Origin of the sequence: Lysobacter soli (genome assembly GCF_009755585.1) — a bacterium.
GTDB lineage: Bacteria > Pseudomonadota > Gammaproteobacteria > Xanthomonadales > Xanthomonadaceae > Lysobacter_J > Lysobacter_J soli.
Genome location: NZ_CP046603.1, coordinates 343,958 through 398,607 on the forward strand (window position 1 = coordinate 343,958; position 54,650 = coordinate 398,607).

The window sequence follows — 54,650 nt, forward strand, 5'->3', positions numbered from 1 at the left end:
TTGGCGGCGGCCGTGATGCGCTTGCGGGCGTCCTCGGCGGTGTCGCCGTCGGTCACGGTGAACTGCTCGAACTTCTTGCCGTCCAGCTTGATCAGCTTGGCGGTGAAGGCCTGCGTCGGATGCGCGCACTCGGCCTCGATGGTCCAGTACTCGCGCGCGACGAAGGCTTCGATCTCCTCCTCGCGCTCGACGATCATGCGCAGCGCCGGCGACTGCACGCGGCCGGCCGACAGCCCGCGCTGCACCTTGCGCCACAGCACCGGGCTCAGGTTGAAGCCGACCAGGTAGTCCAGCGCACGGCGCGCCTGTTGGGCATCGACGAGGTCGGAGGCGATCGCGCGCGGTTGCGTCATCGCTTCCTTGATCGCGCGCGGGGTGATCTCGGTGAAGACGACGCGCTGCAGCGTCTTGCCTTCGAGCAGGCCGCGTTCCTTCAGGATTTCCGCGATGTGCCAGCTGATCGCCTCGCCTTCGCGGTCCGGGTCGGTCGCCAGATAGAGGGCGTCGGCGCCCTTGGCGGCCTTGGCGATGGCGTCAACGTGCTTCTCGTTCTTGTCGATCAGGTCGTAGCGCATGGCGAAGCCGCGCTCCGGATCGACGGCGCCTTCCTTGGGCACCAGGTCGCGGACGTGGCCGTAGGAGGCCAGGACGGTGAAGTCCTTGCCGAGGTATTTGTTGATCGTCTTGGCCTTGGCGGGCGACTCGACGATGAGGAGATTCTTGGCCATGGGGGCTCCGCAGGACCTGTCCCGGTGCTGCGATGGGGGCGGATGGGGGGCGGGAGAAGACTACGCCCGCGGCATCCGGCGCGGGCGTGCGGGGGCTTCTCTTTTTCTATTGAGGCCACGCGCCGCCGGGCGCTGTCAAGCGCGGCGGCGTGAAGCCGGGATGGGCGCCGCGCTGCGGCCTGCCTGTTCAGCGTGCGGCTCAGCCTCCGCCGACGGCCCGGCGGACGTACTCCTGGTAGGCCGGGATGGCGACAGCGAGCAGGATCCCGGCGTACGCCACGACCGCGAGGCCGCCCAGGATCAGCAGGACCAGCGCCACGGTGCCGAGCCCGCGGCGCTGGCGGTCCGGATGCGCCGTGTAGGCCCAGCGGTCGACCACCAACGTGCCGGCCACCATGTCGTGCAGGCCGCGCTTGCGGTCGGTGAACCCGGCCATGAAGTAGCCGATGTAGATCGTGAGGTAGCACAGCAGGTGCGAGGCCCAGCGGCCGAGCGCGCGGCCGCGGCTCATGCGGCGCCCGACGTCGTCGGTGACCTTGATGCCGACGGCCATCTTGCCCAGCGTGGCCTGCGTCGCGGACGACTCCAGGCTCACGTAATAAAGCGCGCTGACGATTGGGTAGGCGAACAGGGCCACCACGCCGATCAGCTGGGCGGCGCCGGCCGAGCCGGGGCTGCCACTCAGGGCATCCGAGAGGCCGATGCTGAAGGCGATCACGGCCACGATCAGCAGTACGTAATACGCGACGGTGACGACGAGCGAGTCGATCATCAGCGCCGCCAGGCGTTTCCAGAAACCGGCGTAGACGACCTCGCCGGCAGCGGCGTGGTAATCGCCGGCCTCGCTCAGTTCCGCGCGTGGCGGCGCATAGGGCGAGGTGCGATCAAGGGCGTCGCCCGCCACGGCCGCGGGCGCCGCGTAGGCAGGGGAAGGCGTTGCGATTTCATCGAGGCTCAGGGAATCGGAGAACCGGTCGAGCGGCAGCCAGTCGCGCGCCCCGACGTGCCAGGCCAGCGTGTCGCGCTGTACGCGGCCTTCGCGGTAGGCCTCGCGTACGTCGTCGGCCCCCAGGGGACCCACGCGGCCCTGACCCGGCAGGTGGTAGTACCAGTCCGTCATGCGAATCCCCTGATTGTTTCGGCGGCCATGGTGGCCCGACCGGCTGCGCCTCCCCAGGCGCGCTACGGACGTCCAGCGGTGCTCAGTGCACCGGCTCGGGTTCGTCCTCGAACATCTGCGTTTCCATCCAGGCGTAGGCCGCTTCGGACCCCGGCTGGTTGAACAGCACCATCAGCACGACCCACTTCAGGTCGTCCAGGTCGATCTCGTCCTGATCCAGCGCCATCGCGCGGTCGAGCACCAGCTCGCGCTGGCCAGCGTCGAGCACGCCGTGCTGCTCCAGGAAGAGGAGGAACCCGCGGCACTCGACGTCCAGCTTGTCCAGTTCCGGGCCGAAGAACACGCGGACCGGACCGTTCGCGCGCGGGGCGCTTGCACTGGGCCGTTGCTGGGCCAGCGCGTCGAGCCATTCAAAGGCCTTGTTGATCTCGGCCGGGCTGAAGCCGGCTTTGCCGAGTTCGTCGAAGAGGGGGCCGCTGCGGAGTGAATCGCGGTCGCGGACGAGATCCGCGTCGTCGGTGAAGTAGTGCTCGAACAGGTAAAGCAGGACGTCCAGGATGCTCTCTTTCATTTCCCTCGGCCTGCGCCGCACGCGGCGCGGTGGGCAGAACTTGCGGAAGGCCCGCGGGGCCGCGTGGAGTCCCTGAACGGGAGCCTTCAACGACTGCGGAAATACCGGCCGTGTTGCGAAAAAACCCGGCCATCAAGCTCCATGAGCAGCAGCATGGAGGACACTGCCGCGGCCGTCAATCCGGTCCGCTGCACCAGTTGATCCATAGCGGTTGGGTCATGGCCCAGGGCATTCCACAAGGTGTGGTAGTCGGGGTCGTGGACCCCTGAACCGCCCCGGGCGTCCGGCTCGACCGCCTGAGCGGGGTGGATGGGGGCGCCGAGCTGCCGTCGCAAGTCCTGCGCGAGGGATGCGATCTGCGGCGCGAGGGCGTCGATCACGTCCCCCGCGCAGGTGACCAGCCCCGCGCCGTCCCGGATGAGGCGGTGGCAGCCGCGTGCCAGCGGGTTGTGGATGGAGCCCGGCACCGCGAACACCTCCCGCCCGGCCTCGGAGGCGAGGCGGGCGGTGATCAGGGCGCCCGAGCGTTCGGCGGCCTCGATCACCACCGTCGCGACGGAGAGCCGGGCGAGGATCCGGTTCCGGCTGGGGAAGTGGAACGCGACCGGTCCGGTGCCGGGCAGGTATTCGCTGACGATCGCGCCCACGGCCGGGTCGGCGATGCGCGCGTGAAGGTCCGTGTTGGCGCGCGGGTAGGGCACGTCGGGGCCGGTCCCCAGCACCGCGATGGTGCGGCCGCCTGCGTCGAGCGTCGCCAGGTGTGCGGCCGTGTCGATCCCCGCGGCCATTCCGCTCGCCACGACGAGGCCCGACGCGGCGAATGCGCGGGCGAAGTCGCGCGCGTTGTCGCGACCGCCGGGCGTGGGCCCCCGACTGCCGACGACCGCGACGGACGGCTGCCAGAGCAGCGAGGGGTCGCCCGCGACGAACAGCGCGATAGGCGGGTTGGGCGACTTGCGCAGTGGCGGCGGATAGTCCTCCTGATGCCAGCCGATGAGGTGATGCGACGGGCCGCGTAGCCAGGCGATCGCCTCCGGCGGCGCCACGGCCGACGACAGCGCGGCGACCTGTTCGTCCGACCATCCGGCTTCGCGCCACCCGGCGGGCCCCGCGGCGATCGCCTGCGCCGCGCCACCAAAGCGTTCGATCAGCGAACATCGCGCCGCGCTGCTGCCGCCGGCAGCAATCAGCCTCAGCAACGCGAGGGTTTCGATATCGTCGGAGGCGTCTTCGGATCGGGCGGTCATCGCGCCAGCATCGCCCGCAAACGACGACGGCGCCCTAGGGCGCCGTCGCGTGGTTCGATCAGGAAACTCCCCGACGCGGCGTCAGTTCGTCGCGTCCGGATGCTTCAGGCGGTAGCCCAGACGCGTCGGCGCGATGCCGTCCATCACCAGCGCATAGCTCACCTTGTCGAACGTGCGGAAAACCATGACGTGGCTGGTGAACTCGTCGGGCAGCTTCACCTTCTCGCCGCGGGTATGCGCGTCGGGGCTGCGGTCGATGCCGGCGCGGACGCGGTCGACTTCGGTGTTGCCCTGGCGCCACACCGAGAACACGGTGCCGTTGTCCACGCCGTCCGCGGCGCCGACCGACAGGGCGACGATGTCACGCGTGCCGCCGCTGCTGACCATGTCGGTCACCGCGATGACGCGGGCCTTCTCGACGGCCGGCTCCTGCGCCGGGGCGTGCGGGAAGAACTGCAGGTCGTAGGACTGGGCTTCCACCGGGATCAGGCGATCGCCGGCGCGCACTTCGCGGCCGTTGTCGTCGACCAGCAGCGTGGCGGCCTCGGCGTCGCCGACGATGCCGCGGGTGACGGTCGCGGTGCTGACCTTGGCCAGTTCGTAACCGAGGAACTCGCCGCCGCCCGGCGGGAGCTGGTACGCCCACAGGCTTTCGGTGCCCCAGTTGCGCTGGCCACGGAAGTCCAGTGTCTGCGCGCGACGGCCCGACGGCTCGCAGCAGCGGTCCGGATCCATCGTCTGGAAGCGCTGGCTCGGGCGGACGAGCATGTAGCGCTGGCCCGGCTGCGCGGCGTCGAGGCCCTTCACGTAGACCAGCTGGTTGCCGGCGCTGCGCAGGCGGTCGCCTTCCAGGCCGACCACGTAGGGCAGGTCTTCGAATTCATCCACCACGCGCAGGTCCTTGAGGAAGGATTCGACCTCGGACAGCGGGATGGCGTTGATCGGCGCTTCCTGGCGCGGGCCTTCCTGCACCGCGACGCGGTCCAGGTACGCCAGCGACAGGACGTCGCCCGGGAAGATGAGGTGCGGGTTCTTGACCTGCGGGTTGGCCTGCCAGATTTCCGGCCACAGCCACGGCTTCTTGAGGAAGCGTCCGGCGATGTCCCAGAGGGTGTCGCCCTTCTTCACCACGTAGGTGTCCGGATGGCCGCCAGCGAGTTCCGCGGCGACGCCGTAGGTGGCGATCGTGAGCAGCGCAGCGGTCATCACCGTGCGCAACGGTTTAAGCATCAAGGCCATCTGGCAATTCCCCTTACCGCCCCTGAACATACTGTGCGGCCCCGCTGCCCCCGGCAGCATCCCCAAAACCACACCTGAAGGCGGGGCACGCGGCACTATAGCCCAGAAGAACCGCAGGGTTGCAAGCATTGGAGGGCCGTAACGGGGTTACAATCACGGTACTTCTTGCGGTTGTGACACACGCCCCCATTTCGACGCCATGGCCCTGCTTCCCATCCTCGAATTCCCCGATCCGCGCCTGCGTACCGTTGCGACGCCGGTCGATCCCGCGCGCATCGCCGATGCGCAGTTCCAGTCGCTGATCGACGACATGTTCGAGACGATGTACGAAGCGCCGGGCATCGGGCTGGCCGCCAGCCAGGTCGACGTGCACCAGCGTTTCATGGTCATCGACGTGAGTGAGGAGAAGAACCAGCCGATGGTCTTCATCAATCCGGAGATCGTCGCGCGCGATGGCGAGCAGGTGTACCAGGAAGGCTGCCTGTCGGTGCCCGGCATCTTCGCCGACGTCACCCGCGCCGACCGCATCACCGTGAAGTACCTCGACCGCACCGCCAAGGAATGCGAGCTGGACGTCGACGGCCTGCTGGCCGTGTGCATCCAGCACGAGATGGACCACCTGGCCGGAAAGCTCTTCGTCGATTACCTCTCGCCGCTCAAGCGCGAGATGGTCCGCAAGAAGCTCGCCAAGCAGCGCCGCCAGGCCGCCGCCTGACGGAGCCCTGCGCCGGCGGCATGCCGGCGCCATGCACGACACGAACGCGGGGCGACCCGCGTTCTTCGTTTCCAGCGTTCGCATAACTCCCGGAACACCGCACCGCGCCCATGAGACTCGTCTTCGCCGGAACCCCCGACTTCGCCGTTCCCTGCCTGCGCGCCGCCGCGCAGAAGGGCGAGGTCGTCGCCGTCTACACGCAGCCCGACCGCCCGGCCGGGCGCGGGCGCGAACTCACGCCGTCGCCGGTCAAGCGCGAGGCGTTGTTGCGCGGCATCCCGGTGATGCAGCCGGAGAACTTCAAGTCCGCCGCGTCGAAGGAAGCGCTGCGCGCGCTGCAGCCGGACCTGATGATCGTCGTCGCCTACGGCCTGATCCTCCCGCAGTCGGTGCTCGATATCCCGACTTACGGCTGCTGGAACGTGCACGCCTCGCTGCTGCCGCGCTGGCGCGGCGCGGCGCCGATCCAGCGCGCCATCGAGGCCGGCGACACGCGCACCGGCGTCTGCCTCATGCAGATGGAGAAGGGCCTGGATACCGGGCCGGTGCTGCTCTCGCAGGCCATCGACATCGGCGAGCACGAAACCGGCGGACAGCTGCACGACCGCCTTTCGGCACTCGGCGCGCAGGTGCTGGCCGACGGCCTCGGACTGCTGCGGGCGGACATCCATCCGGTGCCGCAGCCGCAGCCGGAGGAAGGCGTCACCTACGCGCACAAGCTCGACAAGAACGACGCGCGCCTGGACTGGTCGCAGCCGGCGCGCGCGCTGGCCGACAAGGTGCGCGCGTTCAATCCGTGGCCGATGGCCGAAGCCAACGTCGCCGGCGAACGCCTGCGCCTGCACGGCGCCATCGCGCTCGACGAAACGCACGGCGCGGCGCCGGGCACGTTGCTGCGCGCATCGCGCGACGGGCTCGATATCGCGTGCGGTGTCGGCGTGCTGCGCATCCGCGTGCTGCAGCGCGACGGCGGCAAGGCGATCACCGCCGCCGATTACCTCAACGGTCGTCGCGACCTGGTTCGCTGAGGTTCCAATGAAGCATCCCCACCGCATGCAGTCTCCCGGCGTGCAGCCCCGCGTGATCGCCACGCGCGTGCTCGATGCGGTGCTCCATCATGGACGCTCGCTCAAGGCCGAACTCGCGCAGGCGCTGCCATCGCTGCCAGATCCGCGCGATCGCGCGCTGGTGGAAGCGATCTGCTTCGCCGTGCTGCGCCAGCCGGCGCGGTTCGAATCGGCGCTGTCGGCGTGGATGAGCAAGCCGCTGGGCTATCGCGATGGCGAACTCAAGGCGCTGCTGTTCGCCGGCTTCGCGCAGCTCGATCCACTGAAACTGCCGGCGCACGCGGCACTCGCCTCCACGGTCGATGCCGCGCGTGCGATCGGGCGCACGCACCAGGCCGGGCTGGTCAATGCGCTGCTTCGGCGCGCGCAACGCGAAGGCATTCCGGCCGGCGACGCGCACGCGCACTGGCCGGCGTGGCTGCGCGAACGCATCGCCGCCGACTGGCCGAAGGATGAAGCCGCGATCCTCGACGCGAGCGTGTCCGAGCCGCCGATGTGGCTGCGCGTGAACCGCCGCCGCGGCACGCCTGCGGAATACATGCAGCGCCTGCAGGACGCCGGCATTCCCGCGCAGCCCGACGACAACGCGCCCGACGCTTTGCGTCTGGATGCGCCCGTTGCAGTCGCCGCGTTGCCGGGCTTCAGCGACGGCGAAGTGTCGGTGCAGGATGCCTCCGCGCAGCTGGTCGTCGAGGCGCTGTCGCCCGCCACCGGCGCGCGCGTGCTCGACGCCTGCGTCGCCCCCGGCGGCAAGGCCGCGCACCTGCTCGAACGCGACGCGACGTTGCGCCTGTCGGCCATCGACATCGACGCTCAGCGGCTCGTCCGCGTGCAGGAAAACCTGACGCGGTTGAAGCTTGGCGGAAGCATCCAGCTTGCCGCGGTCGATGCGGCCGAAACCGCCGCATGGTGGGACGGCGTGCCGTTCGATGCGGTGCTGCTCGATGCGCCATGTTCGGCGACCGGCATCGTGCGTCGCCAGCCGGACGTGCTCCAGCATCGCCGCGCGTCCGATCTCGACGCGCTCACCGCGACGCAGGCGCGCCTGCTCGATGCGCTGTGGCCCACGGTCGCACCCGGCGGCGTGCTGCTGTACGCGACGTGCTCGATCCTCAAGGCCGAGAACGAAGCGCAGGTCGAAGCATTCCTTTCGCGTACGCCGAACGCCGTGGCCGAACCGCTCGACGCGCGCTTTGGCCGAGCTGCCGGCGTGGGCCGCCAGCGGCTCCCGGGTGAACTCGGCTACGACGGCTTCTATTACGCACGACTGCGCAAGCAGGCAGCGTAATCGGGCGGGCCGGCGGGCGAGGCATTCCGACGTTCCGACAACATCCGGCGGATATCATCCGCGGATGCTGCCGACCCCGCGCCCGCTGACCGACCCCCGCTCCCGCGACACCTGGCTGTTCTGGATCATCGCCCTGCTCGTGCTGGGCGCCGGACTGGGGCTGCGCGATCCGTGGCCGGCTGACGAACCGCGCTTCACCCTCGTGGCGAAGCAGATGGTCGAAAGCGGCGACTGGCTGTTCCCGCATCGCGGCCACGAGCTGTATTCGGACAAGCCGCCGGTCTTCATGTGGCTGCAGGCGATCGCCTACACGATCTTCGGCAACTGGCGCGTCGCCTTCCTGCTGCCGTCGCTGCTCGCCGCGCTGGGCACGCTGTGGTGCGTGGTCGACCTGGGCAAGCGGCTGTGGACGCGCCGCGTCGGCCTCTATGCCGGCTACGCGCTGCTGTTCGCGCTGCAGTTCACCTGGCAGGCGAAGAAGGCGCAGATCGATCCGCTCGTGGTGTTCTGGATCACGCTGGGCAACTACGGCCTGTTGCGGCACGTTCTGCAGACCGCGCGCGATCAAGGGCCGAACTGGCCGATGTGGATGCTCGGCTGGGCCGCCGCGGCGCTGGGCGTCATCAGCAAGGGCGTGGGCATCCTCGCGCTGATGATGCTCGTGCCGGCGGGCTTCGCGTCGCTGCGCGGCTGGAACGTGAAGGTCCACGTGCGCGATGCGCGCTTCTGGCTCGGTCCGCTCGCATTCGTGCTCGCCGCGTGCGTGTGGCTGGTGCCGATGCTGATCGCCGCGATCGGCCACGCCGGCCCGGAATATCGCGCGTACGTCGACGACATCCTCCTTCGCCAGACCGCCAAGCGTTACGGCGCGTCATGGGACCACGGCCAGCCGCTGTGGTACTTCATCGAAGTGATGGCGATGATGTGGCTGCCGACGGTGCTCGCGCTGCCGTGGGCGATTCCCGCATGGCGTCGCCGCCTGCGCCGTCGCGATCCGCGCTACCTGCTGCCGCTGGCGTGGTGGGCGCTGGTGATCGTGTTCTTCAGCATCCCGTCCGGCAAACGCGACATGTACATCTTGCCGGCGCTGCCGATGATGGCGCTGGCGCTCGGCCCGCTGCTGCCCGGACTGATGCGCAAGGTGGGCGTGCGTCGCGCCGCGTTCGGCTTCACGGCGGTGTTCTCGATCGCGATGCTGCTGGGCGGGGCCGCGATGTGGTTCGGCGATCCGGGCTTCGAACGCCGCTTCGTCGAGGAGCGTGGCCTCGAGGCCGAATCGACCGCGCTGGCGATGTGCATCACCGCGGTGGGCGTGTGGGGCGTGCTGTGCCTGCTGTTCGCCGGCCGCCGCCGTCCGTTCGCAGCGACGGTCGCGATGTTGTCGGGCGTGTGGGTGGCATTCGGCCTGATGCTCGCGCCGCTGCTCAACGATTCCTCGTCCGCGCGTGGCCTGATGACCGACGTCGGAAGGCGCATCGGTCCGGACGCCGAACTCGGCCTGGTCGCATGGCGCGAGCAGAACCTGCTGATGGCCGATCGCCGCGTCGCCGAATTCGGCTTCAAGGTCGATTTCGACGAGCAGATGCAGCGTGGCCTGCACTGGCAGCGCGAAGCGCCCACGACGCGCTGGCTGCTCGTGCAGGACGTCGCGCTCGCGCCGTGCATCGACGCCTCGCGCACGCAGCACCTGGGCAATGCGAACCGGCGCGGCTGGACGCTCGTGCCGGGTGACGCCGCGACGGGCTGCCGTTAGCCGGCGCGCACCTGTTCGCGCAGGTCGGGCAACGGCTGGTTCGCGAACTCCTCCAGGTGCCGGTCCAGCCCCACCGGGCTGCGCACGCGCTTCGTCGCCTTGGTATCGGCGAGCAGCGGATCGTTGGGGCTCGCGCCGTCCTCGTGGCGTTCGCGGTGATACAGGTGCGTCGCCAGCCCGCCGAAGCGCAGCATCCGACGCATCAGGCCGTGGTGGAACGCCCGCACGGCCAGGTCCTTGTCCTCGCGGCCCCAGCCTTCGTAACGCTCGTCGAAGCCGTTCAGCGCGATCAGGTCGTCGCGCCACCACGCCTGGCTGCAGCCCTTGATCGAACTGGTCTTCTGGTTGCGCGTCACGCGCAGCGACAGCGCCGCCAGCGCGGGAATGCGCAACGTGTGGCGACGTCGCGTCAGTCCGCGGTCGAAGAAGCCCAGCTGGCGCACCTCGCGCGAGAGCAACCGGTCGCGCCCGGTTTCGTCGGTGAGCACGCGCATGCCCTGCACGAAGCTGCCGCGCTCCGCGGCGCGCACCTGGTCCTCGACGAACTTCGGATGCGGCAGCATGTCGCCGTCCAGGATCAGCACGTAGTCGCCCGTCGTCGCGGCGATCGCGCGGTTGCGCGCCAGCGCGAGGCGGAAACCCTTGTCCTCGATCCAGCTGTGGCGCAGCGGCACGGGGTAGCCGCGCGCGAGGCGTTCGAGCATCTGGCGCGTGTCGTCGCGCGAACCGTCGTCGGCGACGATCACCTCGTGCGGCAGCATCGTCTGGCGCGACAGTGCTTCCAGCGCGAGTTCCAGTGCCTGCGGCCAGTTGTAGGTGGAGATGACGACGCTGACGCGTGGAGTCTGTGAAGTGTTCATGGGCTTGGATCGGTGATCGGGCGGCCGTTCTGCAACAGCCACAACATGATGGTTTTCTGCCGCACGTAGTTCGCGCGGACGTAGGCGTAGACCAGGCCGTGCCAGCCGTCGAGGAAGCCGCCGCGGAACAGGTAGCCGCGCCAGAACCGCCACGCCGGCGACAGCACCAGCTTGCCCAGCGTCGCGCGCTTGCCGCGCGCGAAGTCGTGCTCGGCCATCATGCGCGCGTAACGTTGCGTTTTCTGCAGCTGCGCCTGCAGCGAGCGGTACGGGTAATGGATGAGGTCGCCGGCCAACGTGCGCACGGCGCCGTCGACGCTCGCCGCCTCGTGCACCTCCCGCTTTCCGCGCCAGCCGCCGCGGCGGCGGTCGAACAGGCGCAGCACGCGATCCGGATACGCGTTCCCGTGGCGCAGGAACTTGCCGAAATACTCGCTCAGGCGCGCGAAGCGGTAACCGGCGGCGCCTTCGAAACCGCGCGCACGTTCGGCCTCGATCGACGTCCGCAGCGCATCGCCGACGCGTTCGTCCGCATCCAGGCACAGCACCCAGTCGTGCGCGGCCTGTTCGATGGCGAACTGCTTCTGGCTGCGGAAACCGTCGAACGGCCGCTGGATCACGCGCGCACCCAGGTCGGCGGCGATCCGCGCGGTCGCGTCGCTCGAATGCGAGTCGACCACGACGATCTCGTCGCAGAAGGCGAGCGAGGCGATGCAGTCGGCGATGCGGTCGGCTTCGTTGAACGCGATGATGCAGGCCGACAGCGCCGGTGCGTCATGGCGTGCGTCTGCGGGGGCGGGCGAAGCGTTGATGGCGGCGGTCCGGGTTCCAGTGGGCGTCATCGTGCAGCCGGCAACCCCTCGCTACAAGTCGTGAGCGCCTTCACGATCCCGATTCGCGACGGTCGCAGGTCGCTTGCAAGGCCGCGCGTTCCACGCAGAATGGGGCCGGGGATGGAACCCCGGGCTGCCGATGAATGGACCCGGGGATGAAGCCGGGGGGCGAGCTTGGGGAAGCTGCGCGTGATCACCCGCGACAACGGCGCCGGCCTGAGTCGCGACCTGCGTCTGATCGGCGATGTCCTGCGCCACGGCCACGAGGTCGCGACGGTGGGGCTCGGCAACAGCCGCCTGCGAAACCGCCTGGCGCAGTGGCGCCTCTGCCTGGCCACGCGCCTGGCGGGGCCCGTGGATGCGCAGCTGTCGGTCGAGCGGATCTACGAACCTGTCCTCGCGACCGCGCGCAGCAACCTGCTGATGCCCAATCCCGAATGGTTCCGGCCGTCGTGGACCGCGCTGTTGCCGCGCTTCGACCGGGTGCTGTGCAAGTCCCGCCACGCAGTCGAGATCTTCCAGCGCCTGGGCTGCGCCACGACGTATACCGGCTTCACCAGCGCCGATCGCCTCGATCGGGCCGTGCCGCGCGAGCGGGCGTTCTTCCACCTGGCCGGTCGCAGTTCGGCCAAGGGCACGCAGGTCGTGCTGGAAGCGTGGCGCCGCCACCCGGAATGGCCGCGCCTGACGGTCGTCCAGTGCGCGCGCAAGGCGCGCCTGCGCGTGTCGGCCGCGAATGTCGACCACCGCGTCGGGCACCTCGACGACGACGAGCTGCGCCGGTTGCAGAACGCGCACCGGTTCCACCTGTGTCCTTCGGAAGCGGAGGGGTACGGCCACTACATCGCCGAGGCCATGAGCGTGGAAGCGGTGGTGATCACCACCGACGCGGCGCCGATGAACGAGCTGATCGGGCCGGCGTGCGGGCTGTTGTTGCCCTGCAGGCCCGGCGAGCGCCTGGGCCTGGATGTGCGCCACCACGTCGACGTCGAGGCCGTGGAAGCGGCCGTGATGCAGGTGCTGGCGATGGACGAGGCGGCGTGCGTGCGCCTCGGCGAAGCGGCGCGTGCGCGCTTCCTCGAGAACGATCGCGCCTTCCGCACGCGCCTGCAGGCGGTATTCGCCGCGCAGCCGCGCGTGCGTCACGGTGGCCGGCCGGGCGTGGCCGACGCGATAATCGAGTGGCGACGCCCGGCGTCGCCTTCGCTTCCACCACCGGACCGCTGATGGCCGATTACCTGCTGTTCGCCACCGAGCGCTACGCCCTGCCGATCCTGCAACCGCTGGCGCAGGCGCTGGACGCGGCGGGGCATGCCGTGCACGCGTGGTTCGTCGACGGCGCGAGTGGTGCGCGGTTGCCGGCGCCGGTGCGCACGGTGGGGTTGCGCGAAGCCGTCGCGCTGAAACCGCGTGCGGTGTTCAGCGCGGCCAACTGGGTGCCGACGTTCGTTTCCGGCGCGAAGGTCCAGCTGTTCCACGGCTTCAACGTCGAAAAGCGCTCCGACGGACGCGGCCACTTTCGCGTGCGCGGGCTGTTCGACCTGTACTGCACGCAAGGGCCGGCGACGACCGCGCCGTTCCGGGAACTGGCCGCGCAGGCCGGCCACTTCGCCGTGGTCGAAACCGGCTGGCCGAAACTGGACCCGCTGTTCCGCGACGACGCGGGCGCTGCCGCCGCGATGCGCGCCCCCGCCGGCAGCCGGCCGGTGGTGATGTTCGCCTCCACTTTCACCGAGCGCCTGAGCGCGGCGCCGCACCTTTTCGACGGTATCGCGGCGGAAGTCGCGCGCGGCGACCGCTACTGGCTGCTCACGCTGCATCCGAAATGCGCGCCGGAGCTGTTCGAACGCTACCGCGCGCTGGCCGGGCCCAATGCGACGTTCTTCGAGACCGAACAGCTCGTCACCGCCCAGCGGGCCGCGGACGTACTCGTCGCGGACACGACGTCGGTCGTGTCGGAGTTCGTGGTGCAGCGCAAGCCCGTGGTGACGTTCCGCAATCGCGCGCCGAAACCGCACATGCTCGATTTCGACGACGCCGCGCGGCTGCCGGACATGCTCGCGCGCGCCTTCGCGCCGGACGATGCGCTCAAGGCTGCACTCGCGGACTATGCCGATGCGATCCATCCGTATCGCGACGGGCGGTCGTCCGAACGGGTGATCGCCGCGACCGACGCGCTGCTCGGCGGCGAGCTGGGACGCCTGAAGGCCAAGCCCCTCGCGGCGCGACTACGCGCGTTGCAGATCCGCCAGCGCATGGGCTACTGGGGCCTGGGCTGAACGATGCCGCATCGCCTGGTGTTGCTGGCGTCCGAGCCGTACTCCCTGCCGATCCTTCGCCCCCTCGCGCGGCAGGCGCTTGCGCGTGGACATGACGTGGCGTGGGTCGCCAGCGACGCGATGGCCGCGCGCCTGGCGCCGGACGAACCGCGCCTGACCAGCCGCCGCGCACTGAAGGCGTTCGCGCCGCAGGCCGTGTTTTCGACCGTCAACCGTATTCCGCCGTTCTTCCCGGGGTGGCAGGTACAGCTGTTCCACGGCCTGAACCTGCACAAGCGCGATCCCGCGCACGGCCAGCATCGCGTGCTGGGCCTGTTCGACCTGTACTGCACGCACGGTCCGGCAACGACCGGCCCGATGCAGGCGCAGGCCGTCGAGCGCGGGGACTTCGTGGTCGTGGAGACGGGCTGGCCCAAACTGGACCCGCTGTTCGGCGGCGTCTCGGCGAATGCGCGCGGATTGCGCGAAGCCGCGGGAGGGCGGCCGGTCGCGATGTTCGCGTCCACCTTCAACGATCCGCTCAGTTGCTCCGGCGAGTGCTTCGAACACATCGAGCGCCTGGTCGCGCGCGGCGATCGTTACTGGCTGCTCACGCTGCACCCCATGTCGCCGCCGGAGCGCATCGAACGCTACCGCCGGTTGTCCGGCCCGAACGCGGTGTACCTCGATTCCGAGCACCTGATCGACATGCTCCACGCCGCCGATGCGCTGGTGTGCGACACGACGTCCGTTGCGGAGGAAATGGCGCTGCTCGGCAAGCCCGTGGTGACCGTGCGTCATCGCAAGCCACAGCCATTCATGCATGACGTCGCGAGCGCCGACGGCATCGACGCGGCGTTGCGCGCGGCGCTGTCGTCGCCCGCAGCTCGTCTGGAAGCGACGAACGCCTACGCCGACACGCTCCATCCCGCGCGCGATGGGCGCGCGTCCGATCGCGTGCTCGACGCCGTGGAATCGCTGATCGACGGATCGCTACGCCCGCAACGCCGCCGCAAGGCGCGCCCGTGGCGCCGCTTCTGGCGATCCTGGAAGGCGATGCGCGAACTGTTGCCGGGCTGATCCGCGCCGGATCACCAACGCAGAGGCCGCCGCGCGAGCGTCCGCGACAGCGACGCGTAGAGCGCCAGCGCGTCCTCGTGCGGCAGGAAGCGCACGCGCAGCGGCGGCGACAGCGCGCCTGCGCCCGAGGTGTCCAGATGCAGCGTCGCGGTGCCGCAGCGGCGATCCAGCGGCGAACGCGCGAGTTGCAGCGCCTGCAGCTTGTCCAGTTCGGCGAAACGCCAGTGGCGCGTCCACCAGCCCTCGCGCACGGCGACGATCTCCGTGTTGGCCGCGTACGCCATGCGCCGCGCGCGACGATGCGCGACGAAGGCCGCCCACGGCAGCCACGCCAGCGTCAGCAGGCCCCATGCGCCGAAGCGCCAGCTCGCGGCGATGGTGATCGCAATGACGACCGGAATCGTCGGCAACACCAGTCGCCACCAGTTCGACGCGGGCAACGCGCGCCAGTCCAGCTGCGTCCAGCCTGCGCGCGGTAGCAGGTGTTCGATCAGCGCATCGCAGTCGGCCGGGGTCGCGATCGGCGCCAGTTCGCGCAACGCACGTTGCTGCTGGTGTTCCTCGGCGACGGCGGTGTCGACGTCGAGGCTGCGGCGCTTCAACAGCCGATGCAGCGTGCCCTCATGCAACGTCCAGGCCTGGATGCGCCGACGTGACGCGCTGGTGCGCCAGCGCGCCAGCAGGCCGCGTTCGACGGTCAGCCGACGGCCGATCTCGCTCAGACGGAAACCGTGGTACTGCAGCAACGCCAGCAGGATCGAGAACCCGCGCAGCACGAGGATGGCGAACAGCACCAGCGCCAGCGCGGACACGACGTACTGCATCAGCCCGAAGTGATGCTCGCCGGCGAAGCCGAAGAGCCACTTGCCGACCGAGCGGAACGTGTCCATCACTGCGCGCTGGCTGATCTGCACGATGGCGGCGAACGCCGCCGCGACGACGACCAGCCCGCGGTTGGACACCAGCCCGAGCCGCACGATCTCGCCGAAGGGAAGCGCGAGCAGCGTGGTCGATTCGGGTTCGCTAGAGCTCTCCGTGGCCGTCGCGCCGCGGTGCCGCACCAGCGCTTCCAGCGCGAGCGCGTCTTCGAGCTTGAGCACGCGCATCTGCGCTTCGGGCTTGCTGCCGCCGGCCGATTCCAGGCGCACTTCGGCCACGCCGAACACGCGGTGCAGCGCGGACTGCTGCAGCGCGACGTTGTGGATGCGCGCGAACGGGATCACGCGCAGGCTGCGTTCGAACAGGCCGCTGCGGACCACCAGCCGGTCGCCGGCCACGCCGTAGCGATAGGTGAAGTACTGCCACAGCGACAGCACGACCAGCACCGCGACGCCGATCAGCGGCCACAGCTCGTTGCGGTCGCCGCGCCCGAACACCAGCAGCGCGACCAGCGGCAGCACGAACTGCTTCAGCTGCTGGACCAGCACGAACAGCCACGACATCGGGTGCAGGCGACGCTCGGCCGCGACCGTCGCGTCCGGGGCGGCGTCGGGCGATGGCGCGTCAGGCGTCGTCATCGGCATCGTTCGCTTCGATGGGGCGCGCGAGCAGATCGCGCAGGCGCTCGGCGTCGCCGGCATCCAGATGGGGCACGGTGACCGCGCTGTGGCGCGTGCCGGCGGTGTGCACGATCAGCGTCGCGAGGTTGCGCTGGCGCTGGAGCGGGCCGCGCTTGATGTCCAGGTGCTGCACGCGCGTGGCCGGCACGCGGGTTTCGCGCTGCCACATCCGGCCGCGGCGCACGGCCAGGCCGTCGGCATCCAGCCGCCAGAAGGTGCTTCGATAGTGCTTCAGGCCGATCCACGCTCCGGTGGCCAGTCCGACCAGCGCGAGCATGGGCGGCGCGAGCCACAGGTCGAACACGCCCGCCAGCACGAAGCCCGCCACCAGCCCCGGGATGGCGAAGGGCAGCATCGGCGTGAGCATGCTCGGCAGCCGCGCGCGATCGGGCAGGGGATGCCAGTCGGCGGGCGGTGTGACCGCCGCGGCGGCTTCGTCGTGGTCGGCCATCGTGTCGCTCCGTTGCGCGTTCGCGACGGCGCGTGCCGTCAGCGGTTCCAGTACGGGTTCTCTTCCCCCGAACCCGGCGGCCTGAGCGTATAGCGTTTGTAGGTCCACTGGTATTGCGCGGGATCGCGGCGGGCGATCGCCTCGACCGCGGCGTTGAGCGCCGCCACTGCGATCTTTGGATCCGGATCGGACACCGCCGCCGGCGCGCGCTGGATATGCAGCGCGAAGCCCGGATGGCCGGCGTGCGTGTCCACGCGCTCGCACCAGGCGAACAGCACGGTGGCGCCGGTGCGCGAGGCGAGCCGCCCCAGCAGCGTCATCGTCAGCGCCTGCACGCCGAAGAACGGCGCGAACTCGCCGTCGCCGGCCTTGGGCTGCTGGTCGGGCAGGATGCCGACGACGCCGCCATCGTTGAGGCGCTTGAACAACTGCCGGATCGCCGGGCCTTCGGCGCGGACCTGCGTGACGCGTTCCCCTGCGTCCGACTGCTCATGATCGGCACGCACGAGGTTGAGGAAGTGTTCGACGACGTCCGACTCCGGCGGGCGGTAGAGGATCGCCAGCGGCGTGCGCCACGCCAGCCACTGGTTCAGCAGTTCCCAGTTGCCGTGGTGGGGCGCGGCGATGATGACGCCCCGGCCGGAGGCGATGGCCTCGTCCATCAGCGCCGTGCCGTGTTGTTCGCGCAGCAGGCGCAGGTTCTCGGCGTGCGGGCGGGTCCACAGGCGGATGGTTTCCAGCACCTGTCGCGCGGTCGTGCGCAGGATCGCCGCGTGCATCGTTTCGCGCTCGGCGGGCAGCAGGTCGGGGTAGGCGAGTTCGAGGTTGATCCGCGCGACGCGGCTCTCGCGGACGTCGCGCCAGCGCCACCACGCCGCCAGCGCATCGCCCAGGCGGAGCAGCACCGGCCAGGGCAGGCGGCCGATCAGGGCGGCGACGAAGTACAGCAGGCGTGCGGCGAAACGGTTCATCCATTCAGTCTAACGGGGGCATCGTCGGCGCCGGTTGACCCCGCAGTGCCGCGGCCCACAGCATCGGCGCTCCATCCACCCGCCACGGAACCCCATGCTCGCCCTGATCCAGCGTGTGACCGAAGCCAGCGTCCGGGTGGACGGCGAAGTCGTGGGGGCGATCGGTCCCGGCCTGCTCGCGCTGGTGGGCGTCGAGCCCGGCGACGGCGACGCCCAGATCGCGCGGATGGCCGGCCGCCTGCTCGGATACCGTGTATTCGCCGACGAGGGTGGCCGAATGAACCTGGGCCTGGCCGACACCGGCGGCGGCCTGCTGCTGGTGAGCCAGTTCACCCTGGCCGCGGACACCCGCAGCGGCATGCGTCCGGGCTTCAGCACCGCCGCGGCGCCGGAGGTGGCTGAACCGTTGTTCAGCCGACTGGTCGGCATCTGCAGGCAAAAACATTCCGGGGGGGTGGAAACGGGGCGGTTCGGTGCCCATATGGTGATCAGCCTGGTCAACGACGGCCCGGTCACCTTCCTCCTGCGGTCCTGATGGCCAACCCGACCGGTCCGGCCTGATATACTGGAACGTTCCCATCCCTTCCCATTAGCGCGGTGGCGCAGCACATGGCCAACGAACGTCAGCCCCCCTCCTCCGATATCAAGCAGTTGATCAGCAAGGGCCTGGAGCAGGGCTACCTGACCTATGCCGAGGTCAACGACCACCTGCCCGACGACCTTGTCGACGCCGAGCAGATCGAAGACATCATCGGCATGATCAACGGCATGGGTATCGAGGTCCACGAAGTGGCCCCCGATGCCGAAACGCTGCTGCTCGCCGACGGCGGCACGGGCAACCGTGAAGTCGACGACACCGCCGCCGAAGAAGCCGCCGCCGCGCTGACCGCGCTGGACGGCGAAGGTGGCCGTACGACCGACCCGGTGCGCATGTACATGCGCGAGATGGGCACGGTCGAGCTGCTCACCCGCGAAGGCGAAATCGCGATCGCCAAGCGCATCGAGGAAGGCCTCGGCCAGGTGCAGGCCTCGCTGGGCGTGTTCCCGGCGACGATCGCCTCGATCCTGGACGACTACGAACAGCACAAGGCCGGCAAGAAGCGCCTGGCCGAGATCATCGTCGGCTTCAACGACCATCTGGACGAAGTGCCGGAGCCGCCGGCGCCGGTGGTGGTCGAAGCTGCCGACAGCGACGCCGAATCCGACGAGGACGAAGAAGAAGTCGCGGAAGGCGAAACCGAGGAAGTGGTCAGCGGCCCAGATCCGGTCGAAGTCGCCGCACGCATGGAAGCGCTGGCCGACAACTACCAGAAGTTCCTCAAGGCCTACGCCAAGCACGGCGCCGCGCACAAGTCGGTGCTGAAGCTGCGCGAGGACATGGCCGCCATCTTCGTGACCTTCAAGCTGCCGCTGCCGCTGACCGACGTGCTGGTCCGTGGCCTGCGCGAAGTCGTCAACGGCATCAAGGATCATGAGCGCCGCATCCTCGACCTGTCCACGCGTGTGGCCAAGATGCCGCGCAAGGACTTCATCCGCGCCTGGGAAGGCAACCAGACCAACCTGGAATGGGTGGACGAGCTGCTCAAGCGCAAGCAGAAGTGGTCGTCGGGCCTGCGCGAGGTGAAGGACCAGATCATCGCCGAGCAGCAGGCGACGATGGAGATCGAGAAGTCCTCCTACCTGACGCTGGCCGACATCAAGGACATCTCCCGCCAGATGGCCTATGGCGAGGCGAAGGCGCGCAAGGCGAAGAAGGAGATGGTCGAGGCGAACCTGCGCCTGGTGATCTCCATCGCCAAGAAGTACACCAACCGCGGCCTGCAGTTCCTCGACCTGATCCAGGAAGGCAACATCGGCCTGATGAAGGCCGTGGACAAGTTCGAGTTCCGCCGCGGCTTCAAGTTCTCGACCTACGCCACGTGGTGGATCCGCCAGGCTATCACGCGTTCGATCGCCGACCAGGCGCGCACCATCCGTATCCCGGTGCACATGATCGAGACGATCAACAAGCTCAACCGCATCAGCCGCCAGATGCTGCAGCAGTACGGCCGCGAAGCGACTCCGGAAGAGCTGGCGAAGGAAATGGACATGCCGGAGGACAAGATCCGGAAGGTCATGAAGATCGCCAAGGAACCGATCTCGATGGAAACCCCGATCGGCGACGACGAGGATTCCCATCTGGGCGATTTCATCGAGGACACGAACATCGAGTCCCCGGTCGAGGCGACCACCAACATCAACCTGACCGAGACCGTGCGCGATGTCCTCGCCGGCCTCACGCCGCGCGAAGCCAAGGTGCTGCGCATGCGCTTCGGCATCGACATGAACACCGACCACACGCTGGAAGAGGTCGGCAAGCAGTTCGACGTCACGCGCGAGCGCATCCGCCAGATCGAAGCCAAGGCGCTGCGCAAGCTGCGTCACCCGAGCCGTTCGGAACAGCTGCGTTCGTTCCTCGACATCGACTGACGCGGCAACACCGCCGATGTGTCACCACGAAGCCCCGCTCAGCGGGGCTTCGTGGTTTTCGATGCGCGCCTTTTCGCGCCACCGGGCCAGCAGATCGGGCAGGGCCCGGCGCCGCGGTACTTGTGCCCGCGGCTGCAGGTCTTCCAGCCGTTGTTCGTGGAAGGCGTGGTCGACTTCGCGTTCATGGCGACCTCCGCGGCGCGATCGGCCCGGCCGCTGCGTTACGACTTGTCGGTGTTGTAGAAGAACTGCTCGTGCGTGATCTTGCCGTCGCGCACCTGGTACACCGCGATCTCCTTCATCGCCACGCGACCCATGTCCTTGTAGGTCGCGTCCAGCCCCATCGCGACGCTGAACCAGCCATCGGCGATGACCGGATCGCTCACGCTGCCGCCGTGCACCTCGACGAGGTTGTCGGCCCACTGCCTGCCCTTCTCGCGGATCGCCGCCATGCCGCGCGTGATCGATCCGGCGTCCTGCCCGCTACCTTCGATGCTCACGGCATCCTCGGCGTAAAGCTCCTGCTGCGCCTGGTCGTACTGGCCGGTGCGGCAGAGTTCGACGAGGCGGTTGGCTACTGCGGCGATGTCGTTGGTCTTCGTGTCCATGCGAGATTCCTTCGGTTGGGACGCACAGCATGGGCGGGAGAGACTGACAGCGTGCTGTCAGCAGCGTGGCGCTGGCGGTAAGCTCGGATCCGGCCGCGGGGGGCGGTCATGCATGGGGAATCCGATGGAAGACACGAATCCGTACCGCAGCCCGGCCACGGCGTCGGTGGCAGTCGCGGTGCCCGCACCAGGCGCCCGGTTGTACCGGGTCTCGGGCATTGTGCTGGGCACGTTCATGGGCACGCCACTGGCGACCGGCTGGCTGATGTCGCGCAACTACCGCGCGCTGGGCGATCACGCGCGTGCGCGCCAGGCACTGACCTACGGCGCCATTGCGTGCGCGCTCGTGCTCGCACTCGTGTACGTCCTGCCCGAAAACGTGCCGGCGATGGTCTTCACGATCCCGCAGCTGTTCGCCGCCTCGCATATCGCGAAGCGCTTCCAGGGCGATCGCATCGCGGAGTACGAGGCCAGCGATCGCACCTACTCGAACTGGCGCGCCGTCGGCGTCGGGCTGCTGTGCTGCCTCGCCGTGCTGGTGGTGCTGGTGCCGATCGTCATCGGGCTCGCGCTGGCCGGCGTGATCGAGTGATCCTCACCACGTCCGCCGCAGCGGATGCGCTTCGGTGGTCAGCACGACCTTCGACGGATCCAGCGTTTCCGGCGGCGCGAACAGCAGGTAGAAATACTTGAAGGTCTCGGCGAGCACGAAGCTTTCCATGTCGTCGTCCTTGTCCTTCGTGATCACGCTGTCGAGCGCCGCGAAGCCCGAATCGGTGCGCGTGTAGCGGACGAAGTCGTCGAACATCTCGCGCCCCATCGCGCGGTACTTGGCATCGCCGGTCAGGCGGTGCAGGTACCACGCCGATTCGATGATCTCCGGGCGCAGCGGATATCCCGCCGACGTCACTTCGCCCTTGCGATAGTCGTACGCCTCCGGCTCGATGCCCCACTTGCGCCACATCTTGAACGACGAATCCTGCAGGCGGCGCGCCTGCGCGACATCGCCCGACAACGCCAGCAGTCCCGGCCAGAACGCATCGAGCGCGCCGTAGCGGCTGGCCACGCGTTCACCACTGTCCATGTCGACGTGGCCCACCCACAGCGCGCCGTCGACTTCTTCCGGGTAATAGCGGTTGGCCGCGGCGATGCTCTCCTTCCACATCGCGTGGCAGTCCTCGTCGCCGAACAGCGTCCAGCACTTCCACAGGTACTCGTAGTACGAGTCGATGCGCGCGCCGACGTGACTGCGCCTGTTCGTCCACTCGCCCGTGGTGACGTCGAAGCGCTCGCCGACCAGGCCGATCTTCGAACGACGCTTGTAGGTTTCCACGAGCGCGCGCTTGGCCTTCTCATAGAACACCGGGTTGCCGGTGAGCTTGCTGAGCGTGCCGTATTCCAGCAGCAGCGTGCCGGCCTCGGCGGGATTGCTCTCGTTGCCGTGTGCCTTGCCGGTGCGCAGGTTGACGTAGACGTACGGCAGGCCCGTGGGCGAATCGAACGCCGGCAGCAGTCGCGTGCCGAGGTCGTTCGCAAGCGCGAGCAGGCGCTGGTCGCCGGTCAGTTGGTAGCCCGACAGCAGGCCGCCGAGCAGCCGGATCACGACTTCGAAATGCTTTACGTCCAGGTCGCGATCGAACGACAGCTTCGTCGCGATCAACTCGCGCGCCTCCGCCTCCTCCCGGTCCAGGCCCATCAGGATCATCGTGTCGAGCGCATCGACCGGCGTCATCAGCAGCGACTCGCCGTACCAGTCCGATGGCGCGTTGGTCAGTGGCTTGAGCGCATCGTGGCCCCACGCGTATTCGCGATACCCGCGCCACGCGTGCAGGAACTGCGCCTTCACTTCCTCCGCGCTGCGTGCGGCGCGCTTGTCGCTGAACGACGCGGACGGCTCCGCGCCTTTCGTCGCGGGTTCGGCGGCGATGGCGAGAGTGGGAACCAGCAGCAGGGACAGCAACGCAGCGTGCAGGCGCATCAGTTCTCTCCGCGATGACGAAGGACGGCCAGGACGTCGTAGCACGCGCCCATGGTGTGGTAATCGGTCTTGCCGGCGGGACTCTTCTCGTCGCTGTACTTGCGGTTGCGGCGATCGAGGATGCGATACCACGCGCCATGCTCGTGATCGACGAAATACCGCCACGAGTACGCCCACAGCCGGTCGTACCAGTCCCAGTAGGCAACGTCGCCCGTCGCATCGGCAAGTCGCGCGGCCGCGGCCAGCGACTCGGCCTGCACCCAGAAATACTTGTCGTCGTCGCACACCGCGAACTCCGGCGCCAAGCCGAAGCCGTACGCGAGGCCACCGAACTCCGCGTCCCACGCGCGCCGCACGGCCGTGTCGAAGAGATGTCGTGCGGTGTCGATCAGACCGTCGGCCGGCGTGCCGCGTTCGCGCAGATGGCCGTCCAGGATGACCAGCAGCTTCGCCCATTCGGTCTGATGGCCGGGCTGATAGCCCCATGGACGGAACAGGTGCTTCGGATCGTCGCGGTGGTAATCCCAGTCGACGTTCCAGTCGCGATCGTAGTGTTCCCAGACCAGCCCGCCGGCCTTCGCGGCCTGGCGCCGCGTCATGCCGTCGGCGAGCAGCAATGCGCGGTCGAGGAAACGCGATTGTTTCGTCGCCTCGTACGCGGCGAGCATCGCCTCGCACATGTGCATGTTCGCGTTCTGTCCGCGGTAGTCGGAGAAGTTCCACTCCGCGTCAGCTTCATCGCGATACAGCCCTGCGTCCGCATCAAAGAAGCGCGACTCCAGCAGCTGCCAGGTCTCGTCGATCCACGGTGCCACCTCGTCGATGCCGGCCTTCAATGCCGTCGAATACGCCAGCAGCACGAACGCGACACCGTAACAGTGGTTCGTGCGGTCCTCGGGCACGCCGTCGCGGATCGTCCACGCGTAGCCGCCCGTGGATGCATCGCGATGCGCGTCGCGCAGGTAACGCAGGCCGTGGCGCGCGGCGTCGAGGTACTCCGCATTGCCGAACTCGCGCGCCGCCATCGCATAGTTGAAGACGAAGCGCGTGCTGCTGACGAGGTGGCGATGCGACGCGTCATAGACGCTGCCGTCGTCGCGGAAGTAATGGAAGAAGCCGCCCTTCGGATCGATCGCGCGCGGATGGTAGAACGCCATCGTGTCGGCGATGTGCGCGCGCAGGAAGGCGTCGCTGCGGAAGTCGGGTTCCGTCGTGTGCAGGGTCGTCATGCGTCGTTCCGGAAAAGGGTTTCGATGTCCTCGCGCGTCGGCATCGCGGCGAACGCGCCGTGTTTCGTCGCCGTCAGCGCACCTGCGGCGGCGCCGTGGCGCAATGCGTCGAGGATCGTCGCCTCGTCCGCGATCGCGTCCTCGAAGTTGCCCGCGTCCACGCCCAGTTCCACCAGTCGCAGCAGCAGGCTGGCGACGAAGGCATCGCCTGCGGCAGTCGTATCGACGGCGGAAACCCGGAACGTCGGCGCCTCGCCCTTCGTGGCGCGCGTGTACCAGCGCACCGGCTTTCCGCCGTCGGTGATCAGCACCAGTCGCGCGTGTCCCTGCCAGAGGCGCTGCAGCATCGCGTCGTGATGCCCCGCGCGACGGATCAGGAAATCCGCTTCACTGCGGCACAGCTTGACGACATCGGCTTCAGCGAGCGCTTCCCACAAACGCGGCGCGGGATCCACGCCTTCCGGCCACAACGAGGGCCGCAGGTTGAGGTCCATGCTCACCAGCGCGCCGTGTTCGCGCGCCAGCTGCATGCCGGCGACGGTGGTCTGCGCGATGTCGGCTTCCGTCAGGCTGTTGGAGCACACGTGCAGCACGGCCGCATCGAGAAAACATTCGGTGCGGAAATGCTCGACGCGGAACAGCAGGTCCGCCGCGGGCGGGCGGTAGAAGCTGAAGCTGCGCTCGCCTTCTTCATCCAGCGACACGAACGCCAGCGCGGTGCGCGCCGCGCTGGTGTGCGCGGTGAAGCGCGTATCCACGCCGAAGGCGCGCAACTGCGACATCAGGAACTCGCCGAACATGTCCACGCCGAGCATGCCGACGAAGCGCGCGTTGCCGCCCATGCGCGCGACCGCGGCGCTGACGTTGGCCGGCGCGCCGCCGGCGTACTCGACGAAATGGCGCGGGTTGCCCTGCAGTGCGGGAAGCGCGAGGAAGTCGATCAGCGCCTCGCCGAAACACACGATCGCCTTGCGTTGCACGGCTGCGATCATGCGCGCGTCGCCGCCGCGATCGTCGGGATGAACGCCGCGATGGCAGCGCGATGGAATAGGGGGCGACCGCTCATGCGGCATCTCCGGACAAGGTGGACTGGCTGCTCGCGCGCACGTGCAGTTGCACGGGCGCGATGGTGGTGATGGCGGGCGTCGACGGGTCCTGCAGACGCTGCAGGATCAACTCAGCCGCCTGGCGGCCGCGCGCGCGCGGATCGACCGCGACGGTCGTCAGCGGCGGCGCGCTTACGGACGCTTCGGGAATGTCGTCGAAGCCGGTGACCGCGAAGTCGTGACCGGCGCGTCGCCCGCGTGTGGAAAGGCCTGCGATCAAGCCCAGCGCGACGGCGTCGTTGTAGCAGACCGCCGCCGTCGGCGCGGGATCGCGCACGAACAGCGCGCCCGTCTGCCGCGCGGCTTCCAGTCGCGTCGGCGCGCATTCGACGATCCACTGCGGTTCCGGTGCGATGCCCGCGTCCGTCAGCGCGGCATGCCATCCCTTTCGACGTTCCGAGCACGAACTCGACTCGCCATGTCCACCGAAGAACGCGATGCGGCGATGGCCCTGCGCGAGCAGGTGTTCCGTCGCCAGGCGCGCCCCGCGTGCGTTGTCGAGCGCGAGGTAATCCCATTCGTCGCCGAGCGTGCGGTTGAACACCAGCATCGGCGTGCGCGATGCGAGCAGCGGACGCAGCCGCGCCGCATCGCTGCCTTCGGCGGGCGAGAGGATGATGCCGGCCGGATCGTGCTCGAGCAGCGAGGTGAGCACCGCCTGCTGGCGTTCGCTCGACTCGCCCGTGCTGCCCAGCAGCGTGACGTAACCGGCGGCGCCCAGCGCTTCGTCCACGCCGGCCGCGAACTCGGCGAAGAACGGGTTCGACAGGTCGTTGATCACCAGCGCGACGGTGTTCGACGCCTTGCGCCGCAGGTTCGCCGCGCCGCGGTGATAGACGTACCCCTGCCGCTTGAGCTCGGCCTCTACCCGCGCCCGTGTCTGCGCGTTCACCAGCGGGCTGCCGCGCAGCACCAGCGACACCGTCGCGCGCGACAGGTCGCAGGCGTCGGCGATGTCGGTCAGCGTGACGCGGCCGCGAGCGGCGGGGAGGGGCATGGACGGGCGGGCTCCGGGATTTGGATCGGTCTAAATCGGGCATCCTGCGGAAGGCAGCCGCCCGGCGCAATCCTGCGCTGCAGCATGAGGCCCGATGCGGAGCCGTGGTACGGTCCGGCGTTTAGACCGATCCAAATGCGCGGCCCGCCCGCGTCAGATTCCCACTCCAGGAGCGCCCATGTCCCGTCGTGCCCGTTCCCATTCACTGCGTCTGGCCGGCGCCGCGCTGGCGCTCGCCAGCGGGCTTGCGGCCGCAGCCACGCCCGGCGCGGGCGCGAAGGCCTATGCCTCGGTCGATCCCTTCATCGGCACCGGCGGCGAGGGACACACCTTCCCCGGCGCGACGGTCCCCTTCGGCATGGTGCAGCTGAGCCCCGACACGCAGATCAAATCGCGCAAGGAAGGCTACGGCTGGGCGGCGGGTTATCGCTACGACGACCACACCATCGTCGGCTTCTCGCACACGCATTTCTCCGGCACCGGGCACTCGGACCTGGGCGACGTGCTGGTGATGCCGATCGCGGGCGAGGTGAAGCTCGAACGCGGCGACGTCGACAAGCCCGGCAGCGGCTACACCTCGCGCTTCGACCACAAGGACGAACGCGCCGAACCCGGCTATTACGCCGTGACGCTGCAGGACTACGGCATCCGCGCCGAACTCACCGCGAGCCCGCGCGTCGGCGTGCATCGCTACACGTTCCCGAAGGGCAAGCCCGCGCACGTGCTCGTCGACCTGCGCACCAGCATGTACGACTACCCCGGCAAGGTGCAGTGGTCGCGACTGCGACTGCGTCCCGACGGCACGCTGACGGGCTTCCGCGAAACGCGCGGCTGGGCGCCGGGTCGCCAGCTGTACTTCGCGATGCGCTTTTCCAAACCGGTGAGCGGCCAGCAGTTCCACGACACCGAAGAGAACGTCGTCTACAAGGGCTTCCCGCCGCCGGGGGAGAAGGACCCGCGCCAGCGTGCGCAGATCGAAGGACGCCAGCTTGTCGGTGCGTTGGATTTCGCCGCGGCGCAGGGCGAGTCGATGATCGTGAAGGTCGCGATCTCGCCGGTGAGCGAGGAAGGCGCCATCGCCAATCTCGACGCCGAAGTGCCCGGCTTCGACTTCGACGCCGTGCGTGCCGATGCGAAGGCGCAATGGACACAGGCGCTGTCCGCGCTCGACGTCGATGCGCCCGAACCGATGCGCCGCAGCGTCTACACCGCGCTGTACCACACGCTGATGGGGCCGTCGCTGTTCATGGACGTCGACGGTCGCTATCGCGGCCCCGACAACGCCGTGCACCAGGCGAAGGGCTTCACGAACTACTCCACGTTCTCGCTGTGGGACACGTACCGCGCGTTGCATCCGCTGCTCACCATCGTGCAGCCCGAGCAGCGCACCAACGACTTCGTCAATTCGCTGCTCGCCTCGCGCCGCGCCAGCGCATACGGCGTGCTGCCGGTGTGGGCGTTCCACGGCCTGGAGACGTGGTGCATGATCGGCTACCACGCGGTGCCAGTGATCGCCGACGCGTACATGAAGGGCATTCGCGGCTACGACGCGAACGAAGCGCTCGACGCGATGGTCGCCAGCGCAAGCTACGGCCCGTACGACGGCATTGCGCAGTACATGCAGCTGGGCTACGTGCCGATCGACGAGGAAGGCGAAGCAGCATCGAAGACGCTGGAATACGCGTTCGACGACTGGACCATCTGGCGCATGGCCGGCGAGATGGGACGCGACGACGTGGCGAAGCAATTCGGCAAGCGCGCCGCCAACTGGCAGCACGCGTTCGACGAATCCACCGGCTTCATGCGCGCACGCAAGCGCGACGGCAGCTTCCGCGAACCCTTCGACCCCAGCGCCAGCGGCTACGGCACCGACTACACCGAAGGCAACGCGTGGCAGTACTCGTGGTACGTGCCGCAGGACGTCGCCGGCCTCGCGGCCGCGCACGGTGGCGAAGACAAGCTGCTCGCGCGCCTGGACGCGGTGTTCGACGCGAAGGTCGATCCGAAGATCTTCGAACACATGGAAGACATCACCGGCCTGATCGGCTGGTACGCGCACGGCAACGAGCCCAGCCACCACGTCGCGTATCTCTACGCGTACGCGGGCCAGCCGTGGCGCACGCAGGCGCGCCTTGGCAACATCATGAAGACGCAGTACGCGCCGCGCCCCGACGGGCTCGCCGGCAACGACGACCTCGGCCAGATGTCGGCGTGGTACGTGTTCACCGCGCTGGGTTTCTATCCCGTCGCGCCGGGCAGCAACGAGTACGTCATCGGCCGTCCGTTCATGCCGCGCGCCACGCTGAACCTGCCGAACGGCAAGCGCTTCACCGTCATCGCCGACGGCCTGGACGACGCGCATCTCTACATCGGCACCGCCACGCTCAACGGCAAGCCACTGGAGCGCGCGTTCCTTCGCCACGACGAGATCATGGCCGGCGGCGAACTGCGCTTCACCATGCAGGCGCAGCCGAACAAGACCTGGGCGACCGACCCGTCGCAGCGCCCGTACTCGATGTCCAGCCGCTGAAAATCGCCGGCGCGCGAACCCTCGCGCGCCGGCCCAGCCGCGTCGGCTGCTAAACTCCGCAGCCCACGGGCCTATAGCTCAACGGTTAGAGCAGGGGACTCATAATCCCTTGGTTCCAGGTTCGAATCCTGGTGGGCCCATTTGTTGATGGATCCCCGTTCAGCGATACAACGCTGCGCCTGGATCAACCGTTGCGCGAACCGATGCGTTGGCGCCACATCTTTCAGAAAGCGAACTCGAACCCGGCGAGCGGACCGCTCAACGTGATATCGGTATTGTTGCCGCCGGTCTCGACCTCTATCGCCAGGTATCGGTAGCCGACGATCCACGCGCCATGCTTCACGTGGTAGCGGACCACGGCACTGGCGCTGTGCGTCCCTTCGGTTTCTCCGAACGAGCCGTCGCCGCGCAACGTGAGCTGCCAGCGATCGGACAACGCCCACGTGTAATGCGCTCCGAGCATGAAGTCGCTGTAGGACTTGTCGATGCTGCGCTCCGACGGGGAGAAGACCGGATTGATGGGATCGAACCTGACCTTGAGGTCCACGTCGACGTAACGCAGGCCGCCGAACACATCGAGCCCATGGGAGCGCTCTTCGCCCGGACTCCAGAAGGCGGCCAACTCGAACAGCTGCGAATCCAGATCGGACCGGGTCGCGACGCGCGGGAACTGCCTGTCGTCCGCCAGGCCAAGGAAGATGTAATCGGCGAACGCACCGAAGTGATCGCCCCGTCCCTCGGCATGTATCAGGAACGCGCCATCGATCTTGTCGATGATGTCCGAGAATGCCGAATCGGTTTCTGCGGGTGGCTGACCGGTGCGCAGGTCTGTTGCGATGCTCGGCGCCCAGAGGTAGGGCGCGATGGTCCACTCCCACGCTTCGCTTTGCTGCGCGTGGGATGCAAGCGGTGCACCCGCCATGCACAGGGCCATGACAGCAGTCGCGAACGATCGCAAATCGTTGCTCATCGTCGGGCTTCCCATTCGCGGACCCATGGTCCGACGTTTTCGATCGCGGACATGGGAGAACAACGTCGCTCCGATTCCGCGTGGTACAGGACGGCCCATGTCCGGGCCGTCCGGTTGTTCCTCACGCCGACGCAGTGGAACCTACGGCGTCGGATTCGCCGCCTTGACCACCGGCGGTGGCTGCCACGTGCCCTTGCCCGGCGGCAGGATCGATGGCGGCGTGTCCTTCGGCCAGTACGTGCGCAACATCAGGATGAACTTGCCTTGCGGCGCCGGCAGCCAGTTGTTTTCCTTGTCCTTGCCCGGCGACTTGTTCTGGAAGTACAAGGTCAACGAGCCGTCGTCGTTGAACTTCGGCTTGTTGCGCATGCTGATGGTGAACCGGTCGAGCGGGTTCGGATTGAACCACCAGCCTCCATCGTCGATGTACATCGTGATCGACCAGAAGCCGTTGACCGGAGGTGTCTGGTCTTTCGGGAATGTCAGCGTGTAGGAATTCGCGCCGTTGAGGGTTTCACCATTGCCATCGGTCAACGCGTAGGGATAGATCGCGTCCTCCGGGAGATTGGCAGGCCATCCAAACGCGGCGATCAGTGCACGCTGGAGATAATCGGTTCCGTATGTCCCGGCCGCTGCTGGAATGAACCACCCGTTCTGCTTGGTCCCCGACGTCTCCCGCCGTGCAAAGATCTTCTGCTGCGCCGTCCTGGTGACATCCTTCAGCGCAGCCTGCGCAGAGGGCGACAGTTTGCCGATGTCGAACGGCTTGCCGGGCTCCAAGCCGATCTTGGCCATGCGGGCAACGATCGCGCCGTCCTCCGGCGCAGGCGGTGCGGTAGTGCCCATCAGACGCGCCATCATCCCGAAGTAAGTCGAGAGGTCCATCTCGTCGATGATCTTCTGCGGCTTGTCCGTCATCGAAAAGCCGGGGTTCGGATCAACCGGCGGTGCGGTGTAGGTATACGGTTTGCCGAACGCAGATAGCGGCACGAGCTTGTACTGGGCCTGCAACGCGTTGACGGCCTTGTAGTCCGCCTCGGTGCCATCGGCATAGGTTCGCCCAAGGATGACCAGATGTTGCGTGGGCGACTTCACGTGTTCCATGCCGGCAGGAACCTGTCCGCTCCAGCCGGGCCCGCTGATCAGGATGTCGGCGGCCTTGCCACCCATTGTGCGGCTGCCTGGTGACGCGACGACGGGCATCCACAGGCTGTAGTGCGGAAACAGGAAGAAGCGTTTGCCCATGTCGGGATGACTGAAGACCATCGGCTCGTTGCGCAGGTCGACCCACGCGACCGAGTAAAGCGTGTCCGCGTTCGGCGCCGATACGCCTCGGTAGTCGCCGGGTGGATAACGCGGAACATTCGCGAACTGGTTAGGCGGCGCGTGCAGGGCGTCGGCCTTGGCGACATTCGACATCTGCACCCGTGTGACTTCGGTGGTGATCAGCGAATAGCCGTAGATGTATGCGTCGGTCGCGATATCGACCACTTCCTTGTCGCTCAGTGCTCCAGGGCCTTGGACAGGCGCCTCCTGCTTCTGCACTGTTTCGGTTTGTTCGGTTTGTCGCCCGCCGTCGCGGGAGCATGAGAGCGTCAAGAACGTCAGCGACATGCACAACGACATCGCGGCCAGCCTGGCCAGTCTCGTATTCACGGACCTTCTCCTTCAGCAGAGGAAACCGGGGGAATACACAAGGACCGCCCGGGCGGCGGTCGGCATAGGAGGCTCCCGCAAGTGTTAGCGGAAGGTGATGTCGTTGGCCTCGCGCTGGATCTTCGACAGCGCCGAGCAGGGCTTCCGTCTTCGCAATAGAGAAGGCCCGCCGTTGGCGGGCCTCTGTCTCCGTTCTTGCGCGTCGGGGGACCGGCTATTCCGTTACTGCGCCAACGCCTTGACCAGGTCGAACAGATAATCGCGCCCGACATACACCGAACGCACTTCCAGGCGTTCGTTGAGCCCATGCGCGCCATTGCCGTCGGGATCGCCCCACATGCCGGGCACGCCGTAGGTCGGGATCCCCACAGCCGACATGTAGAGTCCGTCAGTCGCGCCGGTCGACATCGACGGGATCACCGGCACGCCGGGGAAGTACTTCGCGCTCAACGTTTCCATCGGACCGATGATCGCCGGATCGAGCGCGGGCGATTTGGCCAGGGGCTTGTCCTTGCGTGCGAGATCGATCGAGATGGCGGGATTGCCGATGACTCCCACCAGCGCGTCCTTGATCTCCGCCGGCGTATGGCCGGGGAAGATGCGGCAATTGACGTTGGCTTCGACCCGCTGCGGAAGTGCATTGACCGCGTGCCCGCCGTTGATCATCGTCGCCACGCACGTCGTGCGCAGCATCGAGTGGAAGCCCTTGTCGGTGTTGACGACCGCCTCCGCCCTTGCGTCACCGGGATCCTTCGCCAACGCCGCCATCGCGGCACCCAACTCATCCTTGCGCGCCGCACCGGCGCGCGCAAAGAAGGCGCGGGTCGTGTCGTTGAACTCGGTCGGGAACTCGTGCCCGCCGACCTTCAGCAAGGCCTCGGACATCGCGTAGATCGCGTTGTCGCGCACGGGTTGCGAGCTGTGTCCGCCGGGATTGGTCGCGACCAGCTTGTAGTCCTGGTAGGTCTTCTCGCCCACCTGGATCGATTGTGCGACCAGGTGCCCCTTGCCATCGGTATCGCCACCGCCGCCTTCGTTGAGGGCGAAGGCCGCGTCGATCAGATCGCGTTTGTGGTTGGCCAGGTACTGCGCGCCGTTGAACGCGGTGTCGGTCTCCTCGCCGCACGTCAGCGCGATCTTGACCGTGCGCGCCGGCTTGTAGCCGGCCTGCTTGAAGCGGATCAGCGTGTCGGCCCAGGTCGCGGCCATCATCTTGTCGTCGGCGATGCCTCGCGCGTAGTAGTAGCCGTTCTCCTCGACGAGCGTGTACGGGTCGCGCACCCAGTCGGCCCGCTTGGCCGCCACCACGTCGATGTGCGCCAGCAGCAGGATCGGCTTGAGCGTGCTGGACGTGCCGGGATAGACGGCTACCAGCCCACCTTCCTTCGGGTGCTCGGGCACCGAGAACAGCGTGATCTGGTCGTCGGCAAGGCCTGCTGCCTTCAGGCGCGCGGCGATCTGCCCGGCGGCCTGCGTGCAACTGCCGGTGGTGACCGAGGTGTCGGTCTCCACCAGTTCCTTGTAGAGCTCGAAGAAGCGCTGCTGGTCAGGACGCAGCGGACCCATCTTGCCGGTCGGCACCTGTGCCGCCACCGGACCCGCGATCAACGCGCCCACCGCCAACGCCATCCACATCCTTCTCATGCCTCACCCCTTGGTTGTGCCCGCGAATGGTGGCGCGAGCCTGCGCAATCGCCCCCTCGTATCGAAGGGCCCTGATCCGCCTTCTACAGTAACCGGCGACCGATGTCCGGCTTTGGGGGTTGCCGGGCCCCACGGCGCCTGGGAGAGGTGGCCGCTGGTAATGTCCGGTGTCGACCCGCACCGTACATTGGCCGACATCGCGGAGACAGGGCATGAAATACATGGATGGCGTCGATATCGAGCCAGGCGACATCATCCAGATCGCCACGAAATATCGCGGAAAGGTCATCGCTTCGATGGACACGGGGAGGTATCTCCCCGGGCAGGAAGGCTGGGCGTATCTTGGCGAAGGCATCATGGTCGATACCGACTTCGGCGGTCTCGTGCATTACACCGTCGATACCGCTGAAGACTTCGTGCTCATCGCGCGCGCCTGACCGGGTACAGACATCCGCTTCCTGCCGAGCCGACATCCGGCCGTTCCGAGATTGGCGCCGATTCAATTCAGGGTCCTTCGAACATGCTGCATCACATCTCCATCGGCGTGCGGGATCTCAACCTGGCTGGAAGGTTCTACGACGCGGCCCTGGGCGCGCTTGGATTCAGGCGCGTGTTCGAGGACGAAACCGCCATCGGTTACGGCCTCGTCGACGGTGAGGACCTGCTCTGTCTGAAGCTGCGGGAGAAGGCGCAACCGCCTAGCGACGGGTTTCATCTGGCGTTTGCGGCGGCGTCGAGGACGGCTGTGCGGGCGTTCCACAGCGACGCTCTGAAGATCGGCGGCCGCGACAACGGTGCACCGGGCCTGCGGCCCGACTACGGCGATCACTACTACGCCGCTTTCCTCATCGATCCGGACGGCCATCGCATCGAGGCTACGATCAACGCGTCTGAACCCTGAGCACATCGGTCGTATTCGAATTGCACCCGGGTGCGCTTCGCTTAGCCGGGCTACAAGGCAGTTTTCGGACGAAGGCGTCAGCTCTCCTGCCCGATATCCCGATCAAGCAGGCAGTCGATGAACGCGCGCAGCGCGGGCAACATGTGCCGACGGCTTGAGTAGTAGAGATAGAGCCCGGGCACGGTCGGCGACCAGTCGGCGAGAACGCGCTTGAGGCGGCCGTCGCGCAGCGCTTCGGCGATCTCGTCATCGTTGTAGGCGTACAGCACGCCAAGCCCCTGCAGCGCGGCGGGAACGACGATGTCCTGATGGTTCGCGATCACCATGCCCTCGCCGAAGAACTCGACCGTCTTGCCTTTCTTCTTGAACTCCCACCCCGCGATCTTCCCGCTGCCGGGGAAGCGCCAGTTGATGCAGGCGTGGAGATGCAGGTCATCGGGCGTCTTCGGCTCGCCGTGCTTCGCGAGATAGTCGGGCGACGCCACCGCCAGCAGTTCAAAGTCCGGTGTGAGCCGCACCGCCACCATGTCCTTCTGCAACCGCGCGCCCACGCGGATGCCCGCGTCGAATCCTTCGCCTGCGATATCGCTGAGGCCGTCTTCGATGACGATGTCGAGGACGACATCCGGATGCGCGTGCACGAAACGCCCCAGCCGCGGCGCGATCACCTTCTTCGCCGCCATGCTCAGTGTGTTGATCCGCAACGTTCCCGCGGCGCGCGCATTCGCGCCCACCGCCTGCGCGACCGCGTCGTCCATGTCGCGCAGGAGCGGCGCCATCCGCTCGTGCAGGCGACGTCCGGGTTCGGTCGGCGACACGCTGCGCGTCGTGCGATTCAACAGACGCACGCCCAGCCTGGATTCGAGCTGGCGAATGGTCTGGCTGAGCGCGGATCGCGACAGTCCCAGGTGATCGGCGGCCCGGGCGAAGCTGGCCCGATCGACGACGGCCACGAAGGCCTTGAGTTCCGCGAAATCAGAGCCGCGCATTGTGCACCGTTCGCTACATGGCCTGATCGGATCATAGGTGATTCTCTAACCTGGCACGACGCATCAGTCTGGCTCCGTACCCCACCCACGGAGCACTGCAATGAGAGACCTGGACCTGCCCGAGCCGATCGCGGCCTACTTCGATGCCGAGCGCCACGACGGCCAGGCCGTCGCCCGCTGCTTCACCAAGGAAGGCGTCGTGCTGGACGAAGGCAAGACCCATTCGGGCGCCGCCGAAATCGAGGCCTGGAAGAACGAGGCGACCGCCAGGTACACCTACACCGCGCAGCCCCACACGCTGCAGACGCAAGGACACCGCTACCTCGTCACCAGCCGGGTATCGGGCAACTTTCCGGGCAGCCCGGTAGACCTGCGTTACGCCTTCATCCTCGAGCGCGGCAGGATCGCGTCGCTGGAGATCTCGCCATGAACTTCGACCTCCAACTGGCGGGAAAGCGCGTCGTCGTCACCGGCGGCACGCGAGGTATCGGCGCGGCCGTGGTCGAACTGCTGTCCCGGCTCGATGCACGCGTCGTGGCGACTGCACGTTCGCAACCGAAGCAGCCGATCGAGAATGTGCACTACGTAGCCGCCGATCTTCCAACCGCCGTCGGCGTGCGCGCGGCGGTGGACGCGGCCGGGCGCCATCTCGGCGGTATCGACATCCTGATCAACGTGGCGGGCGGATCGTCTGCGCCGGCGGGCGGTTTCGCCAGGCTGGACGACCACGAGTGGGCCAAGGCGCTCGACTTGAACCTCATGTCGGCCGTGCGGATGGATCGCACGGTGCTGCCGGCGATGATCGCGCAGGAATCGGGCGTGATCCTGCATGTGACGTCGATACAACGCGTACTGCCGCTGCACGACGCCACCATCGCCTATGCGGCGGCCAAGGCGGCGTTGTCGACCTACAGCAAGGCGTTGTCGAAGGAAGTGACGCCCAAGGGCGTGCGCGTGGTCCGCGTCTCGCCGGGCTGGGTGGAGACGGAAGCTTCGGTTGATTTCCTCGGAGGCATCGCGGCCAACGCGGGCACCGACTATGAAGGCGCCAGGCAGATGGTCATGCAGGCACTGGGCGGGATTCCGCTGGGGCGCCCGGCCAAGCCCAGCGAAGTGGCCGACCTCATCGCGTTCCTGGTCTCTCCGCGGGCCGAGTCCATCTCGGGCGCGGAATACACCATCGATGGCGGCACCGTGCCGACTGCGTGACACGCCGTCGCTCGGAAGCGAGCAGCCGAAGAGAAGGGCCCGACCGGGCCCTTCTTCGGATGTCGCAGGGCGCAACGCGAGGACGGTAGAACTACCGAAGTAGCAGACAGTGATCGGGTTCATTATGGCCACGACGCCGCCCAGGCGTCGGACCGCCGCGTTGGCGTGCGATCTGTCTACTTCGATGCGAGGAACATGGCGGCCAGACAACCCCCGTGGAAGCGCAAGGCCCCGCCGGGCAAGAAAGCGCGCACCTCGTTGACGGCCGCTGAAATCAAGGCTGCCCGGGAACGCGCCGCTGCCGCCGGACGACGCTATCCAAACCTCGTGGACAACATGTGGGCGCTGCGACAGCGATCCCTACGTGATCGTTGACGGTGCATCCGTATGCGACTCACCGCTTCTTCTCCCGCCAATGGTGGGCGACGCGTCGATCGAAGCGGGCTCGTCGGCGGCATGTTCGCGATTCAACAGAAGAGGTCGTTGCCGTCGCGCCGTCAGTTGACGGCGCGATCGCGCGGGCACAGCGCCAGCAAATGCGCCATTGATGCGCCTCAGTGCGATGCCTCCCGTTCGTTCGTCAGCGACGTGAGTGAATCCGGCGCGGACTTCACGGACCAGGGGCGTAGGGTGGGCGGCTCCCAACCGAGGAGACGCGCCATGATCAAAGTAGCGTTGCTCGTCCGCCTGGAAGCAAAACCCGGAAAAGAGAACGACGTGGAGAAGTTCCTGCTGAGCGGGCTTCCACTGGTCCAGGCCGAGCCCGCCACGACGGCCTGGTTCGGCATTCGCCTGGGGCCCTCGACGTTCGGCATTTTCGATGCGTTTCCCGATGAGTCGGGTCGCCAGGCACATCTGGACGGCAAGGTGGCCGCTGCCCTCATGGCGAAGGCCGACGAACTGTTCTCCTCGCCGCCGTCGATAGAGAAGGTCGACGTGCTTGCGGCCAAGGTGCCGGGCTCGTGAGGCCCAAGAGCCGGACGGTTTCCAGATGATGCTTCGCAAGGAAGGCAGCCAGCACACCGGCTCGCACACGCACGGTGCCGAGCGCGGACTCAGCCGCTTCGAGGGATTCAGCGATGCGGTGTTCGCCATCGCGCTGACGCTTTTGATCGTCGAGATCAAGGTTCCCGGATCGCCCGAGGGAGCGCACGGCTACAGCGACCTTGTCAGTGCGATCGCCGAACAGTGGCGCGAATTCCTCGCGCTGGGCCTTTGCTATGTCGTGATCGGTGCCTACTGGATCCAGCACCATTACTCGGGGCGGATCTACGCGAAGAGCGATCACTGGTTCGGCGTGATCAACCTGCTGTTCCTGCTGGCCATAGTCGTCATTCCGTATCCGGTGCGCGTCTGGTGCTTCCATTACGGCACCGACTTCGAGCCGGTCGCGTCGGTGATCCTCGTCGCCGGCCTGGCCGTGACCGCCTGCACCTGGATGGCGAAGTGGTTCTACGGAATGCCCGGTCGACGCGTCATGGACCAGCGGCTTGCGCCCGATTTCCTCCGGCAGATGACGCGCCGCTACGGCATCGCGGCGCTGGTCCAGATCGTCGCGGTTCCCGTCGCGGTCGTGGCGCCGCGCGTCGGCGTGGCCGTCGCGCTGCTCTGCATCGCCTTCTTCCTGCTGCCGCAGCCCAAGCCGCGTTACATACCCGGGCTCGAGCCGGACGAGCACGAGAAGTTGAAGGAGTAGCGGCCGCAGCCTCAGGGCAGGGGGAACGGGGAACCTGTGAGCTACTCCACCGGCAGCGTCAAACTCACCGTCAGCCCGCCACCATCGCGATTGGCCAGGCCGATGCGGCCGCCATGGGCTTCGCAGATCTCGCGCGCCAGCGCCAGGCCCAGACCGCTGCCGGTGCGCTTGGTGGAATAGAACGGCACCAGCGCATTGGCGAGCACCGCGTCCGACATGCCCGGCCCGCGATCGCTCACTTCCACGCGCACCACGCGACCGATCTGTCGCACGCTCAGCGTCACGTCGCCTTCGTTCGAACCCGACTCGTGCGCGTTCTTCAGCACGTTGATCAGCGCCTGTTCCACCTGCGCCGCGTCGAAGCGCGCCGGTTCGCTCGGAATCGGGCCGCGATGGAAACCGTAATGCTGCTGCAGTCGCGACAGGAACGGCGCCCAGTCCACCGATTCGAGTTCGGGCACCGGCAGCTTGGCGACGCTGGAATAGCCACGCAGGAAACCATGCAGATGCCGCGCGCGTTCCTCGATGGTTTCGAAAATGCGGCCAAGCTTCTCGTAATCCTCGCGACGCAGCAGTTCCGCACCGGAATGCGCCAGCGACGTGATCGGCGCCAGCGAATTGTTGAGCTCGTGGCTGATCACGCGGATCACCTTCTTCCACGTCGCCACTTCCTGCCGGTTCAACTCGGCCGTGAGGCGCTTGAACATGTAGAGCGTGTGCACGCGGCCGTTGAGATGGAAGTCGCGGCGCGCGAGGTGGTAGGTCTCTTCCTGTCCGGCGTGTTCGAAGCTGAAAAGCCGGTCGCGGCCTTCGCCGAGCGCTTCGCGCAGCGGCGCCGGCGTGTGCTCCATCAGCTGCGGGAACTTGAGGCCCTCGACCTTGCGGCCGTCGTGGAAAAGCTGGCGCGCGGCGAGGTTGCCGTACACGATGGCGCCGCGGCTTTCGATCAGCAGCAGCGCGGTCGGCGTGTTCTGCACCACGGTATCCAGCAGCAGTTCGCGCTGGAACAGCGACTGGCGCTCGTCGCGCAGCACACGTCCCAGTTCGTTGTGCGCTTCCACCAGATCGTCGAGCTCGTCGTGCGAGCGGCGCGTGACGCTGAAGCTGAAATCGCCGTCGCGGAAACTGGCGACCGAACCGGAGAGCGCGCGGAACAGGCTCAGCTGCCGCGCGAGGTAGCGCTGCGCGATCAACGGCGCGACCAGCGCACACAGCACCAGCGTGAGGCTCGCGCCGAGCAGCGCATTGCCCAGCCAGTCGATCAGCAGCGCGCACAACCCGACGGCGCCGAGCATTGCCGCGAACAGCAGCAGCGCGAGCTTTCCAGCCATCGAGAAGTGGCGCTTCGGCGCATCCATCGCATCACCGCGCGATGCCGAGCTTGTCCAGCCGGCGATACAGCGCCTGACGACTCAGGCCGAGGTCCGCCGCCGCCTGGCTCATCACGCCGCCGGCGCGTTGCAGCGCGGCTTCGATGGCGTCGCGATCGGGTTCGCCATCGTGCGTGCGCGGCGCGGGCGGCGAGGCTGCAAGACCGAGTTCCTCCGCATCGATGACATCGGCCGAGCCCAGCAGCAGCGCACGCTGGATCGCGTTCTTCATCTCGCGAACGTTGCCCGGCCACGCATGCCGCAACAGCGCGCCGCGCGCGGCATCGCTGAGGCGACGCCGGCCTTCGAGGAAGTGCTCGGCCAGCGGCAGGATGTCGCCGCGACGCTCGGCCAGCGGCGGCACGCGCAGTTCGATCACGTTGAGGCGGTAATACAGGTCTTCGCGAAAGGTGCCGGCGCGGATCATCGCGGGAATGTCGGCGTTGGTGGCGGCGATCACGCGCACTTTCACCTGTCGCTCGCGGTTGGACCCCAGGCGCTGGAAGCGGCCGGTTTCGAGCACGCGCAGCAGCTTCATCTGCCCGGCCGGCGGAAGATTGCCGATCTCGTCCAGCAGCAGCGTGCCGCCGTCGGCCGCTTCGAACTTGCCTTCGCGCGCCTTGTTGGCGCCGGTGTAGGCACCGGCTTCGGCGCCGAACAGTTCGGCTTCGATCAGCTCCGACGGCAACGCGCCGCAGTTGAGCGTTACGTACGGGCCTTCGCGCACCGACGAATTGGCCTGGATGATCTCGGCGATGCGCTCCTTGCCGGCGCCGTTCGGGCCGGCGATGAGCACCGGCACGTCGGCCCGCGCGACGTGGCACGCCAGGCTCACCACGCGTTCGCTCGCGGGATCGGCGAACACGACGCCGCGCAGATCGTACTGGCGCTCCAGTTCCTGCCGGCGACGACGTTCGCCATCACGATGCTGTGCGAGCGCGCGGTTCGCCTCACCCAGCTCCAGCAGGTTGGTGACCGTGGTCATCAGCTTGTGGTCGTCCCACGGCTTGCCGAGGTAATCGGCGGCGCCGGCCTTCACCAGTGCGACCGCCGACTCCAGCCGCGTCCACGCGGTGAGCAGGATGATCGGCAGGTCGGGGAACCGGTCGCGGATCGTGCGGAACAGCGCGATGCCTTCCTCGCCGGACGTGGTGTCGGCGGTGAAGTTCATGTCCTGGATCACCAGGTCGATGGTTTCGCGTTCGAGCACTTGCAGGCCTTCGTCGGGCGACTCCGCGCTGAGCACGCGCAGGTCGGCCAGCGAAAACAGCACGTCCAGCGCGACGTGCACCGCGTGGTTGTCGTCGATGACGAGGATGGTCCGCATGAGCCTTAGGGTAGCAGTGGGCCGACATGACGCGGCGGCCGTCCCGGAGAGAGTGGGAACGGCCGCCGCCGGTTACGAGGTTCCTGCGGACGCACGGCGCCCGGCGATCACACCGTACGCGTGGCCACCGCCGGCGAGACGCGGGAGGCGCGCGTGGCCGGGCCGAACACGGCCAGCTGGCCGAGCAGCAGCACGGTCAACGCACCCAGCGGCGCGTAGTACCACGCCAGCCGCGGCAGCTCGTAGTGCTTCATCAGCCACAGGTTGAAGCCATACGTGAGCAGCAGGCCGAGCGCGATGCCCACGCCCACCACGATCACGTTCTCGATCATGAAGTAGCGACGGATGTCGAAACGGCGCGCGCCCAGCGCACGACGCGTACCGATCTGCTTCACGCGGCGTGTCACCCAGAAGCTGACCATGCCGACGATGCCCAGGCCCGTCACCGCGAGCAGCGAGAAGATCACCGTGGTCAGCACGATGGTCATCGCGCGGTCCTGGCGGTAGCTTTCGCCGCGCACTTCCTCCACCGACTGCAGGCCGCGCACGATGCGCCCCGTGTTGATCTCGCCGAGCTTGCGCTCGGCTTCCTTCATGATCTCGTCGCGGCGCGCCGCGTCGGTGCGGATGAGGTAACGCGCCGAGTTGTCGAACTCGCCGTCCTGGTACTGCGGCACGAGCAGCGCGTGCTCGACCTTGTCCCAGCCCACCCACGGCGCCTGCAGGCGTTCCACGATGCCCACGATCGTGCTCGACGACCCCTTGCCGCCCAGGCCGCTGTAGATCGGCTTGCCCAGCGCGTTGCCGTCGGGGTACAGCTGGTCGGCCAGCGCCTGCGTGACGATCACCGAATTCGGCGTGCCCTTGTCGTCGCGGCTGCGGTAGCTCACGTCGTCGGCGGTGAAGTTGCGGCCGGCCACCAGGTGCACGCCCAGCGTGTTCACGCCGTGGTCGTCGACGATGTAGATCGAGGTCGGCGTGTTCTTGCGCTGGTCTTCCGGCGCGCTTTCCGGAAGCGTCGCGATGCCTTCGCTCCAGCCGCCGTTGGACAGCGGCACGGAGTTGATCGTGGTCGCATCGATCACGCCAGGAATCGAACGTAGCGCGTCCAGGTCCTGGCGCAGGCTGCCGCGCAGGTCGAAGTCCGGTGCGAAGCCGAGGCTGGTGATGGTGAACAGCGCCTTCTCGTCCATGCCGCTGGGACGGTTCACCTTCTCGATGCGCTGCAGGATGATGAAGACGCTGTTGCACACGATGGCCAGCGTGATGGCGACCTGCAGCGCGATCAGCAGCAGGCCGGTCTTGTTGCGCATGAGCGCATTGAGGATCGGTCGGAATTCCATGGTGGTGTCCTCGGCTTACTGCGTCTTCAACTGCGTGGCCGGCTGCACCTGGCAGGCGCGCCACGTCGGATAGAGGCCGGCGATCAGACTGGCGACCAGCGCGATCAGGAGCGACAGGCCGACCATCACCCAGTCCAGTTCGGCCAACCGTTCGATCGATGTGCCTGCATAGAGCTTGCGCAGCGCCAGCAGGCCGAGCCCCGTCAGCACCAGTCCGAGCAGGCCGCCGGCGATGCCGACCAGGCCCGATTCGGTGAGGTACTGGGCGAACACCGCCGGCTTGCTCGCACCCACTGCGCGACGCAGGCCGATTTCCGGCGCCTTGCCCATGAACTTCGCCAGCAGCAGGCCCACGGTGTTGATCAGGCACACGGCGAAGAACGCGAACGCCAGCCACACCTGCGTGCGGACGTCGCGACCCACCACGCGCTGCGCCTGCAGGAATTCGGACACCGTGTACACGCGGTTGTTCACCGGACGCGCGAAGCGGCCGGCCTTCTTCTGCTCGCCGACGTAGTCGTTGAGGAAGCCCAGGTACCGCTGCGCATCGGCTTCATCCTTGACCTGCACCCACATGTCGATCCAGATGCAGTCCGACGCCAGCAGGCCTTCGTAACCGGGTTCGGAATCCTTGTAGCAGCTGTTGTTCGAGTTGCTGTTGAGCTTCTTCTCGATGCCGAACGAGAACGGCACGAACACCGACTGCGGATCGTTGAAGGCGCCGTTGGAGACGTGGTACACGCGCGGCGTCGGGCGCCACTTGTCGAGCACGCCCACGACGGTGAAGTCCTCGCCGCCCAGGCGCACCTTGCGGCCGACGCTGTTCTCGCCGCCGAAGAGCTTGTCGTTGGTTTCCGCGTCGATCACCGCCACGCGCGCGGCGCTGCGGTCTTCGGCCGGCGTCCAGCCGGTGCCGTAGCGGAAGGGCGGCTCGAAGATCGGGAAGAAGCCCGACGTGGTGAACAGCGCTTCGACCATGTACGGCTTGATTTCGCGCTTCTCCGGTTCCAGCGGAAGCACGTTGGGGAAGAACGCCGCTTCGTGCTCGGCCTTGTGCGCGTTCACCAGGTTGTTGGCGTCCTGGTAGGTCATCAGCTCCGGCGGTTCGGTCGGGTAGTCCTCGTCCCAGGGTTCGTTGACGTCCCAGTTGTCGAGCTGCACGCGGCGCACCTGTTCGTCCTTGTAGGACATCGGGTTGCTTCCCATCATGTGCAGCACGGTCATCGAGGTCATCGACATGCCGATGCCCAGCGCGATGGCCGCGACCATCAGCGCGGTGAGGATGCGGTTCCGCTTGAGCGAGATGGCCGCCAGTCGCAGGTAATAGGTGAACATGGGTGCGTTCCTCAGTCGGCCGTGACGGTGGCGGAGTGCGCGGCGGCGTGGACTTCACCGCCCAGGCGCGGCGCGTCGTCCAGGTCGGTCACCTGGCCGTCGATGATGTGCACGTTGCGCTGCGAACGCGCCGCCAGTTCCGGGTCGTGCGTCACCATCACGATGGTGGTGCCCTGCGCGTGGATCTCCTCCAGCAGTTCCATCACGCCGCGCGCCATCAGCGAATCGAGGTTGCCGGTGGGTTCGTCGGCAAGCAGCAGGCGCGGCGAACCGGCCAGCGCACGCGCGATCGCCACGCGCTGCTGCTGGCCGCCGGACAGTTCCGACGGGTAATGCTTCATGCGCGAGGACAGACCCACGCGACCCAGCGCGTGCTCGATGCGCTCCTTGCGCTCGCCCGCGCCCATGCGGCGATAGCGCAGCGGCACGTCGACGTTGTCGAACAGGTTCAGGTCGGGAATCAGGTTGAAGCCCTGGAAGATGAAGCCGATCTTCTCGTTGCGCAGGCGCGAACGCGCGTTGTCGTCCAGGCCCTTCACCGAGACGCCGTCGAGCAGGTAATCGCCGTCGTTGAAGTCCTCCAGCAGGCCGGCGATGTTGAGGAACGTCGTCTTGCCCGAACCCGACGGCCCGGTGACGGCGACGAACTCGCCTTCGCGCACGTGGATGTCGAAGCTGCGCAGCGCGTGCGTCTCGATCATGTGCGTGCGGTAAACCTTGCTCAGGTGGGTCATCTTCAACATGGCGGGCTCCTGGGTCGTTCTGTTCGTGCGTGCGGTGATGCGGAAAGGGTGGGATGCGTGAAGCCGATCAATCGTTGACCATCACTTCGTCCGCGCCGTTGAACGCGGTGGTGTCGGAAATCACGATGCGGTCGCCGGGCTTCAGGCCCGAAAGCACTTCCACGTCGGACAGGCTGCTGGCGCCGGTGGTGATGGCGGTCTTGATCGCGGTGTCGCCATCGAGCTTGTAGGCGACGCGACCGCCGCCGGTGTCGAGGAACGGGCCGCGCTGCACCATCAGCACGTTCGGCTTCTCCTCGATCATCACGCGCGTGCTCACGCGCTGGTTCTGGCGAAGGCCGGTGGGGCGCTTGTTGTCGGGCTGCTGATCGGCGAAGCGAAGGCGCGCCATGACCTGGCCGTTCACCACTTCAGGCGACACCGACTGCAGCACGCCGTTGTACTTCTGCCCGCCGTAGCTGATCTCCGCGCCCATGCCCAGGCGCAGGTCGTCGGCGTAGCTCTCCGGCACGGGCAGTTCGACTTCCAGCTCGCGCAGGTCCACCACCACCAGCAGCGGCTGGTTGAGCGGCACCACCGTGCGGTCGGTGATGTTCACCGTGCCGACCATTCCGTCCACGGGCGAGCGGATGTTGAGTTCGTCCACCTGGCGCTGCAGCTCGTCGACGATCGCCTGCTGGCGCTGGGCGAGCAGGTGCTTGTTGCGCGTGTCCAGCCCGGCGCCGCGATCCTGCAGGCCGTAGTCGTGCTGCGCGTGGGTCAGGCCGATGTCGGCCTTCTTCAGCGTGTCCTGCGCGCGTGCGACTTCGATGCTCGACACCGCGCCGCCGTCGAAGCCCTTCTGGCTGCGTTCCAGGTCGCGCAGCGCGGCGGTGCGGTCGATCTCCGCCTGGTCCAGCGCCTTCTGTGCCGTGGAGCGCGCCAGCTGCGCGTCGAGCGCCGCGCGGCTGGCCTCGGCCTGCAGGCTCGCCAGCGTGGACTGCTCCTGCACCAGCTTGCTGCGCAGTTCGGGGCTGTCGATCACCGCCAGCGTCTGGCCCTGCTTGATGGTGTCGCCGGCGCGCACCTTCAGCGTCACCGTGCCGGCGGCCGGCGCGTACAGCGTCGGGCTGACGGCCGCGACCATGCGGCCCTGCACCGAGACGTCCCGCACCAGCGTGCCGCGATGGACTTCGGCCGTGCGCAGGCGCTCGCCGCTGACCGACTGCCCGGCGCCCAGCCAGCGACCCAGCGTCGGCACGCTCAGCGCCACCAGGAGCAGGGCCGCCACGCCGCCGCCGATGAGCAGCTGCTTGCGGCGCGGGTTCGCAGGGGGCGCGGCGAGGACGCGGTCTTGTGCGGAGGTGTCGCGGATCATGCGGTCGTCAGGTGATGGAAGCTCACCTGAATACGCAGATCGCGTGCCAACCTCGCGCCCCTTTGGATTCAACCACTTGCGCGCGCCAGGACCTGTCCGAAGTGTCCGCGCGGACAGTTCCGTGTCCGCCGTACAGCGGCCTTCGCGTACCTCCCGCTAAACTGTTTTCCTTTCCGGAAATCCCCTTCGAATCAGGAGTACGGCTGCATGTGCGGAATTGTGGGAGCGATCGCCGATCGCGACGTGGTGCCGGTGCTGATCGAAGGCCTCAAGCGCCTGGAATACCGCGGCTACGACTCTGCCGGCATTGCCGTCCTGGACGGTGAACAGGTCCGCCGTGTGCGCCGCACCGGCCGCGTGTCGGAGATGGAAACGGCCGCCCAGTCCGAAGGCTTCCACGCCCGGCTCGGCATCGGCCATACCCGCTGGGCCACGCACGGCGGCGTGACCGAGGCCAACGCGCACCCGCACGTCTCCTTCGGCGAGCTGGCCGTGGTGCACAACGGCATCATCGAAAACCACGACGAGCAGCGCGAAGCCCTGCGCGCCCGTGGCTACGACTTCGAGTCGCAGACCGACACAGAGGTCATCGCGCACCTGATCCACTTCCACCAGTCGCAAGGCGCCGACCTGCTGGCCGCCGTGCAAAAGGCCGTTCGCGAACTCGTGGGCGCCTACGCCATCGCCGTGGTCAGCAAGCGCGAACCCGGCCGTCTCATCGCCGCGCGCATGGGCTGCCCGCTGCTGGTGGGCCTGGGCGAAGGCGAGAACTTCATCGCCAGCGACGTGTCCGCAATCCTGCAGGCCACCCGCCAGGTGATCTTCCTGGAAGAAGGCGACACCGCCGAAGTCACGCGCGAGTCCGTGCGCGTGTTCGACGCCAGCGGCGCCGCCATCGAACGCGAAGTGCACGTGTCCGACGTCTCGCTCGCTTCGCTGGAGCTGGGCCCGTACCGCCACTTCATGCAGAAGGAAATCCACGAGCAGCCGCGCGCCATCGCCGATACCATCGAGGCGGTGATGGACGCCAACGCGTTCAACGCGCTGCTGTTCGGCGCCGATGCCGAAAACGTCCTGCGCGACGTGGAAGGCGTGCAGATCCTCGCCTGCGGCACCAGCTACTACGCCGGCCTCACCGCGCGTTACTGGATCGAAGCCATCTCCGGCCTGCCGTGCTCGGTCGAAATCGCCAGCGAATACCGCTACCGCAAGGCCGTCGCCAACCCGAAGCACCTCATCGTCACCATCTCGCAGTCGGGCGAAACCCTCGACACGATGGAAGCGCTGAAGTACGCCAAGTCGCTGGGCCACGACCGCACGCTGTCCATCTGCAACGTGCCCGAAAGCGCCATCCCGCGCGCCAGCCGGCTGGTGTACTACACGCGCGCCGGCGCCGAGATCGGCGTGGCGTCCACCAAGGCGTTCACCACGCAGCTGGTGGCGCTGTTCACGCTGGCCGCCACGCTGGCCAAATTGCAGAACCGCCTGAGCGTGGAGCAGGAAGGCCAGTACCTGGACGCGCTGCGCTTCCTGCCCGGCAGCGTGCAGCACGCGCTGAACCTGGAACCGCAGGTCACCGCCTGGGCCGAGCGTTTCGCGCCCAAGCAGCACGCGCTGTTCCTCGGCCGCGGCGTGCATTACCCCATCGCACTGGAAGGCGCGCTCAAGCTCAAGGAAATCTCCTACATCCACGCCGAGGCCTACCCGGCGGGCGAACTCAAGCACGGCCCGCTCGCGCTGGTGGATGCCGCCATGCCGGTGGTGGTCATCGCCCCCAACGACACCCTGCTGGAGAAGGTGAAGTCCAACATGCAGGAAGTGCGCGCCCGCGGCGGCGAGCTGTTCGTCTTCACCGACGAAGACAGCCAGTTCGGCCCGTCCGAAGGCGTGCACGTGATCCGCGCGCCGCGCCACGTCGGCGTGCTCTCGCCGGTGGTGCATGCCATCCCCGTGCAGCTGCTGGCGTACCACGCCGCACTGGCGCGCGGTACCGACGTGGACAAGCCGCGTAACCTGGCGAAGTCGGTGACGGTGGAGTAACGCCGGCCCAACTGCGGTGCTCGGGAACGGCCCTCCTTTGTGAGGGCCGTTTCTTTTTGGCGGGATGTTAATGTCCGCTTTCGACCCGAAGCGGCCATTGGGACCGACAACGAATGGAACCTGGGACGATGCCCGGATGGCGACTCCGCATTTCAACCTTCGCAGTCGCGATTTTGACCTGCGCGTGTGCCGGTCCGGTCGGACTTCAGTCACCACCGGCCTGGCGTGATGCATGTATTGAGAAGTCCAGTGCTGAGATCGCGGCATCCCTCAATGGGGTGGCGCTGCATCCAAACCCGCTGGAGTTGGCAGCGATTCTTGTCGAAAGGCTTCCTCAGCACGATCGCGAGGCGACTTACGCCGCGTCGAAGCTCGCAGCATCGGAACTCGGACATTCTCCCAGCGCGCAAGATATTGAAGCGCTACGGCCAATATCCCGGACGGCGTTCTACCGGGCATTCGAGATGCAGGACTATTGCTCGGCACCGAAAGAAGGCCGCCATGTCGTTGCCGACATCTTCGTCGATGCATTAGTTGTACATCTGTATCGACGGGGAGATCTTGCGGACTCGACGCTCATGGTCGATGGCAAGCGCGCGGATGGATGGGACGAGCAAACCGAGCTCATGTCCTGGCTGATTATTGCCGCAGCAAACAACTTGGGTTCGGGCGTTCGCCCGGAATGACCGCTCGTGGCCGATAGCGGACACTGAACGGCCGCGGCAATGCCCGGGCTCGGAATTCGGCCCGGGGATTGCGTTAGAGGTCGGCTCTTACGTCACGCCTGCCGCATCGAAGAGCAACCGCTCCATGCAGGAAAAGAAGCCGATCCAATACCCCGTGCAGTTGGCGTCGCGGAAGTCAATGTCGGCCGCGATCCAGCCTAGCGTGCCCATGCCTACGAGTTCGGGGTTGGCGCGCAGCCAATCGGCGTACTCGATCGCGTATTTGGCACCGACGCGCTGGGCCTGGATTTGCTTCCGTGGCGTTTCGTCTACTGGCTCGACCGCCCAGTAGCGCGGGCGACCTTGTTCGCCGTCGACGACGAAGGGGAGGGCGGTGATGGACAGAGTGGCGAACGGCTGTGCTTCCGGGCGCACGCTACTCGCGCGCTTTTTCTTATTGGTCATTGCGGAATTCCTGTTAGGTGAATTCCGTCGATCTGCTGCCAAACAGGGCGACGGACGACGCGGGGTTGGCAGACCGGAACAGGACCGGCGAGCCTCTCGGCTCCCCCGCGCCGCCCGCCACAGGCGAGTGCGCTCCACGCAGGGCCCATCATCGCGAAAGACCGGAGAAACAAAAAGCGCCGATCGATGATGGGCGCCTGCGCGCCTGTTATCGGGCTGCCAAGCCCGGCACCGGAATCTGCCGGTGCCAAGCCAGCGTGCCAAGGCAAGAAGTCCGATTCAACCGCGTATGTGCGTCAGTTCAATCTTTTATGTGAGCCTTTGTCGCGGGTAGCTCGGCGCCTGCCGCGCGTAGACGCCAAACGCACCTTCCCGACCGTTGCCTTCTCAGCCGCAAGCCATTTCGGTTTGCGCGCAAACAAAAATGGTCCGAGCGCAAGCTAAATTGACTTGCGCGCAAACCAATTCGCCTTGCAGGCCGTTGAAATCGGTTTGCGCGCAAGCCGATTTGCCTTGCGAGCAAGCGAACATGACTTGCGCGCAAGCCAACTTCAGTCAAGCACGAGTCGATTTTTCTTGCGCGCAAGCCAAACTGATCTGCGCGCGAGTCAAGTTGTGTTGCGCGCAAGCCAATCTGGTTTGCGACCGGCATAAGTTGGCTTGCGAGTAGAGCGCGACAACCGAACCTGGACTCGTCATGTGTTGAGAGCGCCCGAGGTTGCTCGACTATTTCTCAACTTTTAGTGGGGCCTGTGTCGCTACTGTTGGGTGGCCGGCAATGAAGCCGGCGTACCAATAAGGAAGTAGGAAGCCTCATGAGTCAGAATCTAATCTCGCTCAGCTTTACTGGCGAGCAATTGGCCGCCATTGACGCAGCGCTGAGTTCCTTGGAACAGGAGTTCACGGACCTCATCGCCATGCCTGCGTACGAACGACGGCAACTAACCAAGATGGGCAACAAGTCCGAAGCCTTCTGCCGGCAGGCGATCGAAGTATTAACCGCCAACCCGTACGTCCTGCCGCAGAACTTCGATTTGGCAGAGCTTCAGCGGGATCTCGCGGCGCTGGACCAGCTACGGCCCAGACTATTTCGGCTGTCACGGCTCCTAGAGCGCGCGACGGACACGGAGACTGTTCTTGGTAGCGACATCATGAGTGCCGCATTGGAGGGTTATGCAATGCTCAAGGTGGCGGGAAAAACCGAGGGCATCGAGGGGTTGCGGAAGACCTTGGCTGCCCGCTTCAACCGGGTATCGCGCGCCACAACCGCGAATCCGAAGTAGGCACGCGAGGCGACGCCGGGAACTACCCGGCGCCGCCGCGCTTTAGTGCGAAAGTGTCCATTCTGTTTAGTCGTCGAGATATCGACTGTCCCGACGCCGCAAACTGGATCAGGAAAGCGACTCCAGCCGAGCCCGCGCTTCCTTCTTCCCCAGCCCGCGCAGACTAGCCAGCTTCGGCAGCTGCGACTTGCGCGGTACGGACTTGCCCTGTTCCCAGTGATAGATCGACTGGCCGCTCACGCCGGCCAGGGCGCCGAAGTCGGCGGCCGACAGGCCCAGCTTCGCGCGCAGCGACTGCAATCCCTTGGCGCTGAAGCGCATGCGCGTGGCGGTGTCCTCGCCTTCCTGCGCGCTCGCCGCCGCCGGGCGCGCCTTCGCCGCCTGCTTCAGCCGGCGCTCCAGTTGCGCCACCTGACGCTTCAGTTCAGCGATTTCCCGGCGATACGTGCCGCTGGCTTTCCGTAGCGTTTCAACTTCCGCACGAACTTCCTTGCGTGCGAGTCGGGAAATTTCAGCCTTCAGCACCGTTCCGAGATTCGGCATGCGCAGCTCATCAACCATTGGGAGAAGCCCAATAAGCTAACACTCCCCGCGAGTCGGGCACGTTTACGAGGGCGGCCGGTGCATCAGGCGCCCACGACTACCATCCGCCGGATGAAGGCGCGGGCCGCATCGCGGTCGCGCGCGGCCTCGCTTTCCAGCCATTCGCGAAAGCGCGCGATCTTGCGGCTGTCTTGCCGCGCCGCGGGGTAGGTGAACCAGAACGCGCGGCCGTCGCTGACCACCAGCTCGTGCGCGGGCACCAGGCGGCCGGCGTCGATTTCGTTGCGGAACAGGATGGGCGAGCCGATCGCGACCCCCTGTCCGGCAATCGCCGCGGCGATGTCCAGGTACTCGGCCGACAGCTGCGTGCCGAAGCGGCCGGGCGGAATGTCCGCATCGAAGCCGAGCGCGCGGTACCAGCGCGACCACCAGTCGGGACGGCCCAGCAGCGGCACTGGCAACGGTGTGCGCGGATCGCGGCCCAGGTCCGCCACCGCCGCGCGCAGCGAGGGCGCGCACAGCGGCATGAAGAGGCTGGGCAACAGTTCGACTGCGCGCAGGCCGGGCCAGTGGCCATGCCCGTTGCGGATTGCGGCGTCGTAGCGGCCGCCGGTGAGGTCTTCGGCAACGGCCGACAGATCCAGTTCCAGCGCGATGTCCGGATGGCGCGCGCGGAACCGGCCGAGCTTGGGCGTCAGCCAACTCGTGCCCAGCGAAGGCAACGTCGTGAGCGACAGGTGGGTGTCGTCGACCTCGGCCGCCTGCACGAAACTCGCGCGCAACGCGGCGAAGGCGTCGATGGCCTCGCGCGCGACGATCTCGCCGCCGCGCGTCAGCATCACGTGGTTGGCATGGCGCACGAACAGCGCGACGCCGATCTGCTGTTCCAGGCGACGCACGTGGTAGCTCACCGACGCGGCCGTGGTGTCCAGCTCCTGCGCCGCCCGGGAAAAGCTGCCCAGCCGGGCGGCGGCCTCGAAGGCCCGGATCGCGGCGAGCGAAGGGAATCGGCGGTCGCTGACCATAAGTCTGGCTGAGTGTGCGGGCCGCATTTCGGGTGGTCAACGCAGTCCCGCCATCCCCATGATCGGCGCACGGTTCCCCGCCGGACAGGAGCGCCACCCATGCCAGGACCATCCTTCACGCGCGATCTTCAGGACGCAGGTTTCGGGCTCGACGCCCGCTTCGACTCGCGCCGGCGGTTCCTCGCCGCGGTCGCCGGTGCGGCGACGTGCTCATTCGTATCGCCCGCCGTTGCGTTCGCTCCGACCACCGCGCAGGCCTCGGCCCATGCGCAGGATTGGCAATGGCTCGTCGGCAGCTGGGACGTGTGGCACCGGCGCCTGAAGGACCGCCTCGCCGGCAGCGACGACTGGGAAGAGTTCCCCGGCAAGAGCGCCTTCTGGCAGACGATGGGCGGGCTCGGCAACGTGGACGACAACATCGTCGACATCCCATCGGGCACGTATCGCGGACTGAGCGTGCGTGCCTTCGATCCGGTCGCCGGCACGTGGGCCATCTGGTGGCTCGATGGCCGCAATCCCACGCATATCGATCCGCCCGTGCGCGGCGCCTTCAAGGGCGAACATGCCGAGTTCGTCGGCCGCGACACCTTCAAGGATCGCCCCATCGTCATGCGCTTCCGCTGGCACGACGTGCACGGTGCGCGGCCGTGGTGGGAGCAGGCGTTCTCGCCCGACGATGGCAAAAGCTGGGAAGTCAACTGGCGCAATTACTTCACGCGCACCTCGCCGCAGCCGCACGCGCTGCCGAAGCTTGCCGATGCGCCGAAGGATTTCGACTTCCTCGTCGGACGCTGGAAGGTCAGCCATCGCCGCCTGCGCGAACGCCTCGTCGGCAGCGACCAGTGGGATGAATTCGGCGGCACGCTGGTCAACTGGCCCGTGCTCGGCGGCAAGGGCAACGTCGGCGACAACGTCATGATGGAATTCCCCAGCGGCACGGTGCGCGGCGTCGGCTTGCGCTCGTTCGACGAGGCCAGCCGGCAGTCGTCGAGCTGGTGGCTCGATGGCCGCACGCCGACCGACATCGCCGCGCCCGTGCGGGGCGGCTTCGAAGGCGACGTCGGCACGTTCATCGGCGACGACACCGTCGCGGGTCGCCCGGTGAAGACGCGCGTGACGTGGTCGCGCATCACGCCCACGTCAGCACGCTGGGAGCAATCCAGTTCCGCCGACAGTGGCAAGACGTGGGAAAGCAACTGGGTGAGCGATTTCGTCCGGGCTGGGTGAGGCGGCCCGAGTCGAAGGCCAGGCTGCTCCCGGTCGTTAGCGGATGCCGGGAGGAGGCGCCGAGCGGGCGGTGCTAATGTTCGCGCTCGACCCATTGCGGTCATTCGATGTGTCGAGTCGGCAGACACCGGGGGGATGTCATGTTGGAATGCTTGTTCATTGCGCTATTCGTCGGCGTGATGGCGAACGATTTCCTGCTCGCCAGGAAAGTTCGCAAAGCCGTAGCGCTGGGTCGGCTCAACCGTCCGGATCTGGACAACTTCAGCTTCGGCGGATCGCCAGTAGGAATTGCCATCAACATCTGGCGCCTGCGGAAGATTCCGGCAACCCATGAGCTGTCGGACCCGGATCACGTCACCATCCGGCTCCAGTACCGTGCCCAGCAAGTCCTCGTCGCGGCGCTGCTTGCTTGCCTTGCCATCCCCCTTCTTCGAACTGTCGCGGCCTGATCGCCAAAACGATCTCACGGAGCGGATTGTGCTGGGCCGAACGTGTGCCGCTGGCGGATAGCGGATGCGCGGCCGAAGACCATTGCGGTGCCAATCCGCCATCGACCCGGAGCGGACCTTCTGTCATCAAGGTGAATGCATGGAGACGGGAATGAAGAGCGCGTTGCTTGTAACGTTCGGAGGCGCGCTGGGAGCCTTGCTGATGGGGGCAACTGTCTGGGGGTTTGGCCTTTCGAATCATAAGCAGGCCACGAGGCTCGACGCTCTCGGGCGAGACCTGCTCATCGGCGCGAGCATCGAGGCAATCGGCTATCTGGAGCGGGGCGATCAAGAGGCTGCTGAGCTGGTTCTCGCGTCTTCCGTCGACGATCAGATACGTGTGCTGAGAAGGTCGAAGGATCACGCGTCGCTTCAGCCAAGGATCGAGGAATGGAGCAAGGCGATGAAACAGACCAACCGGAAGCTTGGGATGGACGGCGACCTGTAACGTCCGCCTTCTAGCCGATTGCGTGGGTCCGGCAGCACGGACGGGCCGACGGCTGCTAATGTCCGCTTTCGACCCGAAGCGGACATCCGGGGGCGCCCATGACCATTCTGTTCTCGACGGTTGTCTATATCCTTGGGTTCGTAGGCCTTGCGGCAATCACGCTGATCCCGCTGCGAGCTTGGCACTTTTTGCGTGCGCACTTCGGCTGTGATGCTTCCGGCTCCGCCAAGATATCCCGAGTGCTTGTGGCCGTGTTGTTCGGCGCGGTGTTAGTAGCCGACGTCAGGATCATCGTGCGAATGTTTCATTGCCTGACAGGCGCGTACTGTGGCCCCACCGTTGCGCATGGCTGGATATTTCTGGCCATGCTAGGCGTCGTGTATTTCGTACTCGAAGCGCTTGTCACCGTCATATCGGCAATGTCCCGCCTGGCGTCCGGTGGCGCAATGCGGTCGTAGACGGACGTCCGCTTCTGGCCGACGGCGGAGGTAGGTCGGGCCAGACGTGCACCAAGCAACGAAGCTATGGGTTACATCGCAATTCTGCTGCGAACCAAGGAAAAGGAGAAAGATCGATGCCGATCATTGGGGTAGTCACGGCTGTCGCGGTGACGCTGGGCATCTGGGCAGTCGTAGGGGAACTGAAACGGCTACGCGCTGAGGTGAGCCGCTTGGCCAGTGCCCTTGAGCAACGACGCCGGGAATGACCGCTTCCGACCCAAAGCAGACAGGCACCCAAGACACTCGTGCCACGTCGAAGAAACCAAAAGTATTGATCCGAGTCCAAGCCTGGATAGAATTCGCGATTGGCGGAACGCTCGCTGCATTGGCAATCGTACTGTTTGCCAATGCGCGTCTTTGCTTCTTCAATCAGTCCTCGTGCGGCATGGTTGAGCCCATTGCAGGGATGTATGCACTTGCGCTTGCCTTACCCCTTCTCATCGCTGGCTGGCTGCACCGCAGCGGGTGGAGCTTTCCCGGAAATCTCGCGTATCTACCCCTGATAGCGGCTGCTCTATTTCTGTACGGCCAGGCGCACTCATGGTGGTAGCCCCGACGTATGTAGTCCGATTCCGCTTTCCGATTGCGGACGTCCAGCCCGGACGGCCGGCAGCCGCGCTGCTAATGTCCGCTTCGACCCAAAGCGGACATCCCCGTCGATGACGATTCCGACCCTCGATGACGAGCGCTTCGATCGCTTGATCACCCTCCGGGACGCCTATCGGATCATGGAGCGCTTTGTCCAGAGTTACCGGGAGCGAGGTGACAT

55 protein-coding genes and 1 tRNA gene (2 of these 56 running past the window's edge) are annotated in these 54,650 nt (G+C 67.1%); 28 read left to right on the forward strand and 28 right to left on the reverse strand.

The window, feature by feature from the left end; translation table 11 throughout:
* The 5 genes from GOY17_RS01450 to GOY17_RS01470 all read right to left on the reverse strand — a co-directional run.
* Window positions 1–728 carry the beginning of a DNA topoisomerase I gene (locus GOY17_RS01450; protein ID WP_157028988.1) on the reverse strand. The gene continues 1,771 nt to the left of window position 1, outside the view, so the window shows 728 of its 2,499 coding nt (coding positions 1–728); the start codon lies at window positions 726–728; its stop codon lies beyond the left edge, outside the window.
* Between the two features lie 199 nt (window positions 729–927).
* Window positions 928–1,848: an RDD family protein gene (locus tag GOY17_RS01455; RefSeq protein ID WP_157028989.1), complete on the reverse strand. Its 921-nt coding sequence runs from the start codon at window positions 1,846–1,848 to the stop codon at window positions 928–930.
* A gap of 82 nt (window positions 1,849–1,930) precedes the next feature.
* The gene (locus GOY17_RS01460; RefSeq protein ID WP_157028990.1) at window positions 1,931–2,419 is read right to left on the reverse strand and encodes a DUF494 family protein; all 489 of its coding nucleotides are present in this window, start codon (window positions 2,417–2,419) and stop codon (window positions 1,931–1,933) included.
* 86 nt (window positions 2,420–2,505) lie between these two features.
* Entirely contained in the window at window positions 2,506–3,666 is a 1,161-nt protein-coding gene (dprA, locus tag GOY17_RS01465; protein WP_157028991.1) for a DNA-processing protein DprA, read from the reverse strand.
* A gap of 81 nt (window positions 3,667–3,747) precedes the next feature.
* Window positions 3,748–4,896, reverse strand: a complete 1,149-nt coding sequence (locus tag GOY17_RS01470) for a LysM peptidoglycan-binding domain-containing protein (RefSeq protein WP_157031554.1) — start codon at window positions 4,894–4,896, stop codon at window positions 3,748–3,750.
* Window positions 4,897–5,104: 208 nt separating this feature from the next.
* Between GOY17_RS01470 and def the strand changes: the two genes are divergently transcribed.
* From def to GOY17_RS01490, 4 genes are all read left to right on the forward strand, one after another.
* The gene (gene def, locus GOY17_RS01475; RefSeq protein WP_157028992.1) at window positions 5,105–5,620 is read left to right on the forward strand and encodes a peptide deformylase; all 516 of its coding nucleotides are present in this window, start codon (window positions 5,105–5,107) and stop codon (window positions 5,618–5,620) included.
* Between the two features lie 110 nt (window positions 5,621–5,730).
* Entirely contained in the window at window positions 5,731–6,648 is a 918-nt protein-coding gene (gene fmt / locus GOY17_RS01480; protein ID WP_157028993.1) for a methionyl-tRNA formyltransferase, read from the forward strand.
* A 7-nt stretch (window positions 6,649–6,655) separates the two neighbouring features.
* Window positions 6,656–7,975, forward strand: coding sequence for a 16S rRNA (cytosine(967)-C(5))-methyltransferase RsmB (gene rsmB, locus GOY17_RS01485; RefSeq protein WP_232338498.1), 1,320 nt, complete (start codon window positions 6,656–6,658; stop codon window positions 7,973–7,975).
* 64 nt (window positions 7,976–8,039) lie between these two features.
* Entirely contained in the window at window positions 8,040–9,728 is a 1,689-nt protein-coding gene (locus GOY17_RS01490; protein WP_157028994.1) for an ArnT family glycosyltransferase, read from the forward strand.
* Here GOY17_RS01490 and GOY17_RS01495 read toward each other — a convergent pair.
* On the reverse strand, window positions 9,725–10,588 hold the full coding sequence (locus GOY17_RS01495; RefSeq protein WP_157028995.1) for a glycosyltransferase family 2 protein: 864 nt from the start codon (window positions 10,586–10,588) through the stop codon (window positions 9,725–9,727). The genes GOY17_RS01490 and GOY17_RS01495 overlap by 4 nt on opposite strands.
* Window positions 10,585–11,430, reverse strand: coding sequence for a glycosyltransferase family 2 protein (locus GOY17_RS01500; RefSeq protein WP_157028996.1), 846 nt, complete (start codon window positions 11,428–11,430; stop codon window positions 10,585–10,587). The genes GOY17_RS01495 and GOY17_RS01500 overlap by 4 nt, the downstream gene beginning before the upstream one ends.
* Window positions 11,431–11,610: 180 nt before the next feature.
* Here GOY17_RS01500 and GOY17_RS01505 point away from each other — a divergent pair, with 180 nt between their 5' ends.
* The 3 genes from GOY17_RS01505 to GOY17_RS01515 are packed head-to-tail and all read left to right on the forward strand — an operon-like array spanning window position 11,611 to window position 14,759.
* Window positions 11,611–12,648: a glycosyltransferase gene (locus tag GOY17_RS01505; RefSeq protein ID WP_157028997.1), complete on the forward strand. Its 1,038-nt coding sequence runs from the start codon at window positions 11,611–11,613 to the stop codon at window positions 12,646–12,648.
* The gene (locus GOY17_RS01510) at window positions 12,645–13,700 is read left to right on the forward strand and encodes a CDP-glycerol glycerophosphotransferase family protein (protein ID WP_198173896.1); all 1,056 of its coding nucleotides are present in this window, start codon (window positions 12,645–12,647) and stop codon (window positions 13,698–13,700) included. The genes GOY17_RS01505 and GOY17_RS01510 overlap by 4 nt, the downstream gene beginning before the upstream one ends.
* 3 nt (window positions 13,701–13,703) lie before the next feature.
* Window positions 13,704–14,759 (forward strand): CDP-glycerol glycerophosphotransferase family protein, encoded by a 1,056-nt coding sequence (locus GOY17_RS01515; RefSeq protein WP_157028998.1) that lies wholly within the window; start codon window positions 13,704–13,706, stop codon window positions 14,757–14,759.
* Window positions 14,760–14,770: 11 nt separating this feature from the next.
* Here the strand turns inward: GOY17_RS01515 and GOY17_RS01520 are convergent, their stop codons facing one another.
* The 3 genes from GOY17_RS01520 to GOY17_RS01530 are packed head-to-tail and all read right to left on the reverse strand — an operon-like array spanning window position 14,771 to window position 17,740.
* Complete coding sequence (locus GOY17_RS01520) at window positions 14,771–16,276, reverse strand: PH domain-containing protein (RefSeq protein ID WP_157028999.1); 1,506 nt, start codon at window positions 16,274–16,276, stop codon at window positions 14,771–14,773.
* Window positions 16,263–16,769 (reverse strand): PH domain-containing protein, encoded by a 507-nt coding sequence (locus GOY17_RS01525; RefSeq protein WP_157029000.1) that lies wholly within the window; start codon window positions 16,767–16,769, stop codon window positions 16,263–16,265. The genes GOY17_RS01520 and GOY17_RS01525 overlap by 14 nt, the downstream gene beginning before the upstream one ends.
* A 38-nt stretch (window positions 16,770–16,807) precedes the next feature.
* The gene (locus GOY17_RS01530; protein WP_157029001.1) at window positions 16,808–17,740 is read right to left on the reverse strand and encodes a lauroyl acyltransferase; all 933 of its coding nucleotides are present in this window, start codon (window positions 17,738–17,740) and stop codon (window positions 16,808–16,810) included.
* A gap of 94 nt (window positions 17,741–17,834) precedes the next feature.
* On the opposite strand from GOY17_RS01530, the gene dtd reads away from it, so the two are divergent.
* Both dtd and rpoD read left to right on the forward strand, forming a co-directional pair.
* On the forward strand, window positions 17,835–18,275 hold the full coding sequence (gene dtd / locus GOY17_RS01535; protein WP_157029002.1) for a D-aminoacyl-tRNA deacylase: 441 nt from the start codon (window positions 17,835–17,837) through the stop codon (window positions 18,273–18,275).
* Between the two features lie 74 nt (window positions 18,276–18,349).
* Window positions 18,350–20,209: an RNA polymerase sigma factor RpoD gene (rpoD, locus tag GOY17_RS01540; RefSeq protein WP_115842656.1), complete on the forward strand. Its 1,860-nt coding sequence runs from the start codon at window positions 18,350–18,352 to the stop codon at window positions 20,207–20,209.
* Between the two features lie 221 nt (window positions 20,210–20,430).
* Here the strand turns inward: rpoD and GOY17_RS01545 are convergent, their stop codons facing one another.
* A complete protein-coding gene (locus tag GOY17_RS01545) occupies window positions 20,431–20,817 on the reverse strand; it encodes a SnoaL-like domain-containing protein (RefSeq protein WP_157029003.1) in 387 nt (128 codons plus the stop codon).
* A gap of 124 nt (window positions 20,818–20,941) precedes the next feature.
* On the opposite strand from GOY17_RS01545, the gene GOY17_RS01550 reads away from it, so the two are divergent.
* Entirely contained in the window at window positions 20,942–21,409 is a 468-nt protein-coding gene (locus GOY17_RS01550) for a hypothetical protein (RefSeq protein WP_157029004.1), read from the forward strand.
* A gap of 3 nt (window positions 21,410–21,412) precedes the next feature.
* Here GOY17_RS01550 and GOY17_RS01555 read toward each other — a convergent pair whose 3' ends face one another.
* From GOY17_RS01555 to GOY17_RS01570, 4 genes are all read right to left on the reverse strand, one after another.
* Window positions 21,413–22,795, reverse strand: a complete 1,383-nt coding sequence (locus tag GOY17_RS01555; protein WP_157029005.1) for a glycoside hydrolase family 47 protein — start codon at window positions 22,793–22,795, stop codon at window positions 21,413–21,415.
* Window positions 22,795–24,024 (reverse strand): AGE family epimerase/isomerase, encoded by a 1,230-nt coding sequence (locus GOY17_RS01560; RefSeq protein WP_157029006.1) that lies wholly within the window; start codon window positions 24,022–24,024, stop codon window positions 22,795–22,797. The genes GOY17_RS01555 and GOY17_RS01560 overlap by 1 nt, the downstream gene beginning before the upstream one ends.
* A complete protein-coding gene (locus GOY17_RS01565; RefSeq protein ID WP_157029007.1) occupies window positions 24,021–25,016 on the reverse strand; it encodes a carbohydrate kinase family protein in 996 nt (331 codons plus the stop codon). The genes GOY17_RS01560 and GOY17_RS01565 overlap by 4 nt, the downstream gene beginning before the upstream one ends.
* A 70-nt stretch (window positions 25,017–25,086) precedes the next feature.
* A complete protein-coding gene (locus GOY17_RS01570) occupies window positions 25,087–26,127 on the reverse strand; it encodes a LacI family DNA-binding transcriptional regulator (RefSeq protein ID WP_157029008.1) in 1,041 nt (346 codons plus the stop codon).
* 178 nt (window positions 26,128–26,305) lie between these two features.
* Between GOY17_RS01570 and GOY17_RS01575 the strand changes: the two genes are divergently transcribed.
* On the forward strand, window positions 26,306–28,657 hold the full coding sequence (locus GOY17_RS01575; RefSeq protein WP_157029009.1) for a GH92 family glycosyl hydrolase: 2,352 nt from the start codon (window positions 26,306–26,308) through the stop codon (window positions 28,655–28,657).
* Between the two features lie 67 nt (window positions 28,658–28,724).
* Window positions 28,725–28,797, forward strand: a tRNA-Ile gene (locus tag GOY17_RS01580).
* 83 nt (window positions 28,798–28,880) lie between these two features.
* Here GOY17_RS01580 and GOY17_RS01585 read toward each other — a convergent pair.
* From GOY17_RS01585 to GOY17_RS01595, 3 genes are all read right to left on the reverse strand, one after another.
* The gene (locus tag GOY17_RS01585; protein ID WP_157029010.1) at window positions 28,881–29,627 is read right to left on the reverse strand and encodes a hypothetical protein; all 747 of its coding nucleotides are present in this window, start codon (window positions 29,625–29,627) and stop codon (window positions 28,881–28,883) included.
* 141 nt (window positions 29,628–29,768) lie between these two features.
* Complete coding sequence (locus tag GOY17_RS01590) at window positions 29,769–31,283, reverse strand: DUF1254 domain-containing protein (RefSeq protein ID WP_198173770.1); 1,515 nt, start codon at window positions 31,281–31,283, stop codon at window positions 29,769–29,771.
* 222 nt (window positions 31,284–31,505) lie between these two features.
* Entirely contained in the window at window positions 31,506–32,927 is a 1,422-nt protein-coding gene (locus tag GOY17_RS01595; RefSeq protein ID WP_198173771.1) for a M20/M25/M40 family metallo-hydrolase, read from the reverse strand.
* Window positions 32,928–33,139: 212 nt separating this feature from the next.
* On the opposite strand from GOY17_RS01595, the gene GOY17_RS01600 reads away from it, so the two are divergent.
* Both GOY17_RS01600 and GOY17_RS01605 read left to right on the forward strand, forming a co-directional pair.
* Window positions 33,140–33,364, forward strand: a complete 225-nt coding sequence (locus tag GOY17_RS01600; RefSeq protein ID WP_157029011.1) for a hypothetical protein — start codon at window positions 33,140–33,142, stop codon at window positions 33,362–33,364.
* 83 nt (window positions 33,365–33,447) lie between these two features.
* Window positions 33,448–33,828, forward strand: a complete 381-nt coding sequence (locus tag GOY17_RS01605; RefSeq protein ID WP_157029012.1) for a VOC family protein — start codon at window positions 33,448–33,450, stop codon at window positions 33,826–33,828.
* A 77-nt stretch (window positions 33,829–33,905) separates the two neighbouring features.
* Here GOY17_RS01605 and GOY17_RS01610 read toward each other — a convergent pair whose 3' ends face one another.
* The gene (locus GOY17_RS01610; protein WP_157029013.1) at window positions 33,906–34,817 is read right to left on the reverse strand and encodes a LysR family transcriptional regulator; all 912 of its coding nucleotides are present in this window, start codon (window positions 34,815–34,817) and stop codon (window positions 33,906–33,908) included.
* A gap of 100 nt (window positions 34,818–34,917) precedes the next feature.
* Between GOY17_RS01610 and GOY17_RS01615 the strand changes: the two genes are divergently transcribed.
* The 5 genes from GOY17_RS01615 to GOY17_RS01630 all read left to right on the forward strand — a co-directional run bounded on the left by GOY17_RS01615 (window position 34,918) and on the right by GOY17_RS01630 (window position 37,722).
* Window positions 34,918–35,247 carry a nuclear transport factor 2 family protein gene (locus tag GOY17_RS01615; protein WP_157029014.1) on the forward strand — a complete coding sequence of 110 codons (330 nt, stop codon included), beginning with the start codon at window positions 34,918–34,920 and terminating at the stop codon, window positions 35,245–35,247.
* Window positions 35,244–36,026, forward strand: a complete 783-nt coding sequence (locus GOY17_RS01620; protein ID WP_157029015.1) for an SDR family oxidoreductase — start codon at window positions 35,244–35,246, stop codon at window positions 36,024–36,026. The genes GOY17_RS01615 and GOY17_RS01620 overlap by 4 nt, the downstream gene beginning before the upstream one ends.
* Window positions 36,027–36,221: 195 nt before the next feature.
* Entirely contained in the window at window positions 36,222–36,401 is a 180-nt protein-coding gene (locus GOY17_RS18685; protein WP_198173772.1) for a hypothetical protein, read from the forward strand.
* A 12-nt stretch (window positions 36,402–36,413) separates the two neighbouring features.
* The gene (locus tag GOY17_RS19115) at window positions 36,414–36,992 is read left to right on the forward strand and encodes a putative quinol monooxygenase (RefSeq protein ID WP_425482280.1); all 579 of its coding nucleotides are present in this window, start codon (window positions 36,414–36,416) and stop codon (window positions 36,990–36,992) included.
* 25 nt (window positions 36,993–37,017) lie between these two features.
* On the forward strand, window positions 37,018–37,722 hold the full coding sequence (locus tag GOY17_RS01630; RefSeq protein ID WP_198173773.1) for a TMEM175 family protein: 705 nt from the start codon (window positions 37,018–37,020) through the stop codon (window positions 37,720–37,722).
* Window positions 37,723–37,763: 41 nt separating this feature from the next.
* Here GOY17_RS01630 and GOY17_RS01635 read toward each other — a convergent pair whose 3' ends face one another.
* From GOY17_RS01635 to GOY17_RS01660, 6 genes are all read right to left on the reverse strand, one after another.
* Complete coding sequence (locus GOY17_RS01635; RefSeq protein WP_115841915.1) at window positions 37,764–39,080, reverse strand: sensor histidine kinase; 1,317 nt, start codon at window positions 39,078–39,080, stop codon at window positions 37,764–37,766.
* 4 nt (window positions 39,081–39,084) lie between these two features.
* Window positions 39,085–40,419, reverse strand: a complete 1,335-nt coding sequence (locus GOY17_RS01640) for a sigma-54-dependent transcriptional regulator (protein WP_157029016.1) — start codon at window positions 40,417–40,419, stop codon at window positions 39,085–39,087.
* Between the two features lie 107 nt (window positions 40,420–40,526).
* Window positions 40,527–41,762: an ABC transporter permease gene (locus tag GOY17_RS01645; RefSeq protein WP_157029017.1), complete on the reverse strand. Its 1,236-nt coding sequence runs from the start codon at window positions 41,760–41,762 to the stop codon at window positions 40,527–40,529.
* A 15-nt stretch (window positions 41,763–41,777) separates the two neighbouring features.
* The gene (locus tag GOY17_RS01650) at window positions 41,778–43,097 is read right to left on the reverse strand and encodes an ABC transporter permease (RefSeq protein WP_115841912.1); all 1,320 of its coding nucleotides are present in this window, start codon (window positions 43,095–43,097) and stop codon (window positions 41,778–41,780) included.
* 11 nt (window positions 43,098–43,108) lie between these two features.
* The gene (locus GOY17_RS01655) at window positions 43,109–43,840 is read right to left on the reverse strand and encodes an ABC transporter ATP-binding protein (protein ID WP_157029018.1); all 732 of its coding nucleotides are present in this window, start codon (window positions 43,838–43,840) and stop codon (window positions 43,109–43,111) included.
* Window positions 43,841–43,907: 67 nt separating this feature from the next.
* The gene (locus tag GOY17_RS01660) at window positions 43,908–45,197 is read right to left on the reverse strand and encodes an efflux RND transporter periplasmic adaptor subunit (protein WP_115841910.1); all 1,290 of its coding nucleotides are present in this window, start codon (window positions 45,195–45,197) and stop codon (window positions 43,908–43,910) included.
* 207 nt (window positions 45,198–45,404) lie between these two features.
* Here GOY17_RS01660 and glmS point away from each other — a divergent pair, with 207 nt between their 5' ends.
* Complete coding sequence (gene glmS, locus GOY17_RS01665) at window positions 45,405–47,237, forward strand: glutamine--fructose-6-phosphate transaminase (isomerizing) (protein WP_157029019.1); 1,833 nt, start codon at window positions 45,405–45,407, stop codon at window positions 47,235–47,237.
* Window positions 47,238–47,365: 128 nt separating this feature from the next.
* Window positions 47,366–47,923 carry a hypothetical protein gene (locus GOY17_RS01670; RefSeq protein ID WP_157029020.1) on the forward strand — a complete coding sequence of 186 codons (558 nt, stop codon included), beginning with the start codon at window positions 47,366–47,368 and terminating at the stop codon, window positions 47,921–47,923.
* 87 nt (window positions 47,924–48,010) lie between these two features.
* On the opposite strand, the gene GOY17_RS01675 is transcribed toward GOY17_RS01670, so the two are convergent.
* The gene (locus GOY17_RS01675) at window positions 48,011–48,367 is read right to left on the reverse strand and encodes a hypothetical protein (protein WP_157029021.1); all 357 of its coding nucleotides are present in this window, start codon (window positions 48,365–48,367) and stop codon (window positions 48,011–48,013) included.
* Window positions 48,368–49,182: 815 nt separating this feature from the next.
* Between GOY17_RS01675 and GOY17_RS01680 the strand changes: the two genes are divergently transcribed.
* The gene (locus GOY17_RS01680; RefSeq protein WP_157029022.1) at window positions 49,183–49,650 is read left to right on the forward strand and encodes a hypothetical protein; all 468 of its coding nucleotides are present in this window, start codon (window positions 49,183–49,185) and stop codon (window positions 49,648–49,650) included.
* A 108-nt stretch (window positions 49,651–49,758) separates the two neighbouring features.
* Here GOY17_RS01680 and GOY17_RS01685 read toward each other — a convergent pair whose 3' ends face one another.
* Together GOY17_RS01685 and GOY17_RS01690 are read right to left on the reverse strand one after the other, a co-directional pair.
* The gene (locus GOY17_RS01685; RefSeq protein ID WP_198173774.1) at window positions 49,759–50,193 is read right to left on the reverse strand and encodes a helix-turn-helix domain-containing protein; all 435 of its coding nucleotides are present in this window, start codon (window positions 50,191–50,193) and stop codon (window positions 49,759–49,761) included.
* A gap of 83 nt (window positions 50,194–50,276) precedes the next feature.
* Window positions 50,277–51,245, reverse strand: coding sequence for a LysR substrate-binding domain-containing protein (locus tag GOY17_RS01690; protein ID WP_232338499.1), 969 nt, complete (start codon window positions 51,243–51,245; stop codon window positions 50,277–50,279).
* A 72-nt stretch (window positions 51,246–51,317) separates the two neighbouring features.
* Here GOY17_RS01690 and GOY17_RS18690 point away from each other — a divergent pair, with 72 nt between their 5' ends.
* The 6 genes from GOY17_RS18690 to GOY17_RS01725 all read left to right on the forward strand — a co-directional run.
* On the forward strand, window positions 51,318–52,445 hold the full coding sequence (locus tag GOY17_RS18690) for a hypothetical protein (RefSeq protein ID WP_198173775.1): 1,128 nt from the start codon (window positions 51,318–51,320) through the stop codon (window positions 52,443–52,445).
* Between the two features lie 140 nt (window positions 52,446–52,585).
* Window positions 52,586–52,894, forward strand: coding sequence for a hypothetical protein (locus GOY17_RS01705; protein WP_157029023.1), 309 nt, complete (start codon window positions 52,586–52,588; stop codon window positions 52,892–52,894).
* 151 nt (window positions 52,895–53,045) lie between these two features.
* Window positions 53,046–53,381: a hypothetical protein gene (locus GOY17_RS01710; protein ID WP_157029024.1), complete on the forward strand. Its 336-nt coding sequence runs from the start codon at window positions 53,046–53,048 to the stop codon at window positions 53,379–53,381.
* A 98-nt stretch (window positions 53,382–53,479) separates the two neighbouring features.
* Window positions 53,480–53,839, forward strand: a complete 360-nt coding sequence (locus GOY17_RS01715; protein WP_157029025.1) for a hypothetical protein — start codon at window positions 53,480–53,482, stop codon at window positions 53,837–53,839.
* 244 nt (window positions 53,840–54,083) lie between these two features.
* Window positions 54,084–54,431 (forward strand): hypothetical protein, encoded by a 348-nt coding sequence (locus GOY17_RS01720; protein WP_157029026.1) that lies wholly within the window; start codon window positions 54,084–54,086, stop codon window positions 54,429–54,431.
* 109 nt (window positions 54,432–54,540) lie between these two features.
* Window positions 54,541–54,650 carry the start of a hypothetical protein gene (locus GOY17_RS01725; protein WP_157029027.1) on the forward strand. 118 nt of this gene lie beyond the right edge of the window, so the window shows 110 of its 228 coding nt (coding positions 1–110); it begins with the start codon at window positions 54,541–54,543; the stop codon falls past the right edge of the window.

What these genes read in the sequence shown, in the direction of transcription:
- GOY17_RS01455 (WP_157028989.1), bottom strand. Translation starts at nt 1,848, where the DNA reads ATGACGGACTGGTACTACCACCTGCCGGGTCAGGGCCGCGTGGGTCCC.
- GOY17_RS01460 (WP_157028990.1), bottom strand. Translation starts at nt 2,419, where the DNA reads ATGAAAGAGAGCATCCTGGACGTCCTGCTTTACCTGTTCGAGCACTAC.
- dprA (WP_157028991.1), bottom strand. Translation starts at nt 3,666, where the DNA reads ATGACCGCCCGATCCGAAGACGCCTCCGACGATATCGAAACCCTCGCG.
- GOY17_RS01470 (WP_157031554.1), bottom strand. Translation starts at nt 4,896, where the DNA reads ATGCTTAAACCGTTGCGCACGGTGATGACCGCTGCGCTGCTCACGATC.
- def (WP_157028992.1), top strand. Translation starts at nt 5,105, where the DNA reads ATGGCCCTGCTTCCCATCCTCGAATTCCCCGATCCGCGCCTGCGTACC.
- fmt (WP_157028993.1), top strand. Translation starts at nt 5,731, where the DNA reads ATGAGACTCGTCTTCGCCGGAACCCCCGACTTCGCCGTTCCCTGCCTG.
- rsmB (WP_232338498.1), top strand. Translation starts at nt 6,656, where the DNA reads ATGAAGCATCCCCACCGCATGCAGTCTCCCGGCGTGCAGCCCCGCGTG.
- GOY17_RS01490 (WP_157028994.1), top strand. Translation starts at nt 8,040, where the DNA reads ATGCTGCCGACCCCGCGCCCGCTGACCGACCCCCGCTCCCGCGACACC.
- GOY17_RS01495 (WP_157028995.1), bottom strand. Translation starts at nt 10,588, where the DNA reads ATGAACACTTCACAGACTCCACGCGTCAGCGTCGTCATCTCCACCTAC.
- GOY17_RS01500 (WP_157028996.1), bottom strand. Translation starts at nt 11,430, where the DNA reads ATGACGCCCACTGGAACCCGGACCGCCGCCATCAACGCTTCGCCCGCC.
- GOY17_RS01515 (WP_157028998.1), top strand. Translation starts at nt 13,704, where the DNA reads ATGCCGCATCGCCTGGTGTTGCTGGCGTCCGAGCCGTACTCCCTGCCG.
- GOY17_RS01520 (WP_157028999.1), bottom strand. Translation starts at nt 16,276, where the DNA reads ATGACGACGCCTGACGCGCCATCGCCCGACGCCGCCCCGGACGCGACG.
- GOY17_RS01525 (WP_157029000.1), bottom strand. Translation starts at nt 16,769, where the DNA reads ATGGCCGACCACGACGAAGCCGCCGCGGCGGTCACACCGCCCGCCGAC.
- GOY17_RS01530 (WP_157029001.1), bottom strand. Translation starts at nt 17,740, where the DNA reads ATGAACCGTTTCGCCGCACGCCTGCTGTACTTCGTCGCCGCCCTGATC.
- dtd (WP_157029002.1), top strand. Translation starts at nt 17,835, where the DNA reads ATGCTCGCCCTGATCCAGCGTGTGACCGAAGCCAGCGTCCGGGTGGAC.
- rpoD (WP_115842656.1), top strand. Translation starts at nt 18,350, where the DNA reads ATGGCCAACGAACGTCAGCCCCCCTCCTCCGATATCAAGCAGTTGATC.
- GOY17_RS01545 (WP_157029003.1), bottom strand. Translation starts at nt 20,817, where the DNA reads ATGGACACGAAGACCAACGACATCGCCGCAGTAGCCAACCGCCTCGTC.
- GOY17_RS01550 (WP_157029004.1), top strand. Translation starts at nt 20,942, where the DNA reads ATGGAAGACACGAATCCGTACCGCAGCCCGGCCACGGCGTCGGTGGCA.
- GOY17_RS01555 (WP_157029005.1), bottom strand. Translation starts at nt 22,795, where the DNA reads ATGCGCCTGCACGCTGCGTTGCTGTCCCTGCTGCTGGTTCCCACTCTC.
- GOY17_RS01560 (WP_157029006.1), bottom strand. Translation starts at nt 24,024, where the DNA reads ATGACGACCCTGCACACGACGGAACCCGACTTCCGCAGCGACGCCTTC.
- GOY17_RS01565 (WP_157029007.1), bottom strand. Translation starts at nt 25,016, where the DNA reads ATGATCGCAGCCGTGCAACGCAAGGCGATCGTGTGTTTCGGCGAGGCG.
- GOY17_RS01570 (WP_157029008.1), bottom strand. Translation starts at nt 26,127, where the DNA reads ATGCCCCTCCCCGCCGCTCGCGGCCGCGTCACGCTGACCGACATCGCC.
- GOY17_RS01575 (WP_157029009.1), top strand. Translation starts at nt 26,306, where the DNA reads ATGTCCCGTCGTGCCCGTTCCCATTCACTGCGTCTGGCCGGCGCCGCG.
- GOY17_RS01585 (WP_157029010.1), bottom strand. Translation starts at nt 29,627, where the DNA reads ATGAGCAACGATTTGCGATCGTTCGCGACTGCTGTCATGGCCCTGTGC.
- GOY17_RS01595 (WP_198173771.1), bottom strand. Translation starts at nt 32,927, where the DNA reads ATGAGAAGGATGTGGATGGCGTTGGCGGTGGGCGCGTTGATCGCGGGT.
- GOY17_RS01600 (WP_157029011.1), top strand. Translation starts at nt 33,140, where the DNA reads ATGAAATACATGGATGGCGTCGATATCGAGCCAGGCGACATCATCCAG.
- GOY17_RS01605 (WP_157029012.1), top strand. Translation starts at nt 33,448, where the DNA reads ATGCTGCATCACATCTCCATCGGCGTGCGGGATCTCAACCTGGCTGGA.
- GOY17_RS01610 (WP_157029013.1), bottom strand. Translation starts at nt 34,817, where the DNA reads ATGCGCGGCTCTGATTTCGCGGAACTCAAGGCCTTCGTGGCCGTCGTC.
- GOY17_RS01615 (WP_157029014.1), top strand. Translation starts at nt 34,918, where the DNA reads ATGAGAGACCTGGACCTGCCCGAGCCGATCGCGGCCTACTTCGATGCC.
- GOY17_RS01620 (WP_157029015.1), top strand. Translation starts at nt 35,244, where the DNA reads ATGAACTTCGACCTCCAACTGGCGGGAAAGCGCGTCGTCGTCACCGGC.
- GOY17_RS18685 (WP_198173772.1), top strand. Translation starts at nt 36,222, where the DNA reads ATGGCGGCCAGACAACCCCCGTGGAAGCGCAAGGCCCCGCCGGGCAAG.
- GOY17_RS19115 (WP_425482280.1), top strand. Translation starts at nt 36,414, where the DNA reads ATGCGACTCACCGCTTCTTCTCCCGCCAATGGTGGGCGACGCGTCGAT.
- GOY17_RS01630 (WP_198173773.1), top strand. Translation starts at nt 37,018, where the DNA reads ATGATGCTTCGCAAGGAAGGCAGCCAGCACACCGGCTCGCACACGCAC.
- GOY17_RS01635 (WP_115841915.1), bottom strand. Translation starts at nt 39,080, where the DNA reads ATGGATGCGCCGAAGCGCCACTTCTCGATGGCTGGAAAGCTCGCGCTG.
- GOY17_RS01640 (WP_157029016.1), bottom strand. Translation starts at nt 40,419, where the DNA reads ATGCGGACCATCCTCGTCATCGACGACAACCACGCGGTGCACGTCGCG.
- GOY17_RS01645 (WP_157029017.1), bottom strand. Translation starts at nt 41,762, where the DNA reads ATGGAATTCCGACCGATCCTCAATGCGCTCATGCGCAACAAGACCGGC.
- GOY17_RS01650 (WP_115841912.1), bottom strand. Translation starts at nt 43,097, where the DNA reads ATGTTCACCTATTACCTGCGACTGGCGGCCATCTCGCTCAAGCGGAAC.
- GOY17_RS01655 (WP_157029018.1), bottom strand. Translation starts at nt 43,840, where the DNA reads ATGTTGAAGATGACCCACCTGAGCAAGGTTTACCGCACGCACATGATC.
- GOY17_RS01660 (WP_115841910.1), bottom strand. Translation starts at nt 45,197, where the DNA reads ATGATCCGCGACACCTCCGCACAAGACCGCGTCCTCGCCGCGCCCCCT.
- glmS (WP_157029019.1), top strand. Translation starts at nt 45,405, where the DNA reads ATGTGCGGAATTGTGGGAGCGATCGCCGATCGCGACGTGGTGCCGGTG.
- GOY17_RS01670 (WP_157029020.1), top strand. Translation starts at nt 47,366, where the DNA reads ATGCCCGGATGGCGACTCCGCATTTCAACCTTCGCAGTCGCGATTTTG.
- GOY17_RS01675 (WP_157029021.1), bottom strand. Translation starts at nt 48,367, where the DNA reads ATGACCAATAAGAAAAAGCGCGCGAGTAGCGTGCGCCCGGAAGCACAG.
- GOY17_RS01680 (WP_157029022.1), top strand. Translation starts at nt 49,183, where the DNA reads ATGAGTCAGAATCTAATCTCGCTCAGCTTTACTGGCGAGCAATTGGCC.
- GOY17_RS01685 (WP_198173774.1), bottom strand. Translation starts at nt 50,193, where the DNA reads ATGCCGAATCTCGGAACGGTGCTGAAGGCTGAAATTTCCCGACTCGCA.
- GOY17_RS01690 (WP_232338499.1), bottom strand. Translation starts at nt 51,245, where the DNA reads ATGCGGCCCGCACACTCAGCCAGACTTATGGTCAGCGACCGCCGATTC.
- GOY17_RS18690 (WP_198173775.1), top strand. Translation starts at nt 51,318, where the DNA reads ATGCCAGGACCATCCTTCACGCGCGATCTTCAGGACGCAGGTTTCGGG.
- GOY17_RS01705 (WP_157029023.1), top strand. Translation starts at nt 52,586, where the DNA reads ATGTTGGAATGCTTGTTCATTGCGCTATTCGTCGGCGTGATGGCGAAC.
- GOY17_RS01710 (WP_157029024.1), top strand. Translation starts at nt 53,046, where the DNA reads ATGAAGAGCGCGTTGCTTGTAACGTTCGGAGGCGCGCTGGGAGCCTTG.
- GOY17_RS01715 (WP_157029025.1), top strand. Translation starts at nt 53,480, where the DNA reads ATGACCATTCTGTTCTCGACGGTTGTCTATATCCTTGGGTTCGTAGGC.
- GOY17_RS01720 (WP_157029026.1), top strand. Translation starts at nt 54,084, where the DNA reads ATGACCGCTTCCGACCCAAAGCAGACAGGCACCCAAGACACTCGTGCC.